The sequence below is a fragment of the Pandoraea sp. CB10b_02 genome, assembly GCF_002216225.1.
Taxonomy (GTDB): domain Bacteria; phylum Pseudomonadota; class Gammaproteobacteria; order Burkholderiales; family Burkholderiaceae; genus Pandoraea; species Pandoraea nosoerga.
Map to the genome: position 1 here is coordinate 1 of NZ_NJGW02000008.1, position 55,770 is coordinate 55,770.

A 55,770-nucleotide genomic window follows, 5' to 3' on the forward strand; every position below is an offset into this window, starting at 1 on the left:
CAGCGTGCAACGCCAGCCCGAACGAATTCGCAAGTATTTCGAGCACGGCCCTGTTCGCTATGCAGCTTGATACAAGTTCACAGGGGCCGGATCAATAAGCACAGGCTTTCGTGCGTGGCTCGAACGATTCAGCGGTGGGAATCTGGGCGAGACGCTATCGCTTTCCATCAGCGAGTCGGTCGCCAAGTACCCAGTTCCGAGCAGTGAAGTCTCCCGGGCGGGCATCGATGCGGCAAAGCGTTTCAACGACTTGGCGGTTGCATTCGGCGCTGCGCACGAATGCGGGTTGACCGACGTCATGAACGCCATCCATACCCCTGGCGAGGAGGATGCAACGATCGTCGAGCTGCGGCAGTTACTGGTCGTAATCGATAACGAGGTGACAGCGGCCTATGGGTGGGATGAGCTGGAGATCGCCTACGATTTCCGTGAGATCAATGGAGGCTCCGCCAATGACCGTTGGCTATGGTCACTGTCGCAAGACGTCACCGCCGACCTCCTTGGACGGCTGACCGCACTCAATCGTGAACGCTTCGAAGCAGCTGCGAGTAGCAGCAGCGGCGCGTCCACAACAACAAAGTCCAAGCGCGGACGCAGACCGAAGGCGGCCTCTCCCGCCACCCTCGACGGGCTGTTCGGTGAGGGAGAGCTATGAGCGACAAATACAGAATGACGGTCGACCTGAACGTGCTCGACCACCTCGGGATCAACCTCTACAGCAACATCGCCGCCGTTCTGACCGAGGCCGTCGCGAACGCCTGGGATGCCGACGCCGAGACCGTCGACATCAAGATCGATTCGGACGGCAACCGGATCGAGATCCTCGATGACGGTATCGGTATGTCGGTCGATGACATGAACGGCAAGTACCTGCGGGTCGGTTATCGACGGCGAGATGAAGATCTCGAGCATGGCAAGACGACTGCCAAGGGCCGACCGGTGATGGGCCGCAAAGGGCTGGGAAAACTCTCGCTGTTCTCGATTGCTAACGTCATCGAAGTCGAGTCAGCCAGAGATGGCTCAGCTCATGGCCTTCGCATGACCGTGGACGGAATCCACGAATCGGTTCAGAAGAGGGAGCCCTTCTACAGCCCCGAGTCCCTGCCCGCCGATCAGATCGCGGTAACCAAGGGAACACGAATCGTTCTGCGCGATATCAAGCGCCAGCGGCTCGGTCGTGGTGCGCTGGCTCTTCGCAAGCGCCTGGCGCGCCGCTTCTCTGTGATCGGGGAGGCCCACGGGTTCAAGATCGATCTCGATGGGCAGCCCATCACACCCTCCGATCGTGGCGACCTGCCGATGGTGCAGTTCCTCTGGCAGTTCGGTGACGACGCACTCGACCTGAGTCCCGCCGGTCAGCTCCTGGAGAAGGAATCGCTTCCGAACCGCTTCGATGCTTGGGACATGGGCTGGCGGGTCAGCGGCTGGATCGGTACCGCCAGATTCCCCAAGCAACTCGATAGTGAGGATGCCGGCAATCTGAATGGCATCGTCGTGTTCGCCCGTGGCCGCCTGTTTCACGAGAACATCCTCGACAAACTGAACGACGGGCGGCTCTACACGAAGTACCTCACCGGGCAGATCGAGGCCGATTTCCTAGACGCCGACGACGCACCAGACATCGCGACCAGCGATCGGCAGCGCGTGCAGGAGGATGACCCCCGATATGGGCAGCTGATCGCTTTCCTGAAATCACGTCTTACGCAAGTCGAGAAGCGCTGGACGGAATGGCGCAAGAAGCACGAGGTCGAGAAAGCGAAGGAAACATCGCCCGCCCTCGCCGAGTGGCTCGATACGCTCCCCGAGGGATACAAAAAGAGCGCGGAGACGCTGATCGCCAAACTCAGTGCGCTGCCGGTCGATGAGGAAGAGGATCGGAAGCTCATGTACCGGCACGGCATCCTGGCATTCGAGCGCATGAAGCTGCGCGGCTCGACCGAGGAGTTTGTGACGAGCATCGAGAGTGCCGACAGGCTGCTGGCCGTGCTCGCCGACAGAGACTCGCTTGAGGCATCCCTCTACCGGGACATCGTCAAATCGCGTCTGGATGCCATCCGGGATTTCCAGACCATCATCGATGAGGACGCAAAGGAACGGGTGCTCCAGAAGTACCTGTTCGATCACCTCTGGTTATTGGACCCGGCATGGGAGCGCGCCACGGGGAGCCCGATCATGGAATCGCGCCTGACGACGGAAGGCGTGCTGATCGAAGACATGACCGAGAAGGAACGTCTCGGCCGCGTGGACATCGCCTACCGCACCAATGCGGGCAAGCACGTCATCGTCGAGCTGAAGAAGGTCGGCCGCAAGATGGGATTGCTCGAACTGGTGGAGCAAGGTCAGACCTACGTCGACAAGCTCACTAAGATTCTGCGGGAGCAGAACCAGACCAGCCCCGACATCGAGGTGATCTTCGTTCTGGGCAAGACCGTCGACGAAGAGGCATCGAACCCCGACCGCCTCAAGTCATCGATGACATCGATCTCACCGGGCAGCCGCATCGTCCATTACGACACCTTGATTCGGGGCGCTCAAGAGGCGTATTCGGCATACATCGAGAAGAGCAAGTCACTCGACAAGCTCGAAAAGATCGTGGACAGGATTTGAGGTGACCAAGGTATGACGAAAACTTCCAACGCATGGATCGCCATCGATCATGGCCTCGGCACCGACCACAGGCTCGCGCCCTATATCTTGGTTCTGAAGGGTGAGCGTTCTCTCTATCAGGCCATCGAGGAGGACGACTGGGTTCTGGTCCTGAACCCCGTTGGTAGCATCACCCGTGTCGGGCGTGTGCTGCGGGTTCGTTCCGATCTCGAAACCACCACGCTCTATTTCGACCGACTGCTGTCGATCACAGACCCCGTCTCGATCGGCCTCACTGCACTCACGCCACCGTCTTCGAGCAGCATCGGTCGGGTCCAGTGGACCGATTTCGTCGAAGCCCTGCCCAAGGCATTGCACAAGACCATCGCCGAAGTGCCGACGGTCGGTTCCGATCCCAGATCTCCCCAGCATCAGCAGGAACTCGCCTACATCCGCGAACTGCTGCAACTGGCCGTGATGGACGACTTGCTCGGCCCGGCTGGCGGCCCTCATGAGCGCATCGTCGACATGGGTGTGCGGGATCGCTATCTGGTGGGCAAGCTCGCCCCGCGTGAGGCGGCACAGGGTGGCATCGAAGGGCTCGAAGGGCCACTGGCGAACGACGAGGTCGAAGAGCCCACCGACCCGAAGGCGCCAGGTCAGCATGAACCCGGTGCGGAGTTCGGCACGGCGACGGGCCGTGTCGAGCCCGAATCCGATGCGGCAGACGAGATCGACGCGGCCAGCAATCAGTCGCTGGTGCCGAGTAGCCTCGGCATGACCTTTTGCGTGGATGGCGACGCCGAGCGAATCGAGATCGAAGTGCGCTGGGGTCGCTATGAGCGCAGCGATGAGCACGAGATCTTCCGCACCCGCAAGAACAAGGAGACCGGTGCCGAGGAGCAGACCAAGGCGAAGGTCTGGCAGCGCATCCCCTGCGGCGGCAAGCTGGTGCTGCCGCTCACCGAGGGCGTGATCCCCCATCAGGCGCCGGACAAGAGCTATCCCGAAGTGCGGGTGCAAGGCTCCGTGCGTGCCAAGAACGCGAATGGTGACCGCCTGGTGACACTGTTCCTGGTCAATGCACAGGAGGAACCCGAGACCAACCGCGATTCCGCCTGGGTCTTTCAGCCGGAGCTGATCGTTCGATCGGAAGCAGAAGCCTCCAAGCGCGCCATCTTCCGCCGCCGGCCCGTACTGGATGCGGACGGCATGGACCCGGAACGGGAGTCGCTGGAGATGATCTACCGCAACCGGGTGGAGTTTGCTGTGGGCCATGGCGTCGCGGTTCACGCCGAAACAGCGGATGACGTGACACTGGCCACCGAGGTGCGTACCGCCGTCATGCCGCAGTACGAGGTGCAGGTCACCGAGACGCCGGGCCTCGATCCTGCCGACCGACCGGCGATGAAGGAGATGGTGAGCAGTGGTCTGCTCGACATGCAGCGTCTCGCGACACTGGACATCGATCCGCTGGTCGATGCGCTGAGTCTGCTGACCAAGGATTATGCAGCGTGGATCGACGATCAGCGCGTTCGAATCGGCGTCGACGTGCTCGGCTACGACACGCAGGCTCGCCAGGCGCTGGATCGATGTCAGGAGATTCAAGTGCGTCTGCAGCAAGGTATCGACACGCTGAAGACCGATGAGAAAGCCTTGGCTGCGTTCCGGTTCGCCAATCGGGCGATGGCCACGCAGCGCGTGCGTAGCCAGTACGCCCTCGAAATCCGGCGCGGTAAGGACGTCACCGTCGAGCAGTTCGACGTGCTGAAGAACCGCAGCTGGCGCCCGTTCCAGTTGGCCTTCCTGCTGCTGTCGATCCCATCGCTGGCCGACCCGACGCACCCGGATCGTGTGCAACCGGTCGAAGCCTATGCCGACCTGCTGTGGTTCCCCACCGGCGGTGGCAAGACGGAGGCGTACCTGGGTGTGGCCGCCTTCACCATGGCCATTCGGCGCATGCAGGGAAATCTTGGTGGTTACGACGGATCGCGCGGCCTGGCCGTGATCATGCGCTACACCTTGCGCCTGCTGACGCTGCAGCAGTTCCAGCGTGCCACGGCACTGATCTGTGCGATGGAGGTGCTGCGGCGCGAGGCACTGGCAAAGGGTGACGAGTCGCTCGGCACCGAACCCTTCACCATCGGGCTATGGGTGGGCAACAAGGTGACCCCCGGTACGACCGAGGACAGCCATCGGGCCATCGAGGACATCCGCAACCCCGGCAAGTACAACGCCGGGGCAGCGTCTCCCGCTCAACTGACCAGTTGCCCCTGGTGTGGCTCGGAAGTCGCTCCAGGACGCGACGTCGAGGTCGACAAGGGGCGTGGGCGCACCTTCGTTTACTGTGGCGACAAGAAGGGGCGTTGCGAATTCTCGAAGGGCAAGTCCAGCAAGCTCCCTCACGCGGGCATTCCGGTGCTCGTCGTGGACGAGGAGATCTACCACCACCCCCCCACCATGATGATCGCGACCGTGGACAAGTTCGCAATGATGGCGTGGCGTGGCCAGGTGCGCACGCTGTTCGGTCGGGCGGGCCAGGAATGCGAGCGGCATGGTCTGCTGTGGCAGGGGGCGGATTGCAATGGCAATCACCAGGCCGGCAAGGGGCTGGCCGCCGTCAAGGTCAAGAACATCAGCCAGATTCGTCCTCCGGACTTGATCATCCAGGACGAGTTCCACCTCATCAGTGGACCGCTCGGCACCATGGTCGGCTTGTACGAGTCCGCCGTGGATGAGCTGTGCGGCTGGAAGTTCGGCGAACATACGGTCAAGCCTAAGATCATCGCGTCGACCGCCACGGTGCGTAAGGCCCGCGAGCAGGTGAACAACGTCTTCATGCGGCGCGTGTCGGTGTTCCCGCCGCACGGGCTGGACGTGGAGGACAACTACTTCTCGGTCCAACGACCGATCGAGGACAAACCTGGCCGGCGCTACCTCGGGGTCTGTTCCCCAGGCAGTTCGCGACCCGCGATGCTGATCCGCGTCTACACGGCGTTCCTGACAGCCGCTCAAGCGTTGTTTGACCGCTTCGGCGAGGCCGCAGACCCTTACATGACCACGGTCGGCTACTTCAACTCGTTGCGAGAGTTGGGGGGCATGAAGCGCTTGGCCGAGGATGACGTGCAGACGCGCTCCTACCGGGTGCAGATGAGTATGGTCGAGCGCCCCGCGCTGGCGCAACGCAGCGTCAGCAACATTCGCGAGCTGACCTCGCGCGTTTCCAGCCAGGACATCCCGAAGTACCTCGACAACCTTGAGGTGAAGTTCAAGTCCGAGTTCGATGCCGTAGCCGGCAAATACGTGACCAAGTGGCAAGACGGTGACACCCGGGCAATCGACGTGGTGCTGGCCACCAACATGCTGTCGGTGGGGGTGGACGTCAATCGGTTGGGACTGATGGCCGTCAACGGTCAGCCAAAGGGCACGGCGGAGTACATCCAGGCTACCAGCCGAGTGGGGCGTTCCTTCCCCGGCTTGGTCTGCACCGTTCTCACTTGGGCACGGCCACGCGACCTCTCGCACTATGAGACCTTTGAGCACTACCACGCCACCTTCTACAAGCACGTCGAAGCGCAGTCGGTGACACCCTTCTCGCCGCGCGCTATGGACCGTGGCCTGACCGGCTCGCTGCTGAGCCTGATGCGCCTGGAGAACGATGCGTTCAGTCCCAACGAGGGCGCAGGCAAGTTGGATAAGTCAGATCAGAGCGAGATCACCGATGCCATTGATGTACTCGTCAGACGGGCATGGAATGTCAGCGAGTTGTCCAGCACCAAGAGCCTGGCCGAACAGGAACTCAAGGAGCGCGCGGACGAGTGGGCCAAGGAGGTAGGCAAAGGCGGCCGCATCCTGGCCTATGAAAAGCGAGGCCCCGATAAGGACAAGACCGTCGCTTTGATCAAGTCACCGGGCATCCAGGCATGGGACAACTGGACCGTCCCCATGTCCATGCGTGAAGTGGAGCCCGGCGTGCGCCTGATCATGAATACCAGCCACATCACGGACGACCACGATTGGAAGCCTCGTCCCGCGACGAAGGATGAGGATTGAGCATGATCATGAATGACAAGACTCCAGTCGGAGAAGTACGACCCAGCCAGCTGCTCTGGACCTACGGCCCAGGGGCGTTGATCGATCTGCCGAGCCTGTCCGTGGTGACGCTCGGCATCGACCGTTGGGAAAAAGACCGTTGCCAGCCGATCCAGGAAGCCAGGCTGCTGGCGGCCGTCCGGAAGGTGCTCGGTGCACAGGTCGAGAACCTGCGGATGCCGCCATTCCAAAAGAGTGAGCTCGTCGACGTCTGGTCGGCAGAGGCGAACATTGGTGTTCCCGTCCGGCCATTCCCGCGCTGGATGCGCTGCGTCAAATGCGGCCTGCTGTCCCCCTTCGATACCGGGCTGTTCGAGATCAAGGAGAACCGTTTCAGGCCAGAGCGAACCCGGTTCGTCCACAAAGGCTGTCGGGGTTCGAAGGGCGATCAACCCGCCAAGGACGCCGATGCCGTTCCGGCCCGTTTCCTGTTGGCTTGCAGGGACGGCCACCTAGACGACTTCCCTTGGCACTACTTCGTCCACGGTGGCAACAGTTCCTGCAAGGGCACACTGCGCTTCTTCGAGAGCGGCGCGTCATTACAAACAGAAAACTTGTGGGTTCGGTGCGATGGAGATAAGACGCACTGTAATGGTGTGTCAAGAAGCCTTGCTCAAGCCTTTGGAAAAGCCGGAAAGGAGAATCTTCCTGGATGTCGCGGACGACATCCCCACCTCGACCACTTTGATAACGAGTGTGAAGAAGAAGCGCGTGCGGTTCTCTTAGGCGCCACGAACAGCTGGTTCCCGATCACACTTTCGGCGCTCGCCATTCCCCAGACCAAAGACCCACTTAGTCAGCTGATCCAGGATGGTTGGGAGTTCTTCGAGGAACTGGAATCCGAAGCCGAAGTGTCGGTGACGGTGAAGACCTTGAAGAAGACCGGGGCACTGCCAGGGATCGACAAATATCCAGCGGCGGCGATCTGGTCGGCCATTGAGGCGCACCGTGCTGGTGGCGGACAGGAAGTCGTGGGTGAGGCGGACATCAAGGGCCCCGAGTGGGACGTGCTGACAGAGGCGAACCCACCCACGGACTACCCGCACTTCATGAGCAAGAAGGTCGGTACGCCACCGGCCTTTGCAAAGCACATCAGCAGAGTGCTGCTTCTGGAGCGACTGCGCGAGGTCAATGCCTTACTCGGTTTCACTCGCGTGGAGGCGCCCGAGGAAACGGGTGACCCGAACGAACGGCCCCAGATGGCCAACCTCTCACGAAGCAAACCGGATTGGGTTCCCGCGAACCAGGTACATGGTGAGGGTATCTTCATCCAGTTCGATGAACTGGCGCTCGTCGCTTGGGAAGCACTTCCTGCCGTCGCGCAGGTCGACAAGATGCTCCGGGGCGGCCACAGGGGATGGCGCAATTCACGTCATCTCGATCCTGACGAGGGCTACCCCGGCATTCGCTACGCCATGCTCCACACGCTATCGCACTTGCTGATTCGTGAGCTGGCGTTGGAGTGCGGCTACAACGCAGCGAGTATCCGCGAGCGAATCTATGCCGACACCTCGGGCGAGAGTCCGCAGGCCGGTATCCTCATCTACACGGCAGCGGCGGACTCCGATGGAACGCTGGGCGGTCTCGTCGATCTCGGCAAGCCGGAGAATCTGGGTCGCCTATTGGAGCAAGCCTTGAATCGCTCGAAGATCTGCTCCTCTGACCCGCTCTGCTCCGAGCACGATCCCGAGAAAGATCGCTCACTTCATGCGGCGGCGTGCCACGCTTGTAGCCTGGTGGCCGAGACCTCCTGCGAGCGCGGCAATCGCTACTTGGATCGATCATTGCTGGTTCCGACCCTGGAACGCATCGACGCGGCCTTCTTCAAGGGCTTGTGACATGGAGAAGCTCTTGGATGCAGTCGCAGCCGTGGTCTGTCTGGTCTCTCCAGAGAAGGTCCAGGCCATAGCCAGCCGGATTCGTCGGACTGATGCCGTCAAAGCAGCCGGTGCACTGTCGGGCGCAGTCAGCACCCCCGTTGCTGCTGAGGTTGTGGATCAGCTCATCGATGCTTGGCGAAGCACCTCTGTCAGCGCCGAGGAACTAGCATCGATGCTGCTCGCCGCCGGCCATGTCTTCACCAAGGCTACGAATCAACAATCCACCGAACTCGTGTGGACGGGGCCGACGACACCCTTCGTCTCGGCACGACGAACCGAGCAGGCGCTACTGCAGGTCATCAACGCCGCTGAGCAGACCCTGTTCATCACCAGCTTCGTGGCCTATGACGTCTCGACCATCGTCAAGGCGCTGAATGCGGCAAATGATCGCGGAGTGGTCATCTCCATGCTGCTCGAATTGTCTCAGGACCACGGCGGCAGCATCACCTTCGATGCTATCGGCAAGATGAGGACGCTGGTCCCCGCCGCCAGACTCTATGCCTGGCGAGACAAGGCCGACCCTTTCTCCGACGGGCGCGTCCACGCCAAAGTCGCCGTTGCCGATGGAAAGATGTGTTTCATCACCAGCGCCAACCTGACCGGTCACGCGATGGAGCAGAACATGGAGGTCGGTGTGCTCCTCACCGGCGGGCAGATTCCCAAGCTGCTACTCGACCATTTGCAGGCGCTGGTAGGCACGAAGACGGTTTCACTCGTCTGAATCGCCCCTTCGAAACCCACCTGCCTGCCGAAACGAATGCGTCCTGCCGAATCAGTCCCAGACGACTTCGCAGGCGAGATATTCCCGAAGGACGATTTTCACGGCCAGCCCATCGGCTTGGCTGGTACGGAAGCGATAGTTTCCTTCTTGCACGGCCAACCATCCCTCGGTGAAAGTGTCGGCGCCCGCCACAAGCAGCCTCTGCATCGCACGGCTCCCGACTTCCGGCCAGACATCGAACGCGTCATCCTCGCTTTCGAATGCGGTGCGCTCTTTTTCCGTCATGAGCGACAGCGGCTTGAATCCGAGGCGTGATGGTTCGTGCAGTTGTGGCTCATTGAGTTCGAATGAAGCATGACAACGAGCCAATTTGAGGATGACGCGACTCACGCGATCGTTTTCGGCTGCCCAGACAGGACCTTCTGCGCCATCTGTGCGTGCCCGCTGCAATCGGGCCAACAGCGAAGAGTTCGCCTGCAAGATACGGCCAATCTTGGCCCTGTGCAGTTTTTCGGGTGCGGTGTCCCCAGCGATGACGCATTCGAGCAGACAGGCCAGATATTCTTCGTCGAGTGATAGGCCGTTGTTGCATTCACGGCACGCCGGAGCCGCCATCAGATTCTCTGGATACGGCTCATCCAAGAGAACTTTCGACGGGACGTGATCAATGGTTTCGCTTGGGCCGCCACAATGCACGCAGAACCCCTTGTTTCTGCCGTCGCCGTAGCATCGCAGCTGCTGCATGTGGCATGCCTCCGAATCTGTAGGTGCGAGTCGCTAAGCGTGTCTTGGACAACCCCTGCTGATTTCAGATGGTACAGCAATCGACGAAGCACACTGAGAAGCTAGCGAGACCAGGGGAACTGGTGCTGTGGCACGTACTTGCGGCTGATTTGCTCCGGCTAAATCAGAGAAAGAGTCCCCCGGTCAGCTCGCAGCCCGGGCGGTACACGCGCAGCAGTGCGTCCCAATGAACTGGCGTGGTGAGGGTCACTTCCTGGGTGTTTTACAGGTACTTCTTGAACGTCGCCGCAGCGATGCACACCGCCACGCCGAGTAGCGCGGCGCCGGGCAGCAGGATCAGTAGCGGGTTCACGCTGACTGGCAGTACCAGATAAGTTGCCCACGGCAGTACAGCCAAAGGAATCAGGCTGGCTCTGGCCCGGTGGTAGATGAAACCAGATTCCCGCCCGGCGCCGAACTTGCGGATGTCGCGGCGAACCAGTCCATCGACCAGGCCGACGAAGGCCGCGAGAAGGAACAGCGGCAGCGTGAGCACCAAGACCAGCAGGCGGACGATTAACGTCAGGATGGTGAAGCCGGCAGCAATCAGATAGCTCTTGGTCCAGACATAGACCTGGGCGAGGTAATAGCGGAAGTCTCGGTGCGCGCCTCGGCTGGGTGCGCTGGCCTGCGCCGAGGCGTCGCGCATCCAGTCCAGCAAGCCCGTCTTCACGAAAACCCACTCGTAGGTGCCCTCAACCAGCCAGCGCGCGGTGCGTCCTGGCTCCTGCACGACGGCGCTCCGGGTGAAATGGGTGGAGAGCTGGTTCAGTTCGTAGTCGAGCATGCCCTGCGCGTGGCGCCAGCCCTGGTCGGGCCAAAACAGGTGCATGCCGACGCATTCGATGACGATGGACAGCAGCAGCGAGGCGACCAACACGCCGAACAGGCGCCATGGCAGCGTGACCACGCTGGCGATCAGGCTGCGCTGGCGTGCCTGCTGTCGCTCGGCGGTCGCGGCGGGCTCTTTCACGATGGCGCCTCTTCAGCCGGCGTGCCTTCTTGCACTTCTTCGGCCAGATCCGCTGGCAACGCGTCGTCGTGCGACCGGGGAAGCCCGTTGCCGTCCCACCATTCACCCGCCTCGGCGTAGTGCTGGCGCATGTAGCCGGCCAGTTGTTGCAGGTCCCGGGGCATGGCTTCGTCCGGATCGGGCGCCGGTAACGGCATGCGGACCTTCCACAGGTTACCGCCTTCGATGAGGGCGAAGCACTGCCCCTTGGGCAGGCCGACCACGTGCGCAGGCTCGATGAGCGGCACGCTCGACGTGCTGATGCGGTCCTGCGCGTTGCTGGTGAAGTCGGTCGGGCCGTGGAGGTCGGAACTGTCGGTGGCGCCGCTGACCAGCGTGGTGGTGTAGACCTCCACCTTCGGCAGTTGCCGTGTCAGCAGTTCGGCGGTGGCGGTCTCGCGCACCCGCAGCATGAACAGGTTGTTGAAGTTTCCGATGACCTGGCCGGCCTTGGCGCGATTGCCGATGCGCGCCTCGATGTCCGAGAGCGTCTGCGTATAGGCCGTGACCTGCATGCCTGCACCGCCACCCTTGTTGATGAGCGGAATGAACTCATCGCCCATCAGTTCGTTGAACTCGTCCGCATGAACGTTGATGGCGACCTTGGCATTGGCCGATGCCCCCGGCAAGCCGTCGTCGATGCCGTGCTTGTAGATGTGCCCTGCTACCGACACAAGGTCGCTGAACATGCTGTTGCCGACAGCCGCCGCTACTTCGGCGTCGGACAGCGCATCCAGTCCCACATAGACCACGGCCCGCTTCCTGATGATCTGCATCCAGTCGAAGATCGGGCGCGGGTCAGACAGGTCGGAATAGTTCGGCGCGAGCAGTTGCGCGATCTTGCCGGTGGTGAGCTTCTCCAGCAGCGGTAACAGCGAAGCGACGATCTTGTCGAAGTAGGTGCGGTCGTAGCGCACCGCAGAGCGCAGGCCGTCGAGCACCGCGTCATAGGTTCGCGTCTGCGACAGATACTGCTCCAGTGCCACCACCCGCTTCTCTCGCCCGACCATGTGGCGCGGGATGGTCTTGTCGTTGAGGCGTCCTTCAAGCTGGACGATCACCTCCCAGGCCTTGGGCTCGGTTCGGGCGAAGAAGTGCTGGGCGTACTCGATGAACAGCGCGTCGATGTTGACGACATGGCGCTGGATCAGCAGGTAGTCTGGCCGCTGCCCCAGTTCCACCAGGGCGCGCGCGATGATGTTGACGAAGCGCCAGGCGAACTCGCGGAACGCGGCGCTGTTGCCCTCGCCGGAAAGCTGCCCCGCAACGCGGGTGGCGACCTCCGAGATGCGCCCGAACCGGCCCACGGCGTTGTAGCGCGCCGAGATGTCGGGCCAGCCCAGGTGGAACACGTACATTTCGCCCTCGCGTCCGGCTCGCCTGGCCTCGACATACATGCGCTTGAGCAGATCGGCATCGCCCTTGGGATCGAAGACGATCACCACCTCGTGCTCGCCATGGACCTTGCGGCGGATGTCCTGGGTGATGAACAGTTCGGCCAGGCGCGTCTTGCCCACGCGCGTGGTACCGAGCACCAGGGTGTGGCCCACACGCTCGCCCAGCGGCAGGGTGACGTCGGTCTCGTGCGGCTCGATGCCATGCAGGCGCGGCATGCCACCCACTGGCGGCAAAGGCCGGACCGGGTTGAGCGGGTTGTCCCAGGCCAGTGCCCGCGCCAGCCTAGGCAGCGGCGGCGGCGCGAACTCCAGCCGCTCCTCCAGGCGGCGCGCCAGGCGGTAGAACGTCGTCGGTTCGGCGTAGCGCCGGAACTCGGGCTTGTAGGTCTGCGTCAGCCGATGGGTGTGTCGTTGCTCCCAGCGGAAGCCACGCCCAACGAACAGACGGTACTGGCTCACTGGCACGTCACGGCTCGTCATCACGTAGCGAGGCAGACGACGGATGTGGCGGCGGTACCGCAGGATGGCCCAGGCGTCGCGCAGGCGAATCGCGCCGAAGGCCAGGAAGGCCAGCGCGCTGCCGAGGCCGAGTACCGGATTCAGCGCGAGCGACCACGGTGCCCCCACGCACACCACCGCGGCGCCTGCGCATACGGCAACGGTGTATAGCTCCACCGCTGGCCGCAGCAGGACTTCGACGGCGTGCGGCTGGGCCATCGGGCAGTTCTCACTGTTCGATGCCGGTGGCGGTCACCAGCACCGGGTAGTGGCGCAGCCCCAGGCGCTCGGCCAGTTCGTCCCCGGACGCCGGTGCCAGCATCAGCCCGGGCGCCAGGGCACGCAGTGACGCCAGTGCCTGCGGTGACTCGACCTGGACCACCAACCCCACGGCCCCGAGCTCGCGCAGCGCCGGGGCACGCTGGCGCAGCCAGGCATGGGAGCGCGGGTCATCACCAACCAGGAACATCGGCGTGAGCCCCGGCGCCTGGATCGCCCGGGGAGCCACATCGCCAGGGGCCAAATGGGCAGAACGCACCGGCAGCATGGCCGCCTCGCCAGAAGGCCCTTCGGGCAGGCGTGGCATCTCGATCCTGGGAGATGGCCTGCTTCCGGTGCGTGGTTGCAGGTCCAGGGCCTGGTAGTAAGGCAGCGCGGAGGCACCGCCGTGATCCTCGACGACGATCAAGGGCGGCGTTTGCGCGAAGGCGGCTGGCACGGACACGAGCGGCAGCAAGCCGATCAGCCATGGCACAGCCGGACGGAAGATTCGAGGCTTCATGGCAGGGTTCTCCGGGGATCGTCGCCCCGCGCTGGCTGGCCCAGTAGGCGGGCCAGGTGACGGCCAACACTCTGGCGGTAGCGCGCAGCGGGTGCGCCACCAGCGGGGCGGTGGTAGCGGCCGATCGTGATCAGCCAGTCCTGGCCCGGCGCGTGCTGCTCGCGCAGGATCTGCGCGGCCAGCGCCAGGTTCCGATAGGGATCGAGCAGTTCGCAGGGGTGGTCGTAGCGGTGGCGCTGGTAGCCCAGGTTGATCTGGCCCAGGCCGGCGTCGATGCGGGTGCGCGGCACGTCGCGCAATGCCCGGTGCAGGCCGGCGCAGGCCTCGGCACGGGTGGCGAACCGATGCGATTCCCCGGCCACGTTGAGCGTCCAGGGCCAGGGCACGAGGCGGTCGTGGTACCGGGTGCCACTCTCCTGCAAGGCCACCGCGTACAGCACCGCAGGCGGGATGCCCGCACGCTGCGCTGCGAGTTGGTAGGCCGGCGGCGGGACCTCCTGCGCCTTCGCCTGGCCGAGTGACCAGCAGGCCAGCAGCGCGAGCGCGAGACGCCCCAGGCCTACTGTCGCTGCCATTGGCCGCCGACCTGGCGCACGACGGCGGGCAGTTCGCCCTGCAGGCCAAGGGACAGCCAGCGCCCACCATCGTGGTTGAGGGTGATGTGCCGGGCGCGCACTTTCACCGGGTCGATACGGGCCCGGCGTGCCCATTCACGGATGCGCGCGTCGTCGGCGCGACTGCCGACGACATAGACATCGAACTCGACGCCCGACGCCTGCAGCCGCTGCACGGCCTGGTCGCAGGCGGTGCATCCGTCCTTCACGAAGACGGCGGTTCGGTCGGTGCCCGATGCGATGGAGGTGCCCACGTCGGCCGGCTTGGCACCGGGCAGGTTGACCCGCGCCATGCCCGGCGCGATCCGTTGCCAGGCGGCGTCGTAGGCACGCTGGTAGGCCAGCGTCTTCTCGACCCGCCGGGCTTCAGCCCGAACCTGCAATTCCGCGTAGCGGCGGCGCTCCTCGTCGGAACGTGCTTCGATACCGAGGGCCGTGAGCGGGTCGAGGCTGGGCGAGTAGACGCCCAGCGGCCCCTGCATCAACTCGCGATAGCGCGTCCATTCATCCGTGCGCAGCCCCCAGTCCTGCGCCCGCTGTTCGTCGCTGCGAGCGATGGCCGCAGGAGCTTCACGGCTCGGCGCCGTCCTGGCCGCGGTGGTTGCGCCGGTGGGCTGCGCGAGCGCCGCCTGCATGGCGGAGGCGGCCAGCAATGCAACCAGCAACGGCGGGGTCAAGTGGCGCGGGACCATCGGTGTGGGCCTCCTTATCGGGGCGGGATGGGCAGCCTGCGGATCTCGTCTCCCTGCCGGAAGACGGCGCCATCGCGCTCGATCCCGTCCAGTCGCCAGCCACCCTCAGACTCTCCGGCGCGCAGCAGGCGGACATCGGCCAGCCCAGTGCCATCGGCAGGCATCACCGACACGAAGTGTTCTCCCGCACGCAGTTCCACTCCGATCAGGTGGAATGAAGGCTCAGCAGGCTTGGGTTGGGCCGCCACAGGTTGGGATGGCCGTGATGCGGGCAGCTTGGACTGGCGCGAGACCGGGCGGGCTTCCAGTCGCGTGACACGGGTTTCCAATGCGTGCAGCGCATCGGTGGCGGCGTATTGGGCCTGCGCCAGCTCGATCGCCGCCAGCCGCTGGTCCAACGCCGCGGTGTCCTGCTCGTAGCGCGCCTGCGGCAAGGCGGCGGGCTGAGTATGGCGTTGTTCGATCCGATGCGAGAGGCCATCCACTCGGGATTCGAGCAGGGACACCTGCGCGGTGGGCGCGAAGGCCTGGGTCTGTTCTGCCAGCCCGGACAAGGCCATGTGATCCACCAGCACCACCGCGCTGACGAGCAACAACCAGGTTGCGGCCGCGACCCGCAGCAGCGTCGTGCGCTGGCCAGTCGCCGAGTCCCGGATGGTCATGGCGAAACCTCCCGGATCAGCGGAGGGGTCTCCGCCGGATTGCTGGTCTTGGGTGGTGTGGGCTCGTGCGGCGTCCGGGCCTCCCGAAGGCTACGGATGAAACACACCTTCCGCTCGCCGTCGTCGACCTGCAGATCCCAGGCGGGACCGGCCAGGGTCAAGAGCGCGTCGCGCAGCAGGAGCGGGCCGAGCCGGTAGTGAGCCGCCGGCAGCGGCAAGGCCAGCAGATCGGCGGCCTGCTCATCGCACAGCCGGTAGCCGGAACGCAGGACGAGGTGCCGGAGGGCATCCCCGACGGTGGCGCCCAGCGTGCCGGGGATATCCACATCCACCACCTGCAGCAACAGGTCGTGCTGGGCCGCCGTGGGCGCGAGTTCGACCAGGGTGTAGCGGCCATACCGCGTCACTGGCACGAACTCCGCCACGGCCTCGGGCGCGATGTCGGTGGCTTCGGATGCCGGTGCTGGCGGCACGGTGTGCGTCATCGCGCAGCCGCTGGCCATGGCGGCCAGGAGCAAGCCGGGCAGACGGATCAGGTGGCTGCGTCCGGCGATACGGAAGGGCTGGCGGGATGGGCGCATGGATCGGTGTCCTGAAACAACGAGCCATCACCATCGCCGCGCCGGCCCTCTGCCGCAGCAAACAAAGCGAATCCATCGGCTCCCGATTTGCCAGGAAAAATGCCGGCGACCATGGGCCGCCGGCATGAGAGGCATGGATCATGCCGCCACGAGTTGTCTTGCCAATGCCACCTCGACGGAATCACCGTCCTGGTTCAGGACATCGAGCCCCGATTCCGGCACGTCGCCCGACGTGCTTTGCGACACCATGATCTTCCGGGCCATCAACCCCAGGCAGGTCATCTGCGAGGAGTTGGCGTAGCCGAGGTAGATCACGCGCACCGGCTGCTTCTGGCCGATGCGCCATGAGCGCCGGGCGGCCTGCTGCAACGAATACACGTTGTAGCCGGACTGGAGGAACACGATGGTCGGGAACTCCAGCAAGTCCAGGCCGGTTTTCACCAGCTCGGAATTGGTGATGAGCACGTCGATGCCGCGGTCCAACTGCTCGGCGATCCAGTCTTCGCGGCGGGAGGCATCCACGCTCGCGCGCAGCACCGCCACCTTGAAGCCTTCCTGCTCCAGCAGCACCTTCAAACGCGACGTGGTGTCGCGCGTGCCGGTGTAGACCGAATAGACCAGGGTCTTGCGACCTTCTGCCTTCTCCTGCCGGCAGATCTCGATCAGTTCGCGTTCCTTGGGCATCACCTCCAGTTCGTTGAACTGAGCCGGAACGAACGCCAAGGTGTTGCGCGTGCGCGGATGCACCACCGTCTCCGACCGGAAGCAGCAGTCCGGCCAGGCCAGCAGCACGTTGAGGACCACGCCGAGCAGTGTCGTGTCGCGCTTCGCAAGGGCCTGCTTCAGCTCCTGGGTCAGCCGACCCGCCAGATCGCGGTAGGCCGCGGCCTGCGCCTTGTCCATCGCGACTTCACGGAACTCCTCGTCGTAGGGCGGCAGCACGTTGCCACCGATGTCCTTCAACTTGAGGAAGACCGTGAACGGCAGGACGCAACGCAGCACGCCCTTGGGACCGAAACCCGGCGCCTTGACCGTGCGCACCGATACCTTGGTGCCCTTGGCCGTCTTGTGCGCCGTGCCGGTGCTCTCGGAATATATGTCCTTCAGAACACCGTGATCGCGCATGAACGCCATCGCGGCCGACGTCATGCTGCCGCTCTTCGTCGGCCGGTAGCCGTCTTCGATCATCCGCCCCGGCAGGGCTCGGAACAGCAGGTGGAACAGGTCGTCGCCGTAGCCGCCCATCAGCGTTCCGGTGAGCAGCAGCGTCTTGCGCGCCTTGGCCGCCAACACCCCCATGGCCTGGCCCTGTGCGGAGCCTCCGTTCTTGTACTCGTGCGCCTCGTCGGCGATGAGCAGGTCGAACGTGCCTTGGGGAAGCTGCCTCTTGATGAACTCGGACGGCTGGTAGCCGCCCTCGCCGAAGCCGAACTCCATGTTGGCCATCGCGCGTTCCATCCGGTGGGCTTGCCGGTCCGAGAAGACCAGTTCGCCGCGGTCGTCCATCAGGTTGATGAACTCGTGGATGTTGTCCCCGAGCATCGACGCGAGGAAGGCGTCACCGAACTTCTGCATCAGCTTCTGCGCGGTGACTTCGCCTATGGTAGGAATGCGCTTCAGTGCCTTGAGCACGGTCGAGGACTGGTCGCTGGCGGACAGGCCTCTGGGACGGATCAACGACCACAGCGGTGCACGGCAGTGACTGCACTTGCGGCGGGACTCCTCGGCTTCCAGCTCGACCGGGTTGATCGGCTCGCCGTCGAGGTCGGTGACGACATGCCCGCAATCCGGGCAGGCTCCCACGTCGCCGTGAGGCGTGTGCCGCCGAACGAAGACAGGCTTCCAGTGGAACCCCATCCGCATCCGCACGCGGCCCAGGACGAAGAACTCCTGGCCCTGCGCAGGCACGCCCAACTGCTCGCGCAGTTTCAGCAGCTTGACCAGCGTGTCCGGGCCATTGAGCACCCAGACCTTGGCGCCGGCCACCGTCTCCTGGATCTCGCGCCGCCACTTGTAGACCAGGTGGGGTGGCGAGAGCACCAGGGTGCGGCGGTAGCCCTCGGCGTTGAGCACGGCGGCGGTGGCAATACCCACCGTCGTCTTGCCGCAGCCCATCTCGCCATTGACGATCGCGGCGCGTTCGCCGCGGTCGACCAGTAGCTCGGTGACGGCATGGACCACATCGGCTTGCGCCGGGAACAGCTTGCGCTTGAGCGCGGCGAGGATCTGTTGCCGATGCACCCGCACCTGGCCGGTGTAGACCGGAGGATTGGCGCGGTTTAGCGAGTCGAGCAACTCGTCGCCGAACTCGGACACGAAGTCCTGCAGGCTGAGCGTGAGGGGTGAAGCGGCCGCTTCGAGCAGGTCGCCCTGCACAGCGGTTTCGGGAACGGTTTCGAGATCAAGGGACATGGTGATGCTCCAAGGCAATGGGGCATGCACCTCCCACACGGGGCGGTGACATGCCCCTGGGTGGGAAGAAAGACGCGGCAAAGAAACGTGTAGGTGCCGCTGGATGCGGATCAGTATTCGCTGGGCAACAGCAGTGTGGTAACGCTGCGATCCCATTCGGTGATGATCCAGAGCTTCAGGTCGCACGTGACCTGGTAGGACGAGAACAGACGATCCTCGCCGGACTTCAGCGCGGCGTCGTTCTGCCGCCGATCGCTGTCGTCCAGGTCGCCCCAGTCGCCATGAAGATGGCGGCGCAGGTACGGCGCGGGGTCGAGCCGGCCCTGCCGGACCAGTTCGTCGACGCCGGCGGTCATGACCACCTGCCCGGGGGAAAAGCGTGCTTGTGACGCGAGGTTGAGGATTGCGAGTGCCATGGTGGTTTCTCCTTCTGGAAGAAGGGGCCAAGGCACCCCCATCGGGGCAACGTGACCCCGGTGGGTGGATGAAAGCGACGGCGAACCGTCAGGGAACAGCGATCAGCGGATGGTCAGCACTTCGCCCCACGTGGGCGAGCCCAGCGTCAAGTCCCATGCACGAATGACCGGCACGAACTTGTCGGTGAGGATTCGCGTCTCGGCCACGGAGCCGTCGTCGCACTCGGTGTACTCCGTCTGGAGGGTCTTCTCCTTGTGGGTATCACCTTTGACGACGAGCACGCGCCCGCTCTTGGACGTCACCACGCCGGAGATCGCGCCTGCGGCCAAGGCCAGGGCGAGATGCCAGTGCGACAAGGCCCGCGCGGGCGGACGCAGCGATTGCTGCGCGGCGCCCAGGTGCGTATCGAACGCCGGCCAGAGTCCTTGCAGCCGGCCGACTTCATCGGCGAACTGCTCGGGCTCCATCGTCACGCGATAGAAGTGCTCCGGCTCGGCCGGGCTGGCAGGGACGGTGTACGACAGGAACGGCCATTCGAGCGGCAGCTCCTCGGCTTCGGCGTCACCCTGTCCGATCTGCAGCAGCAGACCGCGCACGGCCTTGGCCGATTCCGATGCCTGGTCGCGCTGGCGAACCCGGCGACCGAAGATCACCACCTGCTTGAACTGCGTTTCCACCGCACGGTAGATGCGCAGGTCGGCGAAGTGGCGCGTCAGCCATCCGACCAGCTCGGCGTCGAGCACGTAGGACGGCACGATGAAGACCAGCACGCCACCGTACTGCAGCAGCGGCAGCGCGCGCTGATAGAACAGCTTTTCCAGCCGCGCATGGCCCTGACCCTGATAGCCGATGTTGCCGTTCACGTCCTTGCTCAGGTCGCCATAGGGCGGGTTGAGCCACAGCAGGCCGAAGGACTGGCGCGAGATCAGCGTGTCCATCAGGTCGCCGTGAATGCAGCGATCGACCAGTTTCCGTGCGTGGCGGGCACGCTCGGCGTCGTACTCGACGGCGAAGGCCTGGACCTGCTCGCGCCCGAGGGCGTGGGCGGCTTCAGCGATCGCCACGCCTTCGCCGGCGCAGGGATCGAGGATGGACATGGCGCCGGGAGACGGCGCCAGCGCGGACAAGGCCCGCTCCAGCGTCGGCTCGTCGGTGGGGAAGTAGCCGTTACGAATGAAGTTGCGCGCCAGGCGCGGAAACATGAGTGCCATGGATTTCTCCTGGTGATGGATGAAGGAAGGCGGGCACGCGCGGCGCGCATGCCCGTGGGGATGGCTCACGCCACACGCCGAAGCGGTGCGTCCGCGGCCAGTTCGTACTGCGTGGCGCCGAGGGTGCCGTTGCGGATCAGCTCGCCCAACGCCTTCGTCAGCGCCGGGACATCGAGGGCCAGCCGATGGCCTTCCAGCGGCCCGAGGGCCAAGGGAAGACCGGTCAACATTCGCCGTGTCTGCAACAGCGCCAGCACGGTGTCGCGCCAGTGGTCGAGCAGTGGCAGCGGGCAGGTCTCCTGCACCAGCGTCCACAGCCGGTCGAGCCGGTGAGCGGAATCCCTGGGCAGCAGCGCCAGCGCGCTGGCGTTGGCCTTGTCTGGCTTCACGCAGCGACGATCGAACAGCCACACGTTCGTCAGCGAACCGAACAGCGTTCGCCGATAGGCACGGGTGATGCGCTTTTCCAGGTTCTCGACGTTGCCGACGAAGACCGGGATGGATGCGCCCTGCTCGGTGATGACGTGGAACTGATCCAGTCCCTGCTCATCCCGGCCGAGGGTCAGGCGGGCGAGGAACTCCTGAACAGCGGTGTCGCGCGCCCAGATCGAGAGAAAGACGAGATTGCCCTGCTCGTCACCGACGCAAGCGTCGGCCATGAGGTCGGGGCATTCGTCGATGCGGTACAGCGGTTTCGCGGAAGAAGGTGCAGGCATGGTGATGTCCTCTTGAAAATGAAGGAGCAACCACAGCCCGCGGGGCCGTGCTCGCCCCGGTTGGGTGAAGGAAGATGCGTGCCGCTAGACAGCGCACCCCGCGTGGAAGCGGTGAACCCGCTCGCGCCACTCGGGGCTTTGCACCGGCACCATGTCGAGATAGCGCAGCGGGCACGAGTAGTAGTACGGATGCACGGACTCATCGAGGGACTTGTAGCCCCAATCGCCGCCCGAACTTTCCAGCAGATGGCAGCCGATGTAGCAGACGGACTCACCGGCCGCGAGGCCCATGACGCCCGCCTGCCTGGCGGTGACGCGAACCACGGTCCACAGAACGTCGCCGTCCAGCGTGTGGTCGATGACTTCGCAGCAAGCGCGTTCGGACGCCTGCGGAGCGATCAGCTCGCGGATCAACTGATCGCGCGTCTGACGAACGAAGGTCCAGCCCATGAGGATCTCCTTGAAGAAATGGCCGGAGCCCTCCCCGTCGGGGGAGAACCCCGGCGGGTGGCGGAATGCCGCGCAAGGCGGCGAATGGATCAGGCAGCTTTGAGGTGCCAGTCCTGGGACAACGGAGCGAACTCGTAGCCCAGCTTGTCGAGACGGTCGCGCTGCTGACGCAGCACACGACGATCCACGGTCGCATCGAGCTTCACGGTCTCGCCCAGGGGCCACAAGGCACCGAACAGCGCCGCGTCGTCTGCCTCGGCCGAGGCCGCAGCGGACACGGGAGCCGGTTCGCTGCCGAACGGCGTGGTATCGACCAGGGGATCGCGCGGACTGCGCGGCTTCGCCTTCGGCTTGGCCGGGGGCGTTGCCGGCACGGGCGCCTGCGCTTCCTCGTCGATCGGATCGACTTCCTGCGGACTCAGCCGGCGGGCTTCGTCGCGGCTCAGGGCGTCGATGTTGGACAGCGTCATCCCGCCCAGATGGGCGCGGATCTCGATGACCATGCGGCCGTTGGCGTTGTACGTGGAGGGGCGAATCTCGACGATGACGAAATCACCGTCGTACTTGCCCTCGTGGTACTGATCGAGTTCGGCGTTCTTCACGACGAACTCGCCGATCGAGGTTGCCAGGCGGCCGACGTTGAAGTCGCCGTTCCTGCCGTGGATGGTCTTGATGGCCAGTTGGCCGGGGATGGTGATCATGAAGGTCTCCTGCTGACGAAGAGAAGACAAGGCCCCGGGAATGGGGCCTTGCGGATCAGAACGACTCGGCAACGGCCAATGCGGGGGCATCGGCAGCGTCGTCGGCAGCATCGGCGACGGGCTCCGAAGGCTCCGGTGCCGAGGCTTGCTGCGAAGCGGGCGCGTCGGACGTCACAGGGACTTCCGGCTCGCGCTCGTCGGTCTCGGTCGGCTTGGATTCGGCCTTGTAGACGAGCTTGCCGTCGACCTTGATCCAACTGACGAACAGCAGGCGGGCCTTGAGGCTCACACCCTGCTCGCCGGCACGCTTGCCCTTGGAGTAGGTGAAGGTGTCGGTCCACAGGTCGCCCAGGCGGAAGCCGATCATCACCTTCTTCTCGGCGTCGACCGCCTGAATGCAGCGGCGCACCAGGTGCTGCGCTTCCGATCCCGATACGCGCGTGTCGAAACGCACATACGAGACGTCATCGCTGGGACCGTTCAGGGCCGCGATGTCGCAGGCCAGGAACGCATCGCCTTTCTTGGGCTTCACCTCGCGGATGCGATTGAGGTACCCGAGGCCGGTGATGTGCAGATCAAAGTAGGACTTTTCGTTGGAAGTGGTCATGGTGAATCTCCTGAGAACAATGAGGCGGAGACACACCCGACCCAAGGCGGGGAAGGTGTGGAACCCCCGCGTGGGTTGATGGAACAGCTTGGTGGCATCGCCATCGAGAACCGATGGCCGTTCGCGCATGGATGCCGGTGCGAACTGGTGTGATCAACGCGGTCGGAACCGCGTCGCAGCCTTGAAGATCGTGGCTGCCTGGGCATGCTGCCGGCAACGCCAGCGAACATGCGGTCAGCGTGCGGCACATGGCGGCCGCCGTCCGCCGGGAATCGGCAATGCGCCGGCACCGCGTTCCGCGAAAAAGAAGAGCCCCGACATGGGGGCTCGAATGGGTTGCGGGTTAGTCGTCGTCGTAGAGCGTCAGCCCGTCCAGCACGGGCGCGTCGGCATCGAAGATCAGCAGACGCACGTCGGCGAGCGCGGCCAGGTGGAGCACCTCGACGAGGGACTCCGGCATGCCCTTGGCCCGGTGCTCCTGCCGCAGTTCTTCGGCGGTGATGCCCTCGACATGCTGCAGGTTCGCATCCGTCCAGGGGGTGGCGATCAGCTTCACGCCGACCGCCGGGCTGTAGGGAATGCGGAAGGCCACGAACAGAAAACCGCTCGGCGTGGCGATGTCGGCCAGGTTGGCCAGATAGCGGCCGGCCTCCTCGGTGATGTGCGCCGAACTGATTTCCCAGGCACGGCTGTAGAAGCCGGTCTCGAAGCGCAGGCGCCGCACCACCTCGCGCGCCGCTTCCTCGGAGTAGGTATCGCCGACGTGCAGCGGCTGGCCGGCTTCTTCGGCCATGACGGCGTAGACGAGGTTTCGGGCGATGCCGTGGCTGGGACACTGCGCGTCCAATTCGGGCGGCACGTTCTGGCCTTCCGTGATCAGCGCGAAGTCGTCGCAGAAGACGCAGGCATGGCGCTCGACCTGACTGTCCGGCAAGTGCGACTGCGAGACGTGCAGCGGCAGGTAGCTCAGCGGGCAGTCGTCGTCGTAGGAAATCGCCAGCAGCCGCTGCACGGACAGGCCATCGTAGCCGCGGGCGAAGGGATTGTTGGAATGGGACATGGGATTCCTCCAGCAGAGGATGGCCGAGGCAATCCCCTGCCGGGGATTGAACCCCAGCGAGTGGATGAAGTGGCAACCGGTCAGCCGGCCGCGGCGTCGGGCCGCCCTGGTGGCGGGCGGTGCAGGTCAGTGGAAGATGGTGATTCGGGCCATGGCCGCTCCTGCGAAAAGAAGGAGGGACATGGCCCCGAACGAGGACGCATGTCCCTCGTGGGGTGGGATGAAAGGACGGTGGGTTGCCAGGCGCGGCTCACCAGCCGTTGTAGTGCAGCGTGAGGTCAGCGATGACCTGGCGCCGTTCCAGATCGAGGCCGCCGAAGTCGGACAGCCCCTCGAAGCCGCAACGCTTGAGCATCGCGCCGCCCTCGCGGGAGTTGTAGAAGCTCACCATCGCGGACAGGAACATGCGTTGACCGCTGCTCAGCACGCCCAAGGCGTCGTTGAGCATCAGCATGTTGGGCCGCAGGTCCCACTTGGTGGTGGCACGCTGCAGACCTTCGCGTGTGCCGTCGCCGAACCACTCGTGGCCGGCGATCTGCGCGCCGCGCTTCCAGGCCTCGAAGAAGGCCTGCGGTGCAGCGTCGAAGTGCGCTTGTTCCAGCGCCATCTGATCGAGCACGTCTTCGGGTAAAGACAGATTCATGAGAGAACTCCTTGAAGGGTGGGAATCAGGGGTGAGCGCGCTGTGTCCAGGCGTGGGTATCCAGGGCGCGCTGTGCTGCGAGGTGGGTCGGGAAATACTCGACGGACTCCCGCGATACCGGGCCTTCGTCGTCTTGTGTGCCGATGTAGTGGCCGGCCGCGCTGCGCAGCACCTGTAGCGGCAAACGCTTGCTGGTCCAGGCCAGCGCCAGCGCACCACTGCGCACTGCGGTTGCAGAGGAAGATGCGGAAGGTTCAGACATGCCGTGCTCCTTGGTGGGTCGAGGAGCACGCATCACGCAGGGGATGGGGTTCCCCTCGGGTGGTTGAGAAAAGTGCATCGTCGCCAGGCCGGCGAGCGTCCGCGGTGGGCGATGCGAAGCGGACTGGATCGGTCAACGCGGCGAACCGCGTTGCAGTCTTGAAGACCGGGACTGCCAGGGCATGCCGCTGACGACGGTCAGCAACGCATGAGGGTGAGCTTCGGACTATCAGATAGCCGCGTCACGCAGCAATCGGGCGCAGTGGCGTCCCCGATTGGGGTCGGGCGCGCCCGGTCCTCTATTGCGATGTGCCTGCACCATTATTCAATAGATGTTGTATTATTGAACTATGAACGAGACCCAAGCCGTTTCCGCCCTGGGCGCCCTGGCCCACACCCAGCGCCTTCGCGTGTTCCGCGCCCTGGTCGTCGCCGGCCCCGAAGGGCTCACGCCCAGCGTCCTAGCCGACCAGCTCGACGTGGCCCGCAACACCCTGTCCTTCCATCTGAAGGAGCTGGCCCATGCCGGCCTCGTCACCATCGAGCAACAGGGCCGCAACCTGATCTACCGCGCCGACTTCGCCCACATGAACGGGCTGCTCGGCTACCTGACCGAGCACTGCTGCCAAGGTGGCGTGTGCGAGGCCAATGAATCCACCCGTGCCTGCGCCTCCTGCTGAAAGGAACCTCCATGAAACGCTTCCACGTCCACCTGCACGTCGATGACCTGAATCGCAGCATCGGCTTCTATTCCCAACTGTTCGCCGCGCAGCCGGCTCGCATCGAGGCCGACTACGCGAAGTGGATGCTCGAAGACCCGCCGGTCAACTTCGCCATCTCCACGCGCGGCAGCAAGCCGGGCATCGACCACCTGGGCATCCAGACCGATGACGCCGACGAACTCACCGCCCTGAAGGCCCGCGCGCAGGCTGCCGACATGGCGCTGCTCGACGAAGGCACCACGACCTGCTGCTATGCACGCAGTGAGAAGCACTGGGTCACCGACCCGCAGGGCGTGGCCTGGGAGCATTTCCACACGCTGGGCAACATCCCCGTGTTCAACGAAGCGCCGCAGCCCGCGCCGAGCACAGCTCCAGCTTGCTGCGCGCCGAGTGACAGTCGCGCCGCCGCGAAACGGGCTGCTTCTTGCTGCTGACGCGAGGCATCGATGACGACTGAAACCACCTACAACGCGCTGTTCATCTGCACCGGAAATTCGGCGCGTTCCATCCTGGCCGAAGGCATCCTCAACGAACTGGGCCTGGGACGGTTTCGCGCCTACTCGGCGGGGAGCCACCCCAAGAGCGAAGTCCACCCGCTGGCGCTCGCCACGCTGGAGCGCCTGCGCCTGCCAACGACCGGCTACCGCAGCAAGAGCTGGGACGAATTCGTGGCGCCCGGTGCGCCGGTGTTCGATTTCATCTTCACCGTCTGCGACAACGCCGCTGGCGAGGTGTGTCCCGTATGGCCGGGCAAGCCGGTGTCGGCCCATTGGGGCGTGCCCGATCCGGCCGCCGTCGAAGGCAGCGAGGAACAGCAGCGCAAGGCGTTCATGGACGCCGCGTTGACGCTCAAGCGTCGCATCGAGCTGTTCCTGTCGCTGCCGCTCCAACGGCTCGATGCCATGTCGCTGCAGCATGAGCTGCGCGTCATCGGCAAGCAGTGAGGTAGCACGATGACCGTACAGACAGAAGCCGTCGCCGCCACGCCATCGTTCTCGATGAGCATCTTCGAGCGCTACCTGACGGTGTGGGTGCTGCTGTGCATCGTCGCCGGCATCGCCCTGGGCCAGCTCGCGCCTGGCGCGTTCCAGGCCGTCGGCCGCATGGAAGTGGCCCAGGTCAACCTGCCGGTCGGCCTGCTCATATGGGTCATGGTGATCCCAATGCTGCTCAAGGTGGATTTCGGCGCGCTCGGCCAGGTTCGCCAGCACTGGCGTGGCATCGGCGTGACGCTGTTCGTCAACTGGGCGGTCAAGCCGTTCTCGATGGCACTGCTGGCCTGGCTGTTCATCCGCCACGTCTTCGCCGACTGGCTGCCGGCCGACCAGCTCGACAGCTACGTCGCCGGCCTGATCCTGCTGGCCGCCGCACCGTGCACAGCGATGGTGTTCGTGTGGAGCCGACTGACCGGCGGCGACCCGGTATTCACTCTGTCGCAGGTGGCGCTGAACGACACCATCATGGTGTTCGCCTTCGCGCCCATCGTCGGGCTGCTGCTGGGCCTGTCGGCGATCACCGTGCCGTGGGACACGCTGCTGACCTCAGTGGTGCTCTACATCATCATCCCCGTCGTCCTCGCGCAGGTGTGGCGCCGCTCGCTGCTGCGTCGTGGACAGGCCGCGTTCGACCGCGCGCTGGAGCGCCTCGGCCCGCTCTCAATCGCAGCGCTGCTGCTGACGCTGGTGTTGCTATTCGCCTTCCAGGGCCAGGCCATCCTGCGACAGCCGCTGGTGATCGCCATGCTCGCCGTGCCCATTCTGATCCAGGTGTTCTTCAATTCCGGCCTCGCCTACTGGCTCAACCGCAGGGTCGGCGAGAAGCACAACATCGCGTGTCCCTCGGCGTTGATCGGTGCCAGCAACTTTTTCGAGCTGGCAGTGGCAGCGGCCATCAGCCTGTTCGGCTTCCATTCCGGCGCGGCCCTCGCCACCGTGGTCGGCGTGCTGATCGAAGTGCCGGTGATGCTGCTGGTGGTGCGCGTGGTCAACCGTTCCCGCGCCTGGTACGAACAGGCCCCGCGCAACGCAGCGAGGCATCCGGCATGAGTACCGTCACGATCTACCACAACCCGGACTGCGGCACGTCGCGCAACACGCTGGCGCTGATCCGCGCCAGCGGCATCGAGCCCACGGTCATCGAGTACCTGAAGACGCCGCCCGACCGCGAGACCTTGAAGGCGCTGATCGCGCGGATGGGCATGGGCGTGCGGGATGTGTTGCGCATCAAGGGCACGCCCTACAAGGAACTGGGCCTGGATGCCGCGCATTGGAGCGACGACCAGTTGATCGATCAGATGCTGGCGTACCCGATCCTCATCAATCGGCCCATCGTGGTGTCGCGCTCGGGCGTGCGCCTGTGCCGCCCCTCGGACATGGTGATCGACCTGCTGCCGCAACGACCGGCGGGCGAGAACCGCAAGGAGGATGGCACGCCGCTGCTGGTGGATACGCCGATCGCCGGCAGCGACCCGGACCTCGCCCTGGCTTTGCAAGAGGCCGTGCTTCCCACGGACGACCTGGCCGAACCAGGGCGCAGCTTCTTCGCCTATGCCACGGTGTCCGGCGAGCGCGTGGGCTACGGCGGCTTCGAGCGCCTGGGCCGAGACGTGCTCGTGCGCTCCCTGGTGGTGCTGCCACACGCACGCCATCGCGGCATCGGCGGCGGAATGTTCGCACTGCTGCTGCGCCGTGCCTTCGACGAGGGCGGGCGCGACGCCTGGTTGCTGACCACGACGGCTGCGCCGTTCTTCGAGCGCGCGGGCTTCAAGCCAATCGAGCGCAGCGCCGCACCGGCGGCCATCCTTGCCACACGGCAGGCCGCAAGCCTTTGTCCTTCGAGCGCCGTGCTGCTTGGACGTCGAATGTCACTGTGATGTGCCCTCACAAGGACATCCCGGGACACAGAGGTGCATCAGTGAAATGACTAATCGCCGAAGGCCACGCGGGCCTTCGGCTGGAGAGGAAGGAAAACCACCTGTGGGCTGCGTCAGCGCGGGCCGTCGTCAAAGCCGTTCGCTGCATCAGCAATCGCACCCGGCCCGTTTCGTGGCTGGGGCCGGAAACCTTTGGCACGCATACGCGCACAAAGGGAGCCCGTTGTTCCGCCGGCGGGCACCGGCACCGAATACCGTCGACCGCAAGCGGTCTCCTGGCGCCTCGCAGTTTTCCACACCAAGGCGTCAGGAGACCGCTCGCGTATCGGCGGAAGCACGTCGATCAGCGGAACCGCGGCGAACGCGATCCGGGGAGAAATGACCTTCTCGCCCAGCAGGCCGTGATGGGCCTGCAGGACGCGCACACCGTTGCAGAAGGGAACGCGCGCTGGGGAGTCCCGCGGGGTGCGGGAGGTTTGCCCCGCCGTCGGCAGCAGCCGGCGTGGCAGAGGGAAACGTGGGCGTCAGCTCGCCTTCGGAGACCGACGCCGCGGGCTTGGCGCTGCGGGCTTGCCTGTCGCGGTTTCGACCGGCTCCGTGCCCTTGCAGTCCGGGTAGCGGCTGCACGACCAGAACACGCCGCTCTTGCTGCTACGCTGGCGCATCGGGGCGCCGCACTGCGGGCAGTCCGGCGCGGGCGGCAGCTTGAGGTCCAGCGTGGCGCCGCGGTACTGCTGCACGAGCCGGGCGACCCAGCTCGATTGCTTGGCGATGAAGGTGTCCAGTGCCATCTGGCCGGCCTCGATCATGTCCAGTGCCTGCTCCCACACCGCCGTGGTCCCCGGGTCGGCGATGGCCGCCGGCACGGCGTCGATCAACGTGAAGGCCGCATCCGATGCACGGATGGCGCGGCCTTTCTTCAAGAGATAGCCGCGGGCCAGCAGCCCGCTGATGATGTTGGCGCGCGTCGCCTCGGTGCCGATGCCCGTGGTGTCCTTCAGCTTCTGCTTCAGGCGCGGGTCGGTCACGAGCTTGGCGACGCCCTTCATGGCCTTGACCAGCTCGCCCTGCGTGTAGGGCTTGGGCGGCAGCGTCTTCAATGCCTTCAGCTCGACCTGACCGACTTGACAGGCATCGCCAGCCTTCAACGCTGGCAATACTTGGCCGCACCGTGCATCCTCTCCGTCCGTGTCGTCAAGGGCCGGCGCCGCCAGCACCTGGCGCCATCCGGCCGTCGCGATCTGCTTGCCGACCGCCACCAGCGACTGCCCGCCGCACGTGAGCTGCGCCACCGTTCGGTCAAACTCGTGATGCGGCAGGAACTGCGCGAGGTAGTGGGCGCGGATCAGCCGGTAGACGGCCAACTCCTTGTCGGTCATCGCCGAGAGATTGGCCGGCTCCAGCGTGGGGATGATGCCGTGATGCGCCGTGACCTTGCCGTCGTTCCACGCTCGCGAACGCTGCTGGCGGTCCAGGCGGTCGATCAACGGCCGCAGGCTGGGATCGGTCTTGACCAGGCTGTCGAGCACGGCCGGCACCTCGGCCAGCATGCTCTCGGGCAGGTAGCCCGAATCCGAGCGCGGATACGTCGTCGCCTTGTGCGTCTCGTACAGCGCCTGGGCAATGTCCAGCGTCTCCTGCACGTCGAGGCCCAACTGCTTGGAACACACTTCCTGCAAGGTGCCGAGGTCGAACGGCAGCGGCGGGCCTTCGCGCGCGCGCTCGGTCTCCACCGACAGCACCTGGGCGGTGCCGGCCGCGCGCAGGCGTTCGGCGGCCTGCTGCGCCACCGGCTGCTGCAGGCAACGGCCGGCTTCGTCGGTGCTACCCTGCGGCGGTGTCCAGCTTGCGACAAAGGTCTGGCCTGCATGCGACAGTGCGACCTCGATGGCCCAGAACGGCACCGAGACGAAGCGCGCGATCTCGCGATCACGGTCCACGACCAGCTTGAGCGTCGGCGTCTGCACGCGCCCGACCGATAGCACGCCGTTGTAGCCGGCCTGGCGGCCCAGCAGCGTGAACAGGCGGCTCAGGTTCATCCCGATCAGCCAGTCGGCGCGCGATCGGGCGAGTGCGGAGAAATACAGCGGCAGCGTCTCGGCGGACGGCTTGAGCGCACCCAGCGCCTTGCGGATCGACGCATCGTTGAGCGCCGACAGCCACAGGCGCTGAATCGGCCCGCGGTAGCCGCATAGGTCGATGATCTCGCGGGCGATCATCTCGCCCTCGCGGTCGGCGTCGGTCGCAATCACCAACTCGCTCGCCTTGGCGACGAACTGCTGCACGACCTTGAATTGCGCTGCGGTCGCCGCCTTGGGCTCGACACGCCAACGCTCAGGAAGAATGGGCAGTTGCTCGAGGGCCCAGCGCTTGTATTGCTCGCCGTAACCTTCGGGCGGAACCGCCTCCACCAGATGACCGATGCACCAGGTCACGACGACACCGGCGCCGCTGTAGCAGCCGTTGCCGCGTTGACCGGCGCCCAGCACACGGGCGATGTCCTTGCCCTGGGAGGGCTTCTCGCACAGAAACACGCGCATGAAGCCTCCTGGGTGTGCGTGACGGTCATCGAATGGACGTCAGCATTCCCGGCCGACGTGTGCGCGGCAGCAAACAAAATGGAAGCGGAGGACACCAGGTTGTGCTGGTGCAGAACGCGGGCGGCAGATGCGCTGGCGCAAGGGAAGCGGGTGCGGGCTGCTACAGCCGCTTCCTGGGGGACGGGGGATCGCGTGGCCGGACAGACCTCGTCGGCATTCGGATTGCGGGAGATGGCCTTCAGGGGTAGCATCCATAGTCAGGCGCCCGCCCAAGCTCTGGACAGCTTGAAACAGGCATTCGCAGCTCCCCGCAGTACCCCTCGCTTTCAATCATCCGGAGTACCGGCTGTTCGACAGCGACAAAACGTCCAGCGCTCGAACAGTAGCGGAGTATTCCGATGAGCAACTATGTACGTTCAGCCGCCTTCGCGGCTTCCCGGGTCCTTGCTGCGCAAGGCTTGACGGTCAAGCGTTCCCACCTCTCCGAGGTCATTGCCGCGTTGCTGGGATACCGCACGCACGCGGCACTGTCCGTTGAGGAGGCGGATCCCAAGCTCGACTACCACCTGGAGGATGCCGAGATCCTCGTGCTCAACCTGCCGATGGGCGAGAGGCGGGCCGCGGAACTCGGCCTTGCAGCGGCGGGCGCGGCACCGTCGGCCGTCACCACGGCTTGCGTCGAGGCGTTGAAGGCCAGCGCCGGTTCCACGGACGTGTACGTCAGTGTGGCCGACTTCTACGACTTGCATGCCCGCCAGGCATTGGCCGAAACGATCTACAACGCCGATGATGTGGCCGGTGCGATGGCTGAGAGCAATGCCTCGTTCCCCGACGAGCCCGATATGGACATCGAGTGCCCCCCGACAACGGACCTGTGGGCGGCGGTCGACGAATGGACGATCGAGGCCGACGGCACCATGACGGGCGAATACGACCCCGAAGGTGATCGCATGTTCAATGGGGACACGCTGAACTGCCGTGGCTGGCTGATCTACCGCAAGGCAGGTCGCGCCGGGCTGGTGTTCATCGAGGGCGATGGAACGGGTGGAGCCGACGACAGTTGGCGTGACCTGGATCGCGATGACGAATGGGCGTATCAGCAGAGCTTGGGCAGCAATCCGGCGAACTGATGAAGCGACAAGCTCCGGCGGCAGTGGAAACTGCCGCCAGTCTTTGTTCTGCGGTTCGTCACACCGAGATAACTACCTTGGTACGAGATGGTTCTTGAGTAGGAACCAGCACATGTTGAGCGCGAAGGAACGGCCAAGGCGCGTCATCTGACCTTCCGGGATGCCAACAGGGCGATGCGCGCCTGGGCTCAGAAAGCCGAACACGCCAGCAAGTCCTTTCTCCTCCTCAGTCGTGAACTCGTCGCATCCAAGCCAGGACTCCAGGGAAACAAGACCGCTGCAGGTAACTGCGCTATAACCGCGATAGCGAATAATCGATGCGGGGACGGAGGATATATGCGCGTCAGGCGTTTGAAGATTGAAAACTTCCGATGCGTCTCTCAAGGGAGTGTTGATTTTGCTGGGCACACACTTCTGGTCGGAGGCAACAACATTGGGAAGTCAACGGTGTGCGAGGCTCTTGATCTCGTCCTCGGTCCTGAGCGCATATTCCGCAGGCCTGTCGTTGACGAGCATGACTTTCATTGTGGCCGCTATCTGAATGCGGAAGGCGCGCCGGTTGAAATTCGCATTGAGGCGATCCTGGTCGATCTTTCCGAAGAGGCGCAGCGGCGCTTTGGTGGCCATCTCCGCAGGTGGGACGACTTGGCGGGTACGTTCATAGACGAGGAGCAGGATGGTCTTGGAAAGGCCGATGGTCCGGCAGTGATCTGGGCTCTACCACTTCTGTTTGTCGGTCGGTACGACCCGGAAGAGGACGATTTCGTCGGCAACACATTCTTCGACCATCCAACCAAAGAGGTCGATGCTCTCGACGAAGAAACCGAGGTCAAGCTCGGTCAGGGCCGTGTTCCGTTCACGCGTGTGCACAAGCGCCTTTGCGGCTTTGTGTTTTTGCGGACGTTGCGGACCGGTTCACGCGCTCTCAGCCTGCAGCGCGGTTCGTTGCTCGATTCCGTATTGAAGCTGGGCGGCGCCGGTGCCGTCGAGATGTGGCGGGACACTCTGGCCAGACTACAAGCGCTTGACCCGGCAATCGGCGAGATCGAGCAACTGAAGCATATCCGCTCAGAGTTACGATCCCGGATGGGACGCTTCGTCAACTTGGCGCCTGGTGACGATGCGACGGCCTTCTTTGCTTCGGACCTGACGCGCGAGCATCTCCGGGAAGTCGTGCGGCTGTTTATCGCAGCTCAACCTGGTCAGCATCTCGTACCGTTCGGTCGGCTGGGTACTGGTTCAATCAACCTGCTGGTCTTCGCTCTCCTGACCTTCATTGCCGAATTGAAGGACAAGCAATCGGTGATCTTCGCGATGGAGGAGCCGGAAATTGCGCTCCCGCCACACACGCAGCGCCGGGTGACGCGGTTCGTGCTCGCGGAAATGGGGCAATCGATTGTCACTTCGCATTCACCCTACGTGATCGAACAGTTCGATCATGAGCAGATTGTCATCCTGAACCGCAACGAGACCGGCGCTCTGACAGGCCAGCCGATCGATGGCCAGGCGATTAAGTCCAAGACGTTCCGCGTCGAACGGCGTCAATTCGCCGAGGCAATTCTGAGCCGGGCGGTGCTGGTCGTGGAGGGATCGACGGAGGCAGCCCTATTTCCGGTAGCTTCGTCGATCATGGAGGCGTCCCTCAATCCGGAGGACTACACCCACCTCGATCTGGCTGGCGTCAGCATTTTCAATGCCGGCGGGGATGGCTCGGTACCGCGTCATGGTCCGGTGTTTTCGGCGCTCGGAAAGCTCGCCTTCGGTTTCTACGACAAACCCAACGCCCCGCTGAACCAGGATGCGATGGACAAGCTGAAGAGCTATACGCAGGTTTGGGAGTCCCCCGAGAAGGGCATTGAGGAGCTGCTCGTAAAGGAGACGCCCATCGCAGTTGTGAGGCGGTTTCTCAATGAGGTGAAGGATCGACCCGACTATCCCAGTGTCGGCGTCTATGATCCGGCGGCGGGCGATGGTGAGGTAACTGCATTGGCGACGAAGGTTTTGAAGGCGCGCAAGGGCGACGCTTACGGCTATGCCGCCATGATGATCAGCCAGTGCCAGCACGCCGACCAGCTACCGGCGACGATCCGAGAAATCCTTGAAACCATCCACAAGGCGCTGAGCGCCGTTTCCGAAGATGTCGCAGCACCGCCGCCGGACGACTTGGAGGATCTCTTCTAATGAAGCTGGAGCTGTGCGAAAAACGCAAGGCGGTCATCGCACAAGGCGGACACCTTTTGGTCCTCGGCGGGCCCGGCTCCGGCAAGACCACGATCGCCCTGCTGAAGGCCCAGCGCCAGTCTGCGACGCTCAAGCCAGGACAGGGAATCCTCTTTCTCAGCTTCTCGCGCGCTGCCATCCGCCAGGTTCTCCTGCGCTGCAAGGAGATCCTGACGCCAGCCGAACGGCGGGCCGTCACCGTCCAGACCTATCACGCCTTTTGCATGGAGATTCTGGAAGCCCACGGCCGCCTCCTGCACGGCCGGCCGATCCGCTTTCTCTACCCCGGGGAGGAACGTCTTCAGAAATCGGCGTTCGATGGGGATTGGATGGTCGAGCGACGACGTCTGGCATCGGAGCAAGGGCTCTACTGCTTCGATCTCTTCGCAGCGGGCGCGGCAGACCTACTGGAGGGATGCGCGGCGCTGCGCGACCTCATTGCCGATCGGTTTCCGATGATCATCGTCGACGAGTTCCAGGACACCGACGACAACCAGTGGCGGATCGTTCGCGCTCTGGCTGAAGTCACGGACGTGTTCTGCCTTGCCGATCCAGAACAGCGGATCTTTGATTACCGGGATGATATCGATCCGCGCCGGCTGGATATTCTCCGAGAGGATATCCAGGTCACCGAGTTCGATCTGGGCGGGGAAAACCACAGAAGCCCAAACGCGGGAATCCTTCAGTTCGCCGACGCAGTACTGCACAACCACAGTCCGCTGCCGGCCACCCCAGACATCAAACAGGTTTCGTACTGGCAGAACACGTTTGCCGCAACGGTCCATGCAGCGGTGATATGGACCTTCAGCGCGTTGCGGAAGAAGGGGGTCGAGCATCCGAGCGTGGCGGTGCTGTCGAGAAGCAATTCGCTCATCGCCGACCTTTCGGTGATCCTGTCGGAGACGCACACTTACAACAAGCAGACCCTACCCGTCATCGAACATGATGTCGTTTGGGATGCTGAGCTTTCCGCGGCGGCGGCGGTGGTCGTGGCGTCAATCCTAGAATGGCCGACCGGCCCGGCCGAAGAGACCCTTGCGCGGACGCTCCGGGTCATTGCTGGATATTACAAGCTGAAGAACGCGGAGGAGCCGACCAACGCCGCGGCGGAGCACGCACGTAAGTATGACGAGGCGGCAGCCAAGGTGGCGACGGGCGAAGGACCGCGCATCAATGCCGCGAAAGCCCTCGTCGCGGTCTACAAGGCTGGCATCGATCTGGTCGGAGAACCTGTCGCGGACTGGAAAGCGGCGCGCTGGGTGCTTCACGATATTCCAGCGCTGAATGAGCTGTTCCGCGAGGCCCGGCTAGTGCGGCTGTTCAGGGCGACCGACGCTCTGGCCTCCGGACTCGGCGAGCGTTGGCTCGCCTTGAGCAGCTATGCAGGTGCGAGCGAACTAGTCAAACGTATCCTCGAGCAGGAGCGGCTCGTGGCAGCCGAGCGCGACCCCCAAGGCTGCATCCTGATGAATATGCACAAGGCCAAGGGAAAGGAGTTCGATGGGGTCGTTCTCGTGGAAGGCGCTTTCAAGTCGAGCTTCTTCGATGAGAGGAATGAGCAGCCGCCGTTTGAACGTAGCCGCCGGCTGCTGCGGGTCGGCCTGACGCGGGCTAGGACGCTAGTGACGATCGTGCGACCGCAGAATGCCCGGCCGCTGGTCGATTGAGCGGATCGGTGGCCAGTCTGACGAACAAGGCGACCGATGACGCGACCGTCCTCGTCATCAAGCTGAACGGGAACAGCCGTGGGGATCCTGCTTGGCTGGTCAGGATTGCGGCGCACCACTATCAGATGCAGAGGGCTTCGCACCCAACGTCACCGCCTCAATGCGATACGGCAGAATGCCCACGCGCCGCGCTTCGATCTTGAAGGTCACCCGTTCGTTCTCGTCGGCGTCCTCCCATTCGTCGCGCACGGTGCGGCCCTCGACCAGCACCCGCATACCTTTCTGGTACAGCGTCTTCCAGTGCTCGGCGTCGCGGTGCCACAGCTCCACGGGCGCCCAGAAGCCGCCGCGATCTTCGTACTCGCCGTCCTTCTTCGGGATCGGGTTGTCGAAATAGACGTTCAGGCGAAGCAGCCGGCGCGGCTCGTCGTTGCCGTTCGGAAATTCGCGGTAGTCCGGCGCAGAACCGATGTTGCCCTCGCCGACGAAGTGCGTGCTCATGGTGACTCCTTGGTGGTGGGTGGAACGGACGCGGTATGCCCGTGGACGCGCCGCAGGTAAGCCGCTTCGGCCTGCGCGGCCTTGTTGGCGCATTCCAGGGCTTGGCGAGCGATGCTGTGGGTCAGGCTGATCTGCATGTTCAGTACGATGCGCTGCAGTTCGATCGCGTACAGCTCGTCGATCAGCGAGGCCGGCGTCGCGGGGTTGGCCAGCAGGGCCTCCCACAACGCCACGCCCATGGAGGAACGGTCGAGGTTGCGCCAACGCAGGAAGGTCGTCCCTGCGCCAGTGGCCTGCTGGGCCAGTTGCACGTCGAGCAGGCTGAAGGGGTAGGCGCGTGCCTGGGGCAGCACACGCCGCTGCGCCAGGCCAATCAGGTCGTCGCGCAGCGCTGCGCACTGGCTGGCCCAGGTCTCCAGACTCCCCTTACCCTTAAAGGGCTGTAAAAGGCCTTTTAGGTAGCCTGCGTGTTCCAGCCGCTGGAAGTCCGCCTGTTCCAGCGCCACGAAGCGCGGGGAGTGGCCGATGGGGATCGATGCCGTCATGCGCCTGCACCCTCATCGCCCGCCGCACCATCGGCTGCGCCATCCGTGTGAGCCGACGCATTGGGCACGATGGCTGGCGCAGCAGGCGGCGTGCCGGGCTTGTTCGACCGCCGCGCGATGGGTGGCGCGAAGCGCGAGCGGCGCGTGCCTTCCAGCACGTCCTGCGGCAACTCGCCGAACTTCTCCAGCGCCGCTCGCGCCGCAGCGTTCTTCGCCGCGAAGTCGTCGCGCGTCGCGCCCGAGTAGCGGTACTGCTGGGCCAGCGAGAACAGGCTGCGCAGCGCGTGCGCGCCGTCATTGAGCCAGCGCTCCAAGGTGCTGCGGTCGATCAGCGCCGTGTGGTGCGCCAGGATGAGTTTGCGCGCCAGGTCGTCGTAGTCGGCCAGCAGGTACACCGCCATGAAGCCGAGTTGGGCATTCACGAACAGCGGCAGCTTCACCGGCTGCACGTTCATGTTATCGCCCAACGACAGCGCCGGGGGTACATCAGCCAGCGCCTGGTCCACCTGCTCGCGCAGCGCCTGCAGCGTGCTCTTGGTCTGCTCCAGCTTGTCTTCGATACGCAGCATCCAGAAATCGGAGTACGGATCGTCCTGCTCGGCGCCGCGCTTCATCTTGTTCATGGCGCTGATGAAGCCGTTGAGACCGATGATGCCGGCGCGTCCCTCGGTCGGCGCACGGCCGTGCCAGATGCGCGAAGCGTGATGAGTGTGCAGCGTCAGCGACATCGCGCTGCGCAGCGAGCCGAGATTCAGTTGCAGGTGTTCATAGGCCATGGGTGACGACTCGCATTAACGGAACGAGTCGCCAGCATCAGCACCGGCTGGAAGGCCGTCAGTCAACAAACCGCAATCGGCGTGCGCCTGGTTTGTCCGTGGCGGGAAGGCTGGCTGTCCCAGCTATCCCCTGGGGATAGCCTCGCGGCGGGTAGCGACGGCAAGCGCCGCCTGCTGTCCCAACCGTGCAATGAAACCTTCGAGTTGGCCGTCGGCGACATCGGCATGGCGGCCGGCGGCGATGTCGGCCCAGCCCATGCAAGCTGCTTCCTGCAGCGCCTTGAGTTTGGCTGCTTCAGGCTCCTTGGTATTCAAGGTGAATCTCCAGTGAGGAAAACCGCCTTCACTCCCGTGCCGGCGGCCACTGCTGCGCGGCGTGCAACACTCGCAGGATGGACACCGCGCGGGTGTCCTCCATGTAGACCACCACGTAGTTCGCACGCACGACCATCTCCCGCGTGCCGGCCACGCGGCCAGGCCGGTAGAGCTTCGGGCGCTCCGGCAGCTTTGCGGCCTTGGCCTCGATGTCGTCCTTCAACCGCTGCGCGGCATCGGGGTTGTCGTCCGAGATGTAGTCAACAATCGCCAGCAGGTCGGCGCGGGCAGCTTCCCGCCACTCAAGTACGCGCACGCCGCTTCCTGTCGATCAGGGCCTGCGCCTCGTCCATGACCTGCTGGTGCGGCACCGGCGGCCGTGTGTCGGCCAGCGCCTCCCGGACCTTCGCCCGGAACCAGGCATCGTAGGCCTCCGGGTCGGCCGTGAGGCCAGCCGGCAGCGCGCCTTCCTTGACCACACGGGTCAGCAGGATGCGCACGGCGTCCGAAACGGTGAGGCCGACCCCGGCGAGCTTCTCGGCGGCATCGGCCTTGAGCTTGTCGTCCACGCGGATGTGCAGCATCGAAGTCTGTGCAGCCATCGTTGCTTCTCCTGTTATGCATTAGTCCCTATTTTGTATCTCAATTGAGACCTTGGCAAGGGTGTGGCCGGATCGACCCGCCGGAAGGCTCCCTGTCCCAGCTATCCCCTGGGGATAGCACGGCCGGTCACGGGTCGCGCAGGGCCGCCCGCAGCCGCGCCAGGTGGGCGCGCGCCACTTCGGGGGATACCGGCGGTGCCGATGGCCCCGGTGCCGGCGCGGGTGGACGGGAAGCAGGCGGCACCGTGGCGCCGTCGCCCGCCCACGCCTTGAACTCCCCACGGATCGCCTTCTGCACGATGCCGAACAGATAGCCGGCCGGGTTGCGCACAGCGCTGTTGCGGCAGCGTGCCTCCCATTCGTCGAGCACGGCCTGCCGCTGGGCCTCGTCCACCTGTTGCAGCGCCACCAGCGCACCGGCCTGTTGCTCGTCCTTCAAGCGCAGGAAGCGCTCGGGTAGCCGCAGGTTCTGCAAGGCCCTCGCGCGCGGTACTGTACGTACTTCTTTATTTATACGATTCATACGTACTGTACGGTCCTCCTTCGGAATCCGAAGATGGCCGTCCTGCGCGGGTTCCAGCCCCGCTTCGGATTCCGAAGACGGGCGCGTGCCATTCCGAAGCAGGGCTTCCTGGCCTTCTTCGGATTCGTGGTCCGCACCCTCCTGTGGATAACCTGGCGTCGTCCAGCCATGCAGCGCCATGCGCTGCGCCAGCACCTGCAATCGGGTCGGCAGCGTGCGGCCGCTGAGCAGCGGGTCTTCGGCAATCTCCTTGAGTGTGTTCATGCCCACGATCTGTACCGCCTTGGCGGCATGGGTCAGCGCCTGGCTGACCAGGCCGAGGTAGTCGGCATCGAGCTGCATCGCCTCGAAGGGCGACAGCGGTTCGTCGTGCAGCACATAGAGGTTGCCTTGGATGCGGCCGGTCTTCGGGTCGCGCCGCCGTCGCACCAGGCTCAGCCAGCGCGTCAGCCGCAGCAGCGTCAGGGCGCGCGCCACGGTCTCGTGCGATGCCTGCGCCGCGCAGGGCATCGAGGCCAGGTAGGGGCGCAATTGGTCGTAGGTGGGAAAGGCTGTCACGCCGTCGTCGCTGAGCTGCAGGCGGAACACCTGCCAGGCGTTGCGCTCCAGCGGCGTCAGGCGCCGGTCGAGGAACAGTCGGCGCGGCACGCTCTCATGGCGGTTGCCGCTGTAGAGGAATCCGTCGGCGGCCGGCGCGGTGCCCTGTGCCGGTTCCTGCGGCCCAAGGTGCCGCAGCGCCTCGTCGAACACCGCCGACAGCGCAACGGGACCTTCGCGCCGTGGTGTGCCGGACGTGGCCATGGCTACACCAGCCCCTGGTCGATCCAGTTCCGTATCGCCGACCAGATCACCGACATCGGCAGGCTCATGGCCTCGGCCAGGTCCATGGTCAGTGCCAGCATCGCCATGTCGTCGGTCAGGGCGACATGGCGCTCGGCGACGCCGGCCTTCCAGCGTTCCCACAAGGCCACGTCCTGCGCCTCGTCGAGCACCGGATGCCGACCCTTGCGCTTGGGCAGCCCGAGGATGTCGCGGCGCAGCGCCACTTCCTGATGCGTGAGGCCGTAGAACTTGCTGACCATCTCCGTGCTCGCCCCCAGGCGCAGCATGCGGTCCACCGTAGCGATCTCCCGCTCCACGTCGTGCACCTGGCTAAGCAGCCGCTTCAACACTTCCCGGTTCACCGACACCGAACACCACGACACCGTGGCATTCACCAGCATGCTCACGAGTTCGGGGTGCTTCAGCGCATCCAGTTCCTCCTCGCCGAAGCCCATGGCCTTGCAGCGGCGCAACTGGCCGTTGCGCAGGTCATGCAGGGCCTGGGCGATCACGGCCTGGTTGAGTGGGTGCGGTGCCGACATGCGGGAGCCTCCTGCGCTCAGGAATCCTGGCTCGCTACGCCGGCTTCCAGATCCAGTAGCCGGCGCGCCAAGCGCAGCAGACGGAACAGCTTCACCAGCGCAGCATCGCTCAGACGTGTAGCCGAGCCGCCGTGGCCATGGAGCAGCGCCGCCAGTTCGTCGGCCAGCCGCGCGCGGTCCAATCCGTTCGCGGCGGGTGGCGCCGCACTCAGCGCATGCAGCAGGGTCAGCACCGCCCGCGCGAACGCCGGCAGCACCTTCGCCTGGCCCACGGCCGGCGCCACGCAGACGAAGCCGATGCCGCCGACGCTGGCCTCGATGTGGTCGGCAACCGCCGCTTCCTCGCCGATTTCGCGCGCGAACTGCGCGATGTGCACGCGCAGGCGATCCGGCGCGTCCAGCCCCGGCTCGACGTACCAGACGTCCGAGATGGGATAGAGCCCGCCGACCTGTACGGGGATCGCACGCAGCGCATCGGCCTCGAAGTCGGGCAGCTTGTCGCCAAGCTGGTCGGCGACCATCCGCTGGATGGACTGCAGGCGCTCGGTGGTCGGTGCCGGTGTCACGATGTGCCCTTGCAGGCGCTCGTCGCGTGGTCCGCGCTGGTCCTCTGACGCTTCGGGCGATGCAAGCGGTGTCGCTGCTGACGCATGCGAGACCGGCGTGGTGTCGCGCGGTACGGACGACACGGGTAGCTGCTGAGGTGCGGAGACCGGTGCGGAAGGAGCAGCAGGCACGACAGACGCCGCCGAAGGCATCGGCGCCGCCGGTTCGCTGGTCAGCGCACGCTGGCGGCTTTCGCTGTCGTTGATCTCCAGCGCCAGCGTGTCGTAGTCGGCCTCCAGCAACTCGGCCATCTGGCCCACCAGTTCGTCCTGCACCCGCTGCGGCGAGAAGTCGTCCGGCTGTGTGTCGAACTGCGTCAGCACGTCCTGAAACAAGGTGGCGAAGTCCACGGCCACGGTGCGGCCCAGCGTACGCCGCTCCCAGGTGCGCTCGCACGCCTTGCGCAGTACCGCGATCCGTTCCACCTGATGTCGTCCCAGGCCGCCGTAGAGCAGGTTCGGTATCGCCGGCAGCAGATAGCGCACCGCATCGTTCATGCGGCTGATGTGTGACTGCGGCACCGGATAGCCGTCGGCCGTCAGCCGTCGCGCGAGTTCGCTCTGTGACAGCGCCTGGCCGCTTTCCTGCTCGTAGAACTCGCGCGCCTTCTCGATGCCCAGGGCGCGCTCGATGAAGGTCAGCCCGCCGCGCAGTTCGTTCTCGGCCAGGTGCCCGGTCAACGCCACGATTTCGCCGCGCGCCGGCCACGGACGGAACAGGCACGCAATGCGGAAGAAGCGGTCTTCCCTGGTTTCGCTCCACAGTTCGCGCAGGATGGCGAGCCGCGTATTGCCACCGTTCCTGATGATGTAGTGCGCCTCGCCCGGCCGGCGGGTGATCGCGGGTGGTGCGTCCAGCCCGCGCTCGCGGATCGAGGCCTTGATCTCCTCGTAGGCCGGGTTGCGCGTCACGCGTGGGTCATGTTCATAGGGGCGCAACTCGTCCAGCGTCACCACCATCGGTGTGTCGGCAATGGGGTCGGTCAAGACTGCGGCCGAAGGACCGCTGCGTTCGAAGCCTTTGGCCAGCAGCTTGGCGGCCATGTCCAGCGGCGTCGGCTCAGCCATCGCTGCTCTCCCGAGATGCCGCCGGTGCCTGTCGATCGGCGCGGCGAAGCTGCGCGCGTGCGTTGCGGATGGCACGGTGATCGCTCGCAGTCGAACTGGTGTAGATCGCGGCGCAGCCGGGCTTGGTGAACATCAGGTGCCCGCCGCGCGTGCGTTTCACGTGCCAACCTTCGCCCAGCGCGAACTCGATCAGCGCGCGCAGCCGCGCATGGCCGCGGGCCAGTTTATGCGCGTTCGCCATGACTGGCTCCCCCTGCGCGGCCTCTGCCGGTAACGCACGCGAAGCGCTCCCGCCATGCCGGGAACAGCTCGCCAGCCAGCGCACGCATCGTCTCCAACGCCGCAGGCGCAGTACGGCCCACTGGTTGCCGGTACTCGACGCGATGCACTGGCAGCCCCCGTGTTGCGGCACGTGGGTAGGCTTCGATGGCCGGGACGTCGGTGTTCAGGACCTGTATGCCAGCGTGCGCCTGGAACACCTGGCGCAGGGCCTGCTGGATCAGTCGGGCGTTCGACGAAACCGGATGCACACGGTTGATGAGCAAGCGCAGCGGTGGCGGCTCGATGCCGAGGTGCCGATACGGAGCTATGTCCTCGATCAGTTGCAGCGTGCCGCGCCTCAGCTCACGCGCCGCCAGGATTTCCGGTGTCACCGGCGACAGCGCCAGGCTGGAGGCCAGTACCGCCATCTCCAGCAGCACACTGCGCGCTCCCTGGGTATCGATCAGCAGCAGGTCGTAGTGCGGCGCCAGCGCGGGGAGCAGGTGACGCAGGCGCAGCCGGCCGTCGGGTGCGTGCAGCAGCAGTGTGTTCAGTTCGCCGCGGTGGTCGTTCGAGACCACCAGGTCGAGACCCGCCACAGCGGTCTGCGAAGCCAATTGCTCGATACGCTGCTCGTTGAAGGCCAGCATCTCGTAGATGCCGGCAGGCGCATGCGTGCCGAGCGTGAAGTAGCTCGACAAGGTGGGTTGTACGTCCAGGTCCAGCAGCAGCACGCGCAGTCCCGCATCGGCGATGAAACCGCCCAGGTTCGCCGCGGTGGTCGTCTTGCCGACGCCCCCCTTGGTCGAAATGATGGATACCACCTGCATGGCGCGACTCCTCGTGGAAGGGATTCCGACGGAGCGCGGGCTCACGCCCGCTCCCTGAGTCGATCGGTGATCCACTGATCGATCTCCACCGAATCCCAGCCGATGGCGCGTACCCCGAGGCGCAGGGGCTTGGGAAACTTGCCCTCCTTGATCAGGTTGTAGATGTGGGCGCGCTTGAAGCCGGTCTTGGCCTCGACTTCCGCGCGGCGCAGGATGCGGTGTTCGTTCGGCGTCGCGGTGGCGATGGTCTGGGCAGTCACGAGGGGCACTCCTTGGCGCTGTGTAGCGGCGGTGATGGACGTGCCCCGTATTCAATAGCGCGGTTCCCGCGCAGTCACCGCAAGTGCAGACATGCCGTCTGCACTTGCAGTCAGCGGTCCCGGGTGGCGAGATGACGCTTGGCTGCCGAAAACTTCGCCCACAGCGTTCGCTCGCTGATTCCGGATTTGTCGCCGTAATGGGCAACCAGCGCACTGATGACCGATTCCAGCGTCTCGAAGGACGAATAGGGAACGCCATTGGGCGACTTGCCCAGCAGCAGGGTCAGAAGACCTCCAACGATGTTCAGGTAGGTGGACTCACTGCGGGCGCCCGGCATCCCGGACCGCTTCTCGCGCTCCGTGCGCGCCTGGTGCTCCTGGCTGAGCGTCTGGAACTGGGCATAGAGCGCATCCCAGGCTTGCACCCTGTCGGCAAGCTGGAGCTTGAGCGCCTCGCGGTCCATGACCAGTGCCTGCACGGCTTCGACACTGACGGCCGGGTGCAGGTGACGCTCGAAGGCGTCGAACAGGAAGGCCGGTCGCTGGTCGGGATAGAAGCGGATCATCCAGGCCTTCAGGTCGACGTGGCGGATTGTGAGGCTGGGGTCATCAAGCAAGGCGGGGTCGTTGCTCGTGATGCCATTCTTGCCGTAGGGAAGGTCGAGATGCACCAGTGCGTCGTAGATCCGTTCCGCGTTCAGGCGAAGCTGTGGCCAGCGCGCCAGTTCGGGGTGCTCCGGCAAGCGGTTCATCCCCTTGGTGACATCGAGGATGCGGCGCTCGAAACGCGACAGTCCCGCCCACTGGATGGCCGCCTCGATCGGACGGTAGAAGACTTTGGCTTGGACGTCGGATGAAGGTGGCTTTCGCATGGCTGCTCCCTGGTAACAGGATTCAGGACATCTGTTTCCTCTCGTTGATTGGAATCGCTGCCGGGACGCGCCTTCACGGCGCGAGACGGTGGCGGCTTGGCTTGTGGGAAAGGCCGGAATGACGGATGTTCACCAGAGCAGCCGCCTGTCGATATGGCGCTTGTCCACCAGCACCGAGCCTCTGCGTGGCGGTATGCTTCAAGCGGTTGACTGCACATGGCAGGATGGCTCGATAACGAGGTTTTGCTACAGACGCCATCGCGGCGAAAGACGGATTCGGTCTTCTCGCGTTCGAGCCAGGGCGATACCGGCGTGCAAGACAGCGACGGTCTATCAGCAGACGCAGTGCAGGCGGAAACAGGTGTGGCGATGCCGCCTCGACGGGGTGCGGCGAGGTTTGGGGCAAGACGCGAGGGGTCTTCCCCCAGATCGACAAAGCATGACGCCCCGTTTCTTTCACGTGCGTAGGAGCCGTTTGGTGGCTCCTGCGAACAATCGAGCGGTGACGAGGTGAGATCACCTGCCGGATTTCATCGGGAGTTGGCAGCCCGGTGACACCTCTCACGAACAGGACGGCTGGCAATGGCGCAGCGCGGTCACCAGAACTGCAAGGGCAGACATGGACTGGGTTGACTGACCCCCATTTTTGCATTCAAATATGAATGCTTATTTCGAGAATAACTTCATATTTGAGGCCCTAAAAGATGTCTTCTTCCGAGCAAAAGCGCTCCGGTGCGCAGGTGGCGATGCCGCAGCCTGTCGCGCGCGCGCTGCGCCGCCTGGGGCAGGACATCTCGGCGGCGCGGCGCATGCGCCGCCTCAGCCAGGAAGACCTTGCTCAGCGCATCGGCACGTCCCTGAGCACCGTCCGGCGCATGGAAGATGGCTATCCCGGCACCGCGCTACACACCTTCCTGCGCGCGCTGCACGTGCTGGGCCGGCTCGATGACCTGGCCCAGGCGATGACCCTGGAGAACGATGCGCTCGGCATGGAACTGGTGCGGGCGCAGTTGCCGCAGCGGGTACGCACCTCTGCCGGCAGGAAGCGGCAGGCAGCGCCCGTCGTCGACAAGGGCGATGCGCCCGCTCCTGCCGATGACCTGGAGGGCTTCTGATGGCAACGCCTCGGCCCGCACGACGTCCGGACCTCGAAGTCCACCTGGGGGCGAGCGGCTTGGTCGTGGGGCGCCTGCATCTTGGCAGCGGCCGGCGCAGCGCGTTCAGCTATGACGAAGGCTGGCTGCGGGATGCCCGGTTCTTCACGCTGTCGCCCGACCTCCAGCCGGTGGCCGGCGTGCAACATCCCCGGCAGGTGTTCTTCCTCGCGCTGGAGGACACCGCGCCCGACGCCTGGGGCGAGCGCGTGATCCGGCGCGCCCATGCGAAGCTGCGGCAGGAGGACCGCGACACGCCTGCATTGGACCCGGTGGACTTCGTGATGTGGGTGGACGACGAGGCGCGCATCGGCGCGCTGCGCCTGTTCGATCCGCACTCTGGCGCCTACCTGCGCGCCGGAGGAGCGAACCGGCACGTACCGCCACTGGTGGAACTGGAGAAGGTGCTCCACGCGGCCCGCGCCCTGGAAGACGGAACGGAAAGTGCGCAGGACCTGCGCTACCTGCTGGGGCAAGGCACGTCGCTGGGTGGTGCCCGGCCGAAGTCCACGGTGCGGGACGCTGACGGACGCCTGGCGGTCGGCAAGTTTCCCAGCCAGGCGGACCGGCGCGACGTGATCCGGGGCGAAGTGCTGGCCATGCAACTGGCGGCCAGGGCCGGCATCCGCGCGGCGCCGGCCCGCGTGGAAATGATCGGCGGCACGGCGGTCGCCGTCATCCGGCGTTTCGACCGCACCGACGACGGCGCTCGCATCCCCTACGTGTCGGCCGCGACGATGCTCCAGTCCGATGGCCGCGATGCGACGCATGCCTACACCGAACTGGTGGATGTGCTGCTTCAGTCGGGCGCCGATCCGATCGCCGACATCCATGAGCTGTGGCGGCGGCTGGTCCTCAATTTCCTGATCTGCAATACCGACGACCACCTGCGCAACACCGGCTTCCTCTACGACGCGCGCCGGCGCGGCTGGCGCCTGTCGCCGGCCTTCGACCTGAACCCGATGCCGGGCGACCGTCGCGAGAGCAAGACCTGGCTGACCGAGGACACCGGCGTCATCGACAGCCGTGACATGCTGATGGCCGCCGCGTCGTATTTCAGGCTGGATGCTGCGCAAGCGCAGGCGATCTGGAACGAAGTGGCCCAGGCCGTGGCGGGCTGGCGTGCAGTGGCCCGGGGATTGGGCATGCGCGGTACCGACCTGCTGGATTTCGAGCCGGCGTTCGTCGAATCGACCACGCCCTGACGACATCGGCAGGACATACCGCTACGGCCGAGAATCGTCCTGGACTGTTGTCGCCAACGCCGCGCATAGCCAGCGATAGCTGATGCGTTCCTGTTCCAGCCGCAGCTGTGGCCGGATTCGGTCATGACGCAAGTCGTCGTAGAGAGCGGCCTCCTCATCGACCAGTCGGGACAAGGGCAACGTATGGCGTTTGTCGAGGGGCTCGTCACCCCATTGAAGTGCGTGGGCCATCAGGGTGGAGCGGTCCATGAGGAACGAAGCGGCTAGCGGGAAATACTTGCGCAGGCTGTCCAGAATGGCAAAGCCATGGGTATCGATGTCTCCCCAGTAGTGCAGAGAGGCGCGATGCAGCCAGTTGGCTCGGGCGAGCGCTCCCCAGCCATAGCCGGCACCGAACACGACGATGGCACTGGAGACCGGTGGGAACGCTAGGAAGTTCACCTCGTTTTCGGTGATGAACACACGCTGCGCAGGCAAGGTGAGCGTGGCGAAGCTATCCTCATCCAGGGTGATGTCGGTCAGTCCGGTGCAGCCGGGAAGCTGGGGCAGTTGCGGATCGAGCAAGCGCAGGCGGATGCGAACGGGCTTCTCCAGAAAACCGTAGCGACGGGCAAACCCGGCCATCCCGGTAGCAGCGTGGTCGATGGCTTCCGTCGGCAAAGCCAGATCCAGCCACTGAGCCAGCGTACCGCGATGGGCTTCGATGAATTTGCTGTCCACGCCCGGCGCGTCAACCTGCCGAAGATAGACGCCTGGGCGCGGATGGGCTTGCACCCAGGCCACCACGGCCAGCAGGCGTGGCCAGTGTTCGGCCAGCGCCAAAGTCTGCAACGGCGATCTTTGCAGCCATGCCAGCAGTGTGGGTTGCGCTTCGGCAGTTTGCTGCCAGAGCGCCTGGAACCGGCGGGCATCGCCGGTCTTGCCGATCATCGCCAGTGCATCGTCCAACGTATCGATCCACAGCGTGTCCGGCAGACGCTGCCGGCCCTGCACCCGGTGCATCCACTCGCGCCATTCGATGCGCACGCGCGGCATGGCGCTGATCTCCCGCACCCAGCCGCGCACGGCATCGAAACGGTTGCTGAGATCGGCGGCGGACGGCGACTTCAGCGACAGCCGCAATGGCCAATTCAGTGTGTCACCGCCGACCACGGTACGCAGCAGTTCGCCGCGCTGCCACAGCCGTTCGACCTGCGTGCGCAGATCGGTGGGCTGGCTCCAGGTCATGGGGCGGCTCCCGTGGCAGCAGCCTTCTGCGCACGATACTCTTCAATGCTCAGGTTGCGCAGCCGCGACTCGCGGCCGCCTTCGTTGTGCACGAAGCCGACGCTGGACACGTAGGGCTCGATGATGTGGATCTTTTGCAGCGGCGTAATGATCAGCAGTTGCAGGTTGAGCTGGCGGAACAGTTCCAGCCCATACTGGGCCGATTCATCCGAGCCGCGCCCGAAGGCTTCGTCGATCACGACAAAACGGAACGAGCGCGAGCGCACCGCCCCCCATTCCAGGCCGAACTGGTAGGCCAGGCTGGCGGCCAGCACGGTATAGGCCAGCTTCTCCTTCTGCCCGCCGGATTTGCCGCCGGAGTCGGAGTAGTGTTCGTGCTCGGCATCGTCCTCGCGCCAGCGCTCGCTGGCGGAAAACAGGAAGCCGTTGCGCACGTCGGTCACCTTCTGCATCCAGCGCCGGTCGATCTCGGCCAGTCCCTCGCGCCCCCGGAAGCGGTCGATGATGGCTTTGACCTGCAGAAATTTGGTCTCGGAATACTGTTCGTCTTCCGAGCCGCTCAGCGCTCCTTCGGTGCAGGCACGCAGATCCTGCAGGAAGTCGCGGATCTCCGCATCGGGGCTGGGTTGCGCCAGCAACCGGATGTAGCGTCCGGGGTTGTAGTCGATCACCTGCAAGGATTGGTTGATGACATCGACCCGCTCCTTGATCGTTTCACGCTCGCGCGCGAGCTGGGCGTTGAAATTGGCGATCTCGTTGATGGTATTGACGTTGAGCAGTTCCTTGAAACGCGCTTCGAAGCGCGGCAGGTCGTCGTGCTGCAAATCCTTCATCAAGCGCTCGAACTCGGGCAGCGCGGCCAGGCTGATGTCGATCTCGGCGGTCTCTGCCTTGAAGGCCTCCTTAAAACCGCGCATGGCGTTGATGATGCGTTCGGTCAGGCGTGAGAGACGCTTGTCTTCGGCATCGATGCGCGCCTGCAAGCCATTGCGCACGTCCTGTTCGCGGTTGTCGCAGGATTCCACCGTGAGCTGGTGGTCGCCCAGGACTTCGGCGCGCCAGCCCTCAAGAGATTGCAGCAACATGTCGTCGAGTGCGGCTTGCGTCTGGATTTCGAGAGCCTGCGCATGCTGTGCCTGGGCAGTTTCGTGTTTGCTGCGAATTTCTCCGCGTTTGCCTTGTGCCTCGCCAAGATCGCCTTCGATCTCCTTCAGGCGCTCAACGACCTGCGCCAGTTGGCTTTCCAGTTCCCGCAGGGTATCGGAGGCCGCCTTGAGGCGGTCGCGTTCCTCGGTCAGCCGGGCAATCTCGCGTGCCGGTGCCTGCCAGTCGATCTCGCTGTAGCGGGTGAAGACTTCGAGCTTGGCCAAGGCCTCCAGTTGCGCCTGGCATTGCCCGCGCAATCGCTGTGTGTTGGCAATGCGCAGACCGATGTCGCCCAGTCGCTGTTCCAGGCCTTCACGTTCGTCACGCAAGGTCCGCAGCTTGTCGGCGTTGCTCCAGCCCAGCACGTAGCGACTGCGGTCGTCGATGCGGCGGCGGTCGTCCTTTTCGTGGCGTCCGCTCGGGTCCTTGATCTGTCCGGCGCGGGTGATGGCTCGGGTCTCGCGGCGGAACTGCTCGGTGTTGTCGCAGCAGGCCAGATCGAAGCGGTGGTGCAGTTCGCGTTCAAGCCAGTCGTAGTACGGCGTGTCGGGCTTGATGAGCAGCTTGCGCACCAGCGATTGGGGGTGCAGGCTAATGGCCTGAGTAGGCTTGCGCGCACGCACGTGGAAGTACACCAGCCGCGTGCCCAGGTGCTGGCGTTCCACCCAATCGGCCACGTCCTTGTAGTGCGCATCCGGCACCAGCAGGGACAGGCCGAAGCCATGCAGCAGGCGTTCGGCCGCGCCCTCCCAGTCGCGTTCGTCCTCGCGCACCTGGATCAGTTCACCGGCAAAGGGCAGGCCTTCCTCGGCGATGGACAAGGCGGCGCACAATGCGTCGCGGATGCGTACCTGGGCCGCATCGATATTGCTTTTTCGACGCGCAAGGCTGTCGATCTCGTCGCTGAGCGCTTTGTGTTCTTCCTGACCCCGCCGCAGCGCATATCCGTCTTCATTGATCTGCGTATCGTGGTCCGCAATGCTTGTGCGCAGCGCTTCGGCGTGTTCTCCGATGGTGGATCTTTGTGTCATGAAAGCAGCTTCGTCTCCCGGCGCTGCTTCTCCAATGCGCGTCAATAGCGTGGTGTAGGCGTCCGCTTTCTCCTGCCGTTGCTGTTTCTCTGCCTCCTGCTGCTGAATGGCGGCAGCGAGTTGTTGCAGCCGGTCGCCGCCGTTCTCGCGCAGTGCGCCTTCGAGCTTCCCCTGCTCGATTCGGGCGTTGTCTCGTTGCTCTCCCAGTTGCTTGATGCGGGCGTCCCAGCGCGTCGCATCCTGAGTCAACAATTCCAGGCGCCTCTCCAGCAGTGCTGCCTTCAAGCCGGCGAAGTACGGGCGTAATGCATCGCGTCCTTCGCGCAGCGCCTGGATCTCGGCGGCGATTTGCCCGTGGCGAAGGCCATCCTCCACCAGCGGCGTCAACAACTCGATCTGCCGCTTGGCCTTGAGTACCGACTGGTGGGCGCGGTCGAGGTCATCGAAATGGCCGAGCAGTGCCTCGATGCGCCCCCCCACGTCGAACGGTTCGAGCATATGGCTGCGCACGAAATCGGTCAGATTGCCAACCGATTTCATGGAAACCGTCTGATGGAACAGCTCCAGCGCCTGCTCGTGCTCGATGCCGAAGCGGCGGCGGAACCAGGCGCCGTAGGGCGGGAAGCTGTCATTCAGTTCGCAGCCCATCGCGCGCAGCTTCTTGCGCAGGCCGTTAATGTCGCTGCCGAATCCGGAAAAGTGCTCGGTGATGGACAGTTCCCGCTCTACAGTCACGAACAAGCGCGCGGGCTGGCCCTGTGGTTCGCGAAACCAGAAGACTTGCGCCAACGTGACCGCCTGGCCGTAGCCTTCGTTACGGAAGACACCCAGGATCACGCTGTAGCTAGTGGTGTCGCGTAACGCCACCGGGCGGGCGCTGCCGGTGGTTTCGTTGCGCTCGCTCTTGTAATGGCCCAGCACGTAGGACCGCAGTGATCGCTCACGCGTCTCGGCGCCTGCGGCCTTGTTGTAGGCGATGCGTTGCGCTGGCACCAGCAGCGTGGTGACGGCATCGACCAGGGTGGATTTGCCCGAACCGATGTCGCCAGTGAGCAGGCCGTTACGCCCATCGAGTTCATAGCGCCAGACGCGCCGGTCGAATGTGCCCCAGTTCAGAACTTCCAGCCGCTGCAGGCGAAAGCCGACGCGGCTGTCGTCGGCCACGAAATCGAGCTCCTGTAGCGAAAAATCGTTCATCGGCCAGCTTCCTTGTCGCGATCGGCACCTGACAATGCGGTGCGATAGCCCTCCAGGCGCGCATCGAAGTCGGCCAGCCACTGTGCATCGACGAACGCCTTGAGGATGCGCCGCACCTCGTAGCGAGGTGCCTGCTGAGCTGCGCCGGCAACGGGCTTGAGCTTGCGCAGATACCCCAGTTCCACCACCTTGGTGATGGTCGAATCCACTTGGTCGACGAGGCGCGCCTCGTTGGTGCCGTCCGGCAGGAACACGCGCATCAATTCGGCGATATCCTCGCGCGACAGCACCAGCCGGGTATCGCCGCCGCTGGCGTCGGATTCGGCCAGGCGCTTGCGCAGCAAGGCCAACATCAGGCTGACCGGGTAGGACAGCGGCCGTCGCGCGATCAGGCGCGGCGGACGGGGTGTGGCGTCCACATCCTCCGGCTCCGGCTGGCTTTTGAGGAAGGCGTAGCCCTCGGCTTCGTCCAGCACCAGATCCAGCAACAACACCGCCGCCTGCTCCCGTACACGCGCCTGCAGGCTCAGCAGACTGGCCCATAGGCGCTCGTCGTCCTGGCGGTACAACACGCCTTTGAGCAAATGCACCATCAGTTGCGAGAGTTCCGCTACAACGGGCGGGAGCGACTCGGTACTGCCTTCTGGATCATCCTGATGCATATCATTCATGGGTCTTCGCTTTATCCGTCGCAGTTTGCATCAACGCGCAAAAATCACGCGTGGCATTCGCGCCCGCCGTCGTACCGTGGAGCCATCGCTGTCCTGCATGGCCCATTCGATGATCTCCTGCACATCGTCATCCACCGTGGCCCTGATGCCATCCAGCCAGCGGCTGCCCGCGTGGGCCAGTTCCAGCCAGGTGACCAGTTCGGCCAATCCCTGTTGCAGCGGCTGGGTCTCCAGCAACGCGCGCAAGCTGATCTGCGACTGCTGCCGCAATGCCTGCCGCAGGGCCTCACGCAGGCGGGTCTTGTCCACGACGTGCTGGTCGAACAGGCGTGCGGTGTCGATGTCGTCGTCACCGTCCTCAAGGACCAGTTCCGCCAGGCGTGGTTTGGCATGGAGCGCAAACAGGGGGCGTTCCTGCGGCAAGGCGATGTCCGCGCCCATCTCGTCGAGGCGCATCACGTCGCCGGCCGGCGGCATGTCGCGCAAGGCCAGCGCCTGGGTCTCGATGCCGTGCAAGAGTTCGAGGATGCGGCGGTTTTCCTGGAAGGCCCGGTCATCCAGGAAGCGGCGCAGTTGTTGCGACAACTGCGCTACCGTGCGCTGGGTATGTTCGCCCGCTTCCAGCCAATCGTGGTGCACCCGGCGGGTGCGCGGCTCCGGCTTGAGCGCAGCCACGGCGGGCAAGCCGAGGATCTGGTCGAGCCGTGCGGACAGTTCTTCCTGGCGACGGCTGGACATCAGGAAATCCCAGAATGCACGGAAGCTGCGGCCCTGGTCGGAATCCCCGATGGCGTCGCGCTCGCCCATGACCTCGTCGAGCAGTGCCCCCTTGCTGCCGTCCCACAACGCGATCTTCTCGCGGACGCTGCGGTCGAGTTGGCGGAAGTTGTGTTCCACCTGGCGGAAGTCGCTCAGCAGTTCGCGCGCCAACTGCTGGAATTGCAGGAAGCGATCCTTGATGGCCGTGTCATCCATGAGCGGCACGTCGCCGGACAGGACGCGGCCGATCTCGGCGTCGATCTCGTCGCGCTTGCGGCGCAGTTCCTCCAGGCGCCTGGCTGGATCGGCCTCGCTTCCGGTGCTGATCTGCTCCAGCAGCGCGAACAAGGTCAGCAGGCGAGATTCAGTGCCGACGAAAGGCCGTTCGGTCAGCGATACCAGCCAGGCGATGGCTTTTTCGGTGGCGGGGGTGAGATCGAACTGGGCTTCGTCGGTGCCGGGCTTGTAGAACTTGCGCAGCCAGCCCTTGTCCGGCGCGCACCAGTCATTCAGGTATTCAGTTGCGGCTTTCGGATACACCTCTGCACCGAGCTGTTCGCGCAGGGCAAACAGCTCATCTTCCAGCATTTCGGCCAGATCCGCTTCGCTCGTCAGCCGCACGTTCGGTGCAACGAACACCCGGTATAGGAAGCTTGCTACCAATGGCGCATGTGGCGAGGCCAGCAATCGCCATGCAGGATGCCGATCGCGGTATGTGGTGAGTGTGAGGTGGTCGAGTGCCATGATGGGCTGCCTTATCCGAGCCGTTCGTTGACAACGACGTCTCGATCCGAATGCACGGATCGGCTTGCCCGGAAAGCGCGAATCAAGGCGGCGTGGTCACTCATGCGAAACCGCCTCCAGGTAAGGACGCATGACATTTGCGACCCGGCAGACCTTGGCATGGCGCCATAGGTCATCGGCTGAAGCCTTGCGTGTCTTCCAGGCAGCCTTCAGCGCCTCAATGGCCACGTCCAGGCCGATCTGGTTGCGGTGCTTGAAGCAGTCCGCCACGGTTTTGGCGGCACTGTAGATCCGCAGTCTGGCGCCATCGCGTTCGTGCTCATCAATGCCCAAGGCATAGGCATCACCCGCCATCTGCACCATCTTGATCGGCGGGTGCTCGATACGTGGGGTGTGGCTGCCACGAGGCATGGCAATCCAAACTTGGCGAGGCAGTTGCGTGGTCAGTTCGTGGAACTGGAGTGCCGTCAGCAAGCAGAACACGGCTTTGGGAACCTTGACTGCAATCGTGGCGAGGTCCTCCTGCTCGGACATGGGGTTGCCTGGCAAACGGTAGAGGCCGCGCCCGACACGCTCCAACTGCCCGGAAGTGGACAGACGTGTCAGCACCACCCGCGGCGCGCCGATGGTGTCCAAGTCGCTGGTGCGCAGAAAGCCCTGCTTGTGGAGCAGGGCAAGAGCGCGCTGGGCATGTGAGGATCTTTCCATTGCCCCAAAGATGTTCCTTGATTTCGTTGATCTTATACATCAAACGATAGAATGAAACACGTCTGCCTGGAGCGCGCGTTGATGACTGACCGTGAATGTCAGCAGACAAATGCGGATAGGATCTGGTTGCCGACGCGGTACGTCCGGTACATAATCTGGCCTAGTTCCGTAGCGCCAAACGGAATAAACCCGTTATCAATCAACGATTTGAGTGCGGCGTGATGTTCCCATCGCCCGCTCCAATTTGATTCTTGGCCGGACATTGCCTGACGGCAATGCGCTGCGCCCGAGCAAGGCGCGTTCTGCGCGGATTCCCCTCCCTCGTCTGACTCTTTCAACCGACCGGTGCTTTTTGAACGCCCGGACGCGCCTCGTGGCGTGACGCCACCGAAAACGCAACGGCTCCGATGCCATTTCGGACATCGGAGCCGTTGTCAGCCGGGCCACCCCGGAGAAGTCGGCTTATGGCGCCATTACGTCGCCATTACGTCGCCACTACGTCGCTATTGCGCCACTATTGCGCCGCCAAGGCGTCGTCACCGCGACGGCGAGCCTTGTCGACCATATAGGCGATCTCGGCATCAAGCGACATATTTTTCGGCGCCCAGCCAAGCACCCGATTGGCATCATCTGCGCCCAACTGGCTATTCAGACCAACGACCAACGCCGGTCCCAGCCCCCAAGCTTCCTTCGCCTTCTCGAACGGGATGCTCGCGGTCCGGCCTCCCAGCCCCATCTCCTGGCTTACGCGCGCAGCGATTTCCCCCATGCGCATGTCGAAGCTGGCGGGCTGGTATAGCCTGCCGGCCGGTGACTTCTCCAGCGCCAGGACGTAGAGGTCCGCCAAATCGTCCACATGTACCAGCGAAATGGTGTTTTGCCCTTCCCCGATATAAACGCCGCGCCCCTCGCGCTCAGCCGCATCGATCAGGTATGGCAAGACAAAGTTGCCGCCGTCTCCATAGACGTGCGGAATTCTCACGACCACGGTTCTGATGCCCAGCTCCGCCGCGTCCAGGACCATGTTCTCCGTCGCCGCACGCTGCGCCACCATCGGCATGGGTTTGCGTGCGCATTCATTCTCGGGTATCGGCTCGCCCACTTTTCCAATGGTGCGCTCGTCGGCCACCGTCAAGGCGCCAGTGGAATAAATGAACGTCTTGTTCTGGCCCTTCATTTCGGAGAGCATCGTCTCGATAGCGAGGTGATCCTGATCAAAGGCCGGAACGCCGTCGTTGATCGAATCCCCCGGAAGTCCGGCGTGGATCACGGCGTCCATCTGCGTGACGGCCGCACGCAGCGTATCGCGCTTGAGAAGATCGCCCTCGACCGGCACATACCCCGTCGCCTCGATTTTTGCGCGCGAGCTTTCCGATCTCGCCAATCCATGGACGACAAACCCCTTGTCCTTCAACTTCCTTGCCACCCTGGCGCCCACATAGCCCGTGGCGCCGATCACCAGAACCTTCATCTGAATA

53 protein-coding genes are annotated in these 55,770 nt (G+C 64.5%); 15 read left to right on the forward strand and 38 right to left on the reverse strand.

The window, feature by feature from the left end; all coding sequences use genetic code 11:
- Nucleotides 1–286: 286 nt before the first annotated feature.
- Genes CDN36_RS10250 through drmC form a run of 5 tightly spaced genes read left to right on the forward strand, consistent with a single transcriptional unit; the run spans nucleotide 287 to nucleotide 9,279 of the window.
- Entirely contained in the window at nucleotides 287–655 is a 369-nt protein-coding gene (locus CDN36_RS10250) for a hypothetical protein (protein ID WP_287496672.1), read from the forward strand.
- The gene (locus CDN36_RS10255; protein ID WP_011805420.1) at nucleotides 652–2,607 is read left to right on the forward strand and encodes a BbrUII/HgiDII family restriction enzyme; all 1,956 of its coding nucleotides are present in this window, start codon (nucleotides 652–654) and stop codon (nucleotides 2,605–2,607) included. The genes CDN36_RS10250 and CDN36_RS10255 overlap by 4 nt, the downstream gene beginning before the upstream one ends.
- A gap of 12 nt (nucleotides 2,608–2,619) precedes the next feature.
- Nucleotides 2,620–6,639, forward strand: coding sequence for a DISARM system helicase DrmA (drmA, locus tag CDN36_RS10260; RefSeq protein WP_287496673.1), 4,020 nt, complete (start codon nucleotides 2,620–2,622; stop codon nucleotides 6,637–6,639).
- Between the two features lie 2 nt (nucleotides 6,640–6,641).
- Nucleotides 6,642–8,516, forward strand: a complete 1,875-nt coding sequence (drmB, locus tag CDN36_RS10265; RefSeq protein ID WP_287496674.1) for a DrmB family protein — start codon at nucleotides 6,642–6,644, stop codon at nucleotides 8,514–8,516.
- Between the two features lies 1 nt (nucleotide 8,517).
- Entirely contained in the window at nucleotides 8,518–9,279 is a 762-nt protein-coding gene (drmC, locus tag CDN36_RS10270) for a DISARM system phospholipase D-like protein DrmC (RefSeq protein ID WP_256161627.1), read from the forward strand.
- Nucleotides 9,280–9,330: 51 nt separating this feature from the next.
- Here drmC and CDN36_RS10275 read toward each other — a convergent pair whose 3' ends face one another.
- The 18 genes from CDN36_RS10275 to CDN36_RS10360 all read right to left on the reverse strand — a co-directional run bounded on the left by CDN36_RS10275 (nucleotide 9,331) and on the right by CDN36_RS10360 (nucleotide 24,778).
- Nucleotides 9,331–10,023: a hypothetical protein gene (locus CDN36_RS10275; RefSeq protein ID WP_256161628.1), complete on the reverse strand. Its 693-nt coding sequence runs from the start codon at nucleotides 10,021–10,023 to the stop codon at nucleotides 9,331–9,333.
- A 262-nt stretch (nucleotides 10,024–10,285) separates the two neighbouring features.
- A complete protein-coding gene (locus CDN36_RS10280) occupies nucleotides 10,286–11,035 on the reverse strand; it encodes a TIGR03747 family integrating conjugative element membrane protein (protein WP_287496675.1) in 750 nt (249 codons plus the stop codon).
- The gene (gene traD / locus CDN36_RS10285; RefSeq protein ID WP_287496676.1) at nucleotides 11,032–13,188 is read right to left on the reverse strand and encodes a type IV conjugative transfer system coupling protein TraD; all 2,157 of its coding nucleotides are present in this window, start codon (nucleotides 13,186–13,188) and stop codon (nucleotides 11,032–11,034) included. Before traD ends, CDN36_RS10280 begins: the two co-directional genes overlap by 4 nt.
- Nucleotides 13,189–13,198: 10 nt before the next feature.
- On the reverse strand, nucleotides 13,199–13,750 hold the full coding sequence (locus CDN36_RS10290; RefSeq protein ID WP_287496677.1) for an integrating conjugative element protein: 552 nt from the start codon (nucleotides 13,748–13,750) through the stop codon (nucleotides 13,199–13,201).
- Nucleotides 13,747–14,325 (reverse strand): lysozyme family protein, encoded by a 579-nt coding sequence (locus tag CDN36_RS10295; RefSeq protein WP_287496678.1) that lies wholly within the window; start codon nucleotides 14,323–14,325, stop codon nucleotides 13,747–13,749. Before CDN36_RS10295 ends, CDN36_RS10290 begins: the two co-directional genes overlap by 4 nt.
- Complete coding sequence (locus tag CDN36_RS10300) at nucleotides 14,310–14,999, reverse strand: TIGR03759 family integrating conjugative element protein (RefSeq protein ID WP_502920358.1); 690 nt, start codon at nucleotides 14,997–14,999, stop codon at nucleotides 14,310–14,312. Before CDN36_RS10300 ends, CDN36_RS10295 begins: the two co-directional genes overlap by 16 nt.
- Before the next feature lie 71 nt (nucleotides 15,000–15,070).
- Nucleotides 15,071–15,718 (reverse strand): hypothetical protein, encoded by a 648-nt coding sequence (locus CDN36_RS10305; RefSeq protein ID WP_287496679.1) that lies wholly within the window; start codon nucleotides 15,716–15,718, stop codon nucleotides 15,071–15,073.
- Entirely contained in the window at nucleotides 15,715–16,299 is a 585-nt protein-coding gene (gene pilL2, locus CDN36_RS10310; RefSeq protein ID WP_287496680.1) for a PFGI-1 class ICE element type IV pilus protein PilL2, read from the reverse strand. Before pilL2 ends, CDN36_RS10305 begins: the two co-directional genes overlap by 4 nt.
- Nucleotides 16,300–16,437: 138 nt before the next feature.
- On the reverse strand, nucleotides 16,438–18,711 hold the full coding sequence (locus tag CDN36_RS10315; RefSeq protein WP_287496681.1) for a helicase-related protein: 2,274 nt from the start codon (nucleotides 18,709–18,711) through the stop codon (nucleotides 16,438–16,440).
- A gap of 110 nt (nucleotides 18,712–18,821) precedes the next feature.
- On the reverse strand, nucleotides 18,822–19,127 hold the full coding sequence (locus tag CDN36_RS10320; RefSeq protein WP_287496682.1) for a hypothetical protein: 306 nt from the start codon (nucleotides 19,125–19,127) through the stop codon (nucleotides 18,822–18,824).
- 102 nt (nucleotides 19,128–19,229) lie between these two features.
- Nucleotides 19,230–20,339 carry a DUF6094 domain-containing protein gene (locus tag CDN36_RS10325; protein ID WP_287496683.1) on the reverse strand — a complete coding sequence of 370 codons (1,110 nt, stop codon included), beginning with the start codon at nucleotides 20,337–20,339 and terminating at the stop codon, nucleotides 19,230–19,232.
- Between the two features lie 65 nt (nucleotides 20,340–20,404).
- On the reverse strand, nucleotides 20,405–21,055 hold the full coding sequence (locus CDN36_RS10330) for a hypothetical protein (protein ID WP_023083174.1): 651 nt from the start codon (nucleotides 21,053–21,055) through the stop codon (nucleotides 20,405–20,407).
- 84 nt (nucleotides 21,056–21,139) lie between these two features.
- Nucleotides 21,140–21,505, reverse strand: a complete 366-nt coding sequence (locus CDN36_RS10335) for a hypothetical protein (protein WP_287496684.1) — start codon at nucleotides 21,503–21,505, stop codon at nucleotides 21,140–21,142.
- Nucleotides 21,506–21,594: 89 nt separating this feature from the next.
- Complete coding sequence (locus CDN36_RS10340) at nucleotides 21,595–22,206, reverse strand: DUF3275 family protein (RefSeq protein ID WP_027350509.1); 612 nt, start codon at nucleotides 22,204–22,206, stop codon at nucleotides 21,595–21,597.
- A gap of 55 nt (nucleotides 22,207–22,261) precedes the next feature.
- The gene (locus CDN36_RS10345; protein WP_027350508.1) at nucleotides 22,262–22,813 is read right to left on the reverse strand and encodes an STY4534 family ICE replication protein; all 552 of its coding nucleotides are present in this window, start codon (nucleotides 22,811–22,813) and stop codon (nucleotides 22,262–22,264) included.
- A gap of 343 nt (nucleotides 22,814–23,156) precedes the next feature.
- Nucleotides 23,157–23,873, reverse strand: coding sequence for a DUF5983 family protein (locus tag CDN36_RS10350; RefSeq protein WP_287496685.1), 717 nt, complete (start codon nucleotides 23,871–23,873; stop codon nucleotides 23,157–23,159).
- 250 nt (nucleotides 23,874–24,123) lie between these two features.
- The gene (locus CDN36_RS10355) at nucleotides 24,124–24,516 is read right to left on the reverse strand and encodes a hypothetical protein (RefSeq protein WP_003141051.1); all 393 of its coding nucleotides are present in this window, start codon (nucleotides 24,514–24,516) and stop codon (nucleotides 24,124–24,126) included.
- 25 nt (nucleotides 24,517–24,541) lie between these two features.
- Nucleotides 24,542–24,778, reverse strand: coding sequence for a hypothetical protein (locus CDN36_RS10360; RefSeq protein ID WP_027350507.1), 237 nt, complete (start codon nucleotides 24,776–24,778; stop codon nucleotides 24,542–24,544).
- A gap of 349 nt (nucleotides 24,779–25,127) precedes the next feature.
- Between CDN36_RS10360 and CDN36_RS10365 the strand changes: the two genes are divergently transcribed.
- From CDN36_RS10365 to arsN2, 5 genes are read left to right on the forward strand one after another with little or no spacing between them, the layout of a single operon-like run.
- On the forward strand, nucleotides 25,128–25,457 hold the full coding sequence (locus tag CDN36_RS10365) for an ArsR/SmtB family transcription factor (RefSeq protein ID WP_024537143.1): 330 nt from the start codon (nucleotides 25,128–25,130) through the stop codon (nucleotides 25,455–25,457).
- An 11-nt stretch (nucleotides 25,458–25,468) separates the two neighbouring features.
- Nucleotides 25,469–25,933 carry an ArsI/CadI family heavy metal resistance metalloenzyme gene (locus tag CDN36_RS10370; RefSeq protein WP_011829938.1) on the forward strand — a complete coding sequence of 155 codons (465 nt, stop codon included), beginning with the start codon at nucleotides 25,469–25,471 and terminating at the stop codon, nucleotides 25,931–25,933.
- Between the two features lie 12 nt (nucleotides 25,934–25,945).
- Nucleotides 25,946–26,443: an arsenate reductase ArsC gene (locus CDN36_RS10375; RefSeq protein WP_027350506.1), complete on the forward strand. Its 498-nt coding sequence runs from the start codon at nucleotides 25,946–25,948 to the stop codon at nucleotides 26,441–26,443.
- Between the two features lie 9 nt (nucleotides 26,444–26,452).
- Nucleotides 26,453–27,544 carry an ACR3 family arsenite efflux transporter gene (arsB, locus tag CDN36_RS10380; protein WP_011829936.1) on the forward strand — a complete coding sequence of 364 codons (1,092 nt, stop codon included), beginning with the start codon at nucleotides 26,453–26,455 and terminating at the stop codon, nucleotides 27,542–27,544.
- Nucleotides 27,541–28,371 carry an arsenic resistance N-acetyltransferase ArsN2 gene (gene arsN2, locus CDN36_RS10385; protein ID WP_024537140.1) on the forward strand — a complete coding sequence of 277 codons (831 nt, stop codon included), beginning with the start codon at nucleotides 27,541–27,543 and terminating at the stop codon, nucleotides 28,369–28,371. The genes arsB and arsN2 overlap by 4 nt, the downstream gene beginning before the upstream one ends.
- A 524-nt stretch (nucleotides 28,372–28,895) precedes the next feature.
- On the opposite strand, the gene CDN36_RS10390 is transcribed toward arsN2, so the two are convergent.
- Entirely contained in the window at nucleotides 28,896–30,911 is a 2,016-nt protein-coding gene (locus CDN36_RS10390; protein ID WP_043223335.1) for a DNA topoisomerase III, read from the reverse strand.
- Between the two features lie 398 nt (nucleotides 30,912–31,309).
- On the opposite strand from CDN36_RS10390, the gene CDN36_RS10395 reads away from it, so the two are divergent.
- The 3 genes from CDN36_RS10395 to CDN36_RS10405 all read left to right on the forward strand — a co-directional run bounded on the left by CDN36_RS10395 (nucleotide 31,310) and on the right by CDN36_RS10405 (nucleotide 35,928).
- A complete protein-coding gene (locus CDN36_RS10395; protein WP_051594437.1) occupies nucleotides 31,310–32,041 on the forward strand; it encodes a hypothetical protein in 732 nt (243 codons plus the stop codon).
- 336 nt (nucleotides 32,042–32,377) lie between these two features.
- Entirely contained in the window at nucleotides 32,378–34,222 is a 1,845-nt protein-coding gene (locus CDN36_RS10400; protein WP_121372569.1) for an ATP-dependent nuclease, read from the forward strand.
- Nucleotides 34,222–35,928 (forward strand): UvrD-helicase domain-containing protein, encoded by a 1,707-nt coding sequence (locus tag CDN36_RS10405; protein ID WP_043223332.1) that lies wholly within the window; start codon nucleotides 34,222–34,224, stop codon nucleotides 35,926–35,928. Before CDN36_RS10400 ends, CDN36_RS10405 begins: the two co-directional genes overlap by 1 nt.
- A 99-nt stretch (nucleotides 35,929–36,027) precedes the next feature.
- On the opposite strand, the gene CDN36_RS10410 is transcribed toward CDN36_RS10405, so the two are convergent.
- From CDN36_RS10410 to CDN36_RS10470, 13 genes are all read right to left on the reverse strand, one after another.
- Nucleotides 36,028–36,429 (reverse strand): single-stranded DNA-binding protein, encoded by a 402-nt coding sequence (locus tag CDN36_RS10410; protein WP_032963659.1) that lies wholly within the window; start codon nucleotides 36,427–36,429, stop codon nucleotides 36,028–36,030.
- On the reverse strand, nucleotides 36,426–36,974 hold the full coding sequence (locus CDN36_RS10415; protein ID WP_043223326.1) for a DUF3158 family protein: 549 nt from the start codon (nucleotides 36,972–36,974) through the stop codon (nucleotides 36,426–36,428). The genes CDN36_RS10410 and CDN36_RS10415 overlap by 4 nt, the downstream gene beginning before the upstream one ends.
- Nucleotides 36,971–37,750, reverse strand: a complete 780-nt coding sequence (locus CDN36_RS10420) for a PFL_4669 family integrating conjugative element protein (protein WP_043223324.1) — start codon at nucleotides 37,748–37,750, stop codon at nucleotides 36,971–36,973. Before CDN36_RS10420 ends, CDN36_RS10415 begins: the two co-directional genes overlap by 4 nt.
- A gap of 123 nt (nucleotides 37,751–37,873) precedes the next feature.
- Nucleotides 37,874–38,065, reverse strand: coding sequence for a hypothetical protein (locus tag CDN36_RS10425; protein ID WP_043223321.1), 192 nt, complete (start codon nucleotides 38,063–38,065; stop codon nucleotides 37,874–37,876).
- A 28-nt stretch (nucleotides 38,066–38,093) separates the two neighbouring features.
- A complete protein-coding gene (locus tag CDN36_RS10430) occupies nucleotides 38,094–38,381 on the reverse strand; it encodes a type II toxin-antitoxin system RelE/ParE family toxin (protein ID WP_009618209.1) in 288 nt (95 codons plus the stop codon).
- Nucleotides 38,368–38,667, reverse strand: coding sequence for a type II toxin-antitoxin system RelB family antitoxin (gene relB / locus CDN36_RS10435; RefSeq protein WP_043223317.1), 300 nt, complete (start codon nucleotides 38,665–38,667; stop codon nucleotides 38,368–38,370). The genes CDN36_RS10430 and relB overlap by 14 nt, the downstream gene beginning before the upstream one ends.
- A 127-nt stretch (nucleotides 38,668–38,794) precedes the next feature.
- The gene (locus CDN36_RS10440) at nucleotides 38,795–39,991 is read right to left on the reverse strand and encodes an STY4528 family pathogenicity island replication protein (RefSeq protein ID WP_287496686.1); all 1,197 of its coding nucleotides are present in this window, start codon (nucleotides 39,989–39,991) and stop codon (nucleotides 38,795–38,797) included.
- A gap of 2 nt (nucleotides 39,992–39,993) precedes the next feature.
- Nucleotides 39,994–40,554, reverse strand: a complete 561-nt coding sequence (locus CDN36_RS10445) for a DUF2857 domain-containing protein (RefSeq protein ID WP_020651215.1) — start codon at nucleotides 40,552–40,554, stop codon at nucleotides 39,994–39,996.
- A gap of 17 nt (nucleotides 40,555–40,571) precedes the next feature.
- Entirely contained in the window at nucleotides 40,572–42,227 is a 1,656-nt protein-coding gene (locus CDN36_RS10450; protein ID WP_062737799.1) for a ParB family protein, read from the reverse strand.
- Entirely contained in the window at nucleotides 42,220–42,468 is a 249-nt protein-coding gene (locus CDN36_RS10455) for a type II toxin-antitoxin system HicA family toxin (protein ID WP_287496687.1), read from the reverse strand. Before CDN36_RS10455 ends, CDN36_RS10450 begins: the two co-directional genes overlap by 8 nt.
- Nucleotides 42,452–43,318: a ParA family protein gene (locus CDN36_RS10460; RefSeq protein ID WP_043223302.1), complete on the reverse strand. Its 867-nt coding sequence runs from the start codon at nucleotides 43,316–43,318 to the stop codon at nucleotides 42,452–42,454. The genes CDN36_RS10455 and CDN36_RS10460 overlap by 17 nt, the downstream gene beginning before the upstream one ends.
- A gap of 41 nt (nucleotides 43,319–43,359) precedes the next feature.
- Nucleotides 43,360–43,578 (reverse strand): AlpA family transcriptional regulator, encoded by a 219-nt coding sequence (locus tag CDN36_RS10465; RefSeq protein ID WP_009461157.1) that lies wholly within the window; start codon nucleotides 43,576–43,578, stop codon nucleotides 43,360–43,362.
- 110 nt (nucleotides 43,579–43,688) lie between these two features.
- Nucleotides 43,689–44,450, reverse strand: a complete 762-nt coding sequence (locus CDN36_RS10470; RefSeq protein ID WP_043223299.1) for a hypothetical protein — start codon at nucleotides 44,448–44,450, stop codon at nucleotides 43,689–43,691.
- Between the two features lie 704 nt (nucleotides 44,451–45,154).
- On the opposite strand from CDN36_RS10470, the gene CDN36_RS10475 reads away from it, so the two are divergent.
- Nucleotides 45,155–45,565, forward strand: a complete 411-nt coding sequence (locus tag CDN36_RS10475; RefSeq protein ID WP_027350494.1) for a helix-turn-helix domain-containing protein — start codon at nucleotides 45,155–45,157, stop codon at nucleotides 45,563–45,565.
- Nucleotides 45,565–46,809, forward strand: coding sequence for a type II toxin-antitoxin system HipA family toxin (locus tag CDN36_RS10480; RefSeq protein ID WP_087837839.1), 1,245 nt, complete (start codon nucleotides 45,565–45,567; stop codon nucleotides 46,807–46,809). Before CDN36_RS10475 ends, CDN36_RS10480 begins: the two co-directional genes overlap by 1 nt.
- Before the next feature lie 21 nt (nucleotides 46,810–46,830).
- On the opposite strand, the gene CDN36_RS10485 is transcribed toward CDN36_RS10480, so the two are convergent.
- The 6 genes from CDN36_RS10485 to CDN36_RS10510 form a co-directional block, all read right to left on the reverse strand.
- Nucleotides 46,831–48,036, reverse strand: a complete 1,206-nt coding sequence (locus CDN36_RS10485) for a DUF3322 domain-containing protein (protein WP_043223293.1) — start codon at nucleotides 48,034–48,036, stop codon at nucleotides 46,831–46,833.
- On the reverse strand, nucleotides 48,033–51,410 hold the full coding sequence (locus CDN36_RS10490) for an ATP-binding protein (RefSeq protein WP_043223290.1): 3,378 nt from the start codon (nucleotides 51,408–51,410) through the stop codon (nucleotides 48,033–48,035). The genes CDN36_RS10485 and CDN36_RS10490 overlap by 4 nt, the downstream gene beginning before the upstream one ends.
- On the reverse strand, nucleotides 51,407–52,081 hold the full coding sequence (locus tag CDN36_RS10495) for a DUF4194 domain-containing protein (protein WP_043223286.1): 675 nt from the start codon (nucleotides 52,079–52,081) through the stop codon (nucleotides 51,407–51,409). Before CDN36_RS10495 ends, CDN36_RS10490 begins: the two co-directional genes overlap by 4 nt.
- A 30-nt stretch (nucleotides 52,082–52,111) precedes the next feature.
- Entirely contained in the window at nucleotides 52,112–53,584 is a 1,473-nt protein-coding gene (locus CDN36_RS10500) for a DUF3375 domain-containing protein (protein ID WP_287496688.1), read from the reverse strand.
- 96 nt (nucleotides 53,585–53,680) lie between these two features.
- Nucleotides 53,681–54,292 carry a type IV toxin-antitoxin system AbiEi family antitoxin domain-containing protein gene (locus CDN36_RS10505; protein WP_027350488.1) on the reverse strand — a complete coding sequence of 204 codons (612 nt, stop codon included), beginning with the start codon at nucleotides 54,290–54,292 and terminating at the stop codon, nucleotides 53,681–53,683.
- Nucleotides 54,293–54,806: 514 nt separating this feature from the next.
- Complete coding sequence (locus tag CDN36_RS10510) at nucleotides 54,807–55,763, reverse strand: NAD-dependent epimerase/dehydratase family protein (RefSeq protein WP_287496689.1); 957 nt, start codon at nucleotides 55,761–55,763, stop codon at nucleotides 54,807–54,809.
- Nucleotides 55,764–55,770 lie beyond the last annotated feature (7 nt).

What these genes read in the sequence shown, in the direction of transcription:
- CDN36_RS10255 (WP_011805420.1), top strand. Translation starts at nt 652, where the DNA reads ATGAGCGACAAATACAGAATGACGGTCGACCTGAACGTGCTCGACCAC.
- drmA (WP_287496673.1), top strand. Translation starts at nt 2,620, where the DNA reads ATGACGAAAACTTCCAACGCATGGATCGCCATCGATCATGGCCTCGGC.
- drmB (WP_287496674.1), top strand. Translation starts at nt 6,642, where the DNA reads ATGATCATGAATGACAAGACTCCAGTCGGAGAAGTACGACCCAGCCAG.
- drmC (WP_256161627.1), top strand. Translation starts at nt 8,518, where the DNA reads ATGGAGAAGCTCTTGGATGCAGTCGCAGCCGTGGTCTGTCTGGTCTCT.
- CDN36_RS10275 (WP_256161628.1), bottom strand. Translation starts at nt 10,023, where the DNA reads ATGCAGCAGCTGCGATGCTACGGCGACGGCAGAAACAAGGGGTTCTGC.
- traD (WP_287496676.1), bottom strand. Translation starts at nt 13,188, where the DNA reads ATGGCCCAGCCGCACGCCGTCGAAGTCCTGCTGCGGCCAGCGGTGGAG.
- CDN36_RS10290 (WP_287496677.1), bottom strand. Translation starts at nt 13,750, where the DNA reads ATGAAGCCTCGAATCTTCCGTCCGGCTGTGCCATGGCTGATCGGCTTG.
- CDN36_RS10295 (WP_287496678.1), bottom strand. Translation starts at nt 14,325, where the DNA reads ATGGCAGCGACAGTAGGCCTGGGGCGTCTCGCGCTCGCGCTGCTGGCC.
- CDN36_RS10300 (WP_502920358.1), bottom strand. Translation starts at nt 14,999, where the DNA reads ATGCAGGCGGCGCTCGCGCAGCCCACCGGCGCAACCACCGCGGCCAGG.
- CDN36_RS10305 (WP_287496679.1), bottom strand. Translation starts at nt 15,718, where the DNA reads ATGACCATCCGGGACTCGGCGACTGGCCAGCGCACGACGCTGCTGCGG.
- pilL2 (WP_287496680.1), bottom strand. Translation starts at nt 16,299, where the DNA reads ATGCGCCCATCCCGCCAGCCCTTCCGTATCGCCGGACGCAGCCACCTG.
- CDN36_RS10315 (WP_287496681.1), bottom strand. Translation starts at nt 18,711, where the DNA reads ATGTCCCTTGATCTCGAAACCGTTCCCGAAACCGCTGTGCAGGGCGAC.
- CDN36_RS10320 (WP_287496682.1), bottom strand. Translation starts at nt 19,127, where the DNA reads ATGGCACTCGCAATCCTCAACCTCGCGTCACAAGCACGCTTTTCCCCC.
- CDN36_RS10325 (WP_287496683.1), bottom strand. Translation starts at nt 20,339, where the DNA reads ATGGCACTCATGTTTCCGCGCCTGGCGCGCAACTTCATTCGTAACGGC.
- CDN36_RS10330 (WP_023083174.1), bottom strand. Translation starts at nt 21,055, where the DNA reads ATGCCTGCACCTTCTTCCGCGAAACCGCTGTACCGCATCGACGAATGC.
- CDN36_RS10335 (WP_287496684.1), bottom strand. Translation starts at nt 21,505, where the DNA reads ATGGGCTGGACCTTCGTTCGTCAGACGCGCGATCAGTTGATCCGCGAG.
- CDN36_RS10340 (WP_027350509.1), bottom strand. Translation starts at nt 22,206, where the DNA reads ATGATCACCATCCCCGGCCAACTGGCCATCAAGACCATCCACGGCAGG.
- CDN36_RS10345 (WP_027350508.1), bottom strand. Translation starts at nt 22,813, where the DNA reads ATGACCACTTCCAACGAAAAGTCCTACTTTGATCTGCACATCACCGGC.
- CDN36_RS10350 (WP_287496685.1), bottom strand. Translation starts at nt 23,873, where the DNA reads ATGTCCCATTCCAACAATCCCTTCGCCCGCGGCTACGATGGCCTGTCC.
- CDN36_RS10355 (WP_003141051.1), bottom strand. Translation starts at nt 24,516, where the DNA reads ATGAATCTGTCTTTACCCGAAGACGTGCTCGATCAGATGGCGCTGGAA.
- CDN36_RS10360 (WP_027350507.1), bottom strand. Translation starts at nt 24,778, where the DNA reads ATGTCTGAACCTTCCGCATCTTCCTCTGCAACCGCAGTGCGCAGTGGT.
- CDN36_RS10365 (WP_024537143.1), top strand. Translation starts at nt 25,128, where the DNA reads ATGAACGAGACCCAAGCCGTTTCCGCCCTGGGCGCCCTGGCCCACACC.
- CDN36_RS10370 (WP_011829938.1), top strand. Translation starts at nt 25,469, where the DNA reads ATGAAACGCTTCCACGTCCACCTGCACGTCGATGACCTGAATCGCAGC.
- CDN36_RS10375 (WP_027350506.1), top strand. Translation starts at nt 25,946, where the DNA reads ATGACGACTGAAACCACCTACAACGCGCTGTTCATCTGCACCGGAAAT.
- arsB (WP_011829936.1), top strand. Translation starts at nt 26,453, where the DNA reads ATGACCGTACAGACAGAAGCCGTCGCCGCCACGCCATCGTTCTCGATG.
- arsN2 (WP_024537140.1), top strand. Translation starts at nt 27,541, where the DNA reads ATGAGTACCGTCACGATCTACCACAACCCGGACTGCGGCACGTCGCGC.
- CDN36_RS10390 (WP_043223335.1), bottom strand. Translation starts at nt 30,911, where the DNA reads ATGCGCGTGTTTCTGTGCGAGAAGCCCTCCCAGGGCAAGGACATCGCC.
- CDN36_RS10395 (WP_051594437.1), top strand. Translation starts at nt 31,310, where the DNA reads ATGAGCAACTATGTACGTTCAGCCGCCTTCGCGGCTTCCCGGGTCCTT.
- CDN36_RS10400 (WP_121372569.1), top strand. Translation starts at nt 32,378, where the DNA reads ATGCGCGTCAGGCGTTTGAAGATTGAAAACTTCCGATGCGTCTCTCAA.
- CDN36_RS10405 (WP_043223332.1), top strand. Translation starts at nt 34,222, where the DNA reads ATGAAGCTGGAGCTGTGCGAAAAACGCAAGGCGGTCATCGCACAAGGC.
- CDN36_RS10410 (WP_032963659.1), bottom strand. Translation starts at nt 36,429, where the DNA reads ATGAGCACGCACTTCGTCGGCGAGGGCAACATCGGTTCTGCGCCGGAC.
- CDN36_RS10415 (WP_043223326.1), bottom strand. Translation starts at nt 36,974, where the DNA reads ATGACGGCATCGATCCCCATCGGCCACTCCCCGCGCTTCGTGGCGCTG.
- CDN36_RS10420 (WP_043223324.1), bottom strand. Translation starts at nt 37,750, where the DNA reads ATGGCCTATGAACACCTGCAACTGAATCTCGGCTCGCTGCGCAGCGCG.
- relB (WP_043223317.1), bottom strand. Translation starts at nt 38,667, where the DNA reads ATGGCTGCACAGACTTCGATGCTGCACATCCGCGTGGACGACAAGCTC.
- CDN36_RS10440 (WP_287496686.1), bottom strand. Translation starts at nt 39,991, where the DNA reads ATGGCCACGTCCGGCACACCACGGCGCGAAGGTCCCGTTGCGCTGTCG.
- CDN36_RS10445 (WP_020651215.1), bottom strand. Translation starts at nt 40,554, where the DNA reads ATGTCGGCACCGCACCCACTCAACCAGGCCGTGATCGCCCAGGCCCTG.
- CDN36_RS10450 (WP_062737799.1), bottom strand. Translation starts at nt 42,227, where the DNA reads ATGGCTGAGCCGACGCCGCTGGACATGGCCGCCAAGCTGCTGGCCAAA.
- CDN36_RS10455 (WP_287496687.1), bottom strand. Translation starts at nt 42,468, where the DNA reads ATGGCGAACGCGCATAAACTGGCCCGCGGCCATGCGCGGCTGCGCGCG.
- CDN36_RS10460 (WP_043223302.1), bottom strand. Translation starts at nt 43,318, where the DNA reads ATGCAGGTGGTATCCATCATTTCGACCAAGGGGGGCGTCGGCAAGACG.
- CDN36_RS10470 (WP_043223299.1), bottom strand. Translation starts at nt 44,450, where the DNA reads ATGCGAAAGCCACCTTCATCCGACGTCCAAGCCAAAGTCTTCTACCGT.
- CDN36_RS10475 (WP_027350494.1), top strand. Translation starts at nt 45,155, where the DNA reads ATGTCTTCTTCCGAGCAAAAGCGCTCCGGTGCGCAGGTGGCGATGCCG.
- CDN36_RS10480 (WP_087837839.1), top strand. Translation starts at nt 45,565, where the DNA reads ATGGCAACGCCTCGGCCCGCACGACGTCCGGACCTCGAAGTCCACCTG.
- CDN36_RS10485 (WP_043223293.1), bottom strand. Translation starts at nt 48,036, where the DNA reads ATGACCTGGAGCCAGCCCACCGATCTGCGCACGCAGGTCGAACGGCTG.
- CDN36_RS10490 (WP_043223290.1), bottom strand. Translation starts at nt 51,410, where the DNA reads ATGAACGATTTTTCGCTACAGGAGCTCGATTTCGTGGCCGACGACAGC.
- CDN36_RS10495 (WP_043223286.1), bottom strand. Translation starts at nt 52,081, where the DNA reads ATGAATGATATGCATCAGGATGATCCAGAAGGCAGTACCGAGTCGCTC.
- CDN36_RS10500 (WP_287496688.1), bottom strand. Translation starts at nt 53,584, where the DNA reads ATGGCACTCGACCACCTCACACTCACCACATACCGCGATCGGCATCCT.
- CDN36_RS10505 (WP_027350488.1), bottom strand. Translation starts at nt 54,292, where the DNA reads ATGGAAAGATCCTCACATGCCCAGCGCGCTCTTGCCCTGCTCCACAAG.
- CDN36_RS10510 (WP_287496689.1), bottom strand. Translation starts at nt 55,763, where the DNA reads ATGAAGGTTCTGGTGATCGGCGCCACGGGCTATGTGGGCGCCAGGGTG.